We start from the raw sequence: 55894 nt of genomic DNA on the forward strand, positions 1-55894 counted from the left end.
TCGTTTGAAATGATTATGACGGGCAATTGAGCCCGCCAGGTCCGCGCCGCCGATCGGTTGCATGGGCCCGCAATGACTGCCGGCGGGCTGGCGGCGCCGCGCCGCATGACTTTCCCGAAAACATCAGCCTGTTTGCGCATCGGGTGGCGCCCGAGCACCTTGGCGCGTTCACCGGACGCGACATCGGGTGCTTCGAGCCATTGGGGGAGCGAAACGCGAGCTGGTAAGCCAAGGTGTTTCCATGTTCATCGACAGGATACTCGCGCGCTTCAAGATTCAGACGAAGGTTCTCTTCTTCATCCTTCCCTTCGTCATCAGCATTTCAGCCGTCGGCATCACCGGCCTTTATGCCACGGGCCTTTTGCAGGGCCGTATGGAGATCTCGAACAGCGTCCTGCAGACGCTGAGCGGCTTCAAGGACGTCTATGCGCAGATGAACAACTTCCTGCAGCGGACGACCGATGAAAGTCGCCGGATGCTCAAGGACGCAATCGTCACGCAAAAGGAAGTGCTGGCCGAAGCCGCGACGCAGGTCGCCGATGGAAATGGCAAGGACGAGCTCGCTGCTGCCATCGCCGAGACCAGCGACATCGAGACGCGCATCGACGGGCTGTGGACGCTCCATGAAGGCGAACAGAAGCTGCGGGCCGGGACAAGGGCCAATCTGGAGCGGCTTGCGGCCGAACAGGCGAAGATCAATGAGGAGGCGAACCGGCTGCAATACGCCGTGCGCAAGGACGAGAATGCAGCCAAGACGATGCTGCGCAACGCCGAAAAGCTCATGCGCGCCAGCCGCTTCTACGCAGAATTCGCGACGGAGGTGAGCGGGGCGGTAACGGTCGAGGAGAAGCTCAAGGTCACAGAGGCCCGATACCCGACCATTGGCCGCACGCAACGGGATATCTTCGTGCTCCTGCCGAAGGGCGAGAAATCTCTTGCCGAAACCGTCAACTCGGCTTCCGGGGCGATCGGCGCTCTCATCAAGACGCCGCCCGGCCCCGAAACGCTCGCCGGTCTTTCGAAATATGTCGACCGTTTCCGCACCGCGAGCTTTCGCCTGGAAGCAGCATCGGTCGGCAAGATGCGCGAGGCGACGCAGATTTTCAGCGAACTCGACGGGAAGATCGCCGGGACTGAATCCGTGCTGACAGCGACACGCAGGCTCACGATATCCCTGACCGATATCCAGATCGCCACCGCGGCCTTTCTCGGAGTGACGGACGAGGAAAATCGCAAGAAGCTCCTCGACAAATTCCTCGCAGTCCAGTCCAACCTGACAACCTTGCGCGGCATAGCCAGCGGCATGACCTTCTTCGATCAGACCGAGGGCGTCCTCCTGCCGATCATCGACGGGATGAAGAAAGACGGCCTGGCGCTCGTCGAGACAACCGCGAAGCGAACTGCGGAATTCGAGGCTGCGGGAGCGGCGATCAACAAGATCTGGAGCGATCTCACCGGTTTTGCCGAGCAGCAGAAGGTCGTCGCCGGTGCCGAGCGGGAGGAGGCGGATCAGATTTCCCTGGGGGCGACCATTGCCGGCGTCGTCATTGCCCTTCTCGCGGGAATTGCGCTTACGATTACGCTCAAGAAACCCATTGGACAGATAACGGCTGCCATGCGGCGCCTCGCGGATGGTGCGCTCGATACTTCGATCGATGGCGGCATGCGCCGCGACGAGATCGGCGACATGGCGCGTGCCCTCGGCGTCTTCAAGGAAAATGCACTCTCCAAGGTGCGCATCGAGGTGGAGAGTGCCCAGGAACGTGCTCGCGCGGATGCCGAGCGCAACCGCAACGACGCAGAGAAGCGCGAACTCGACAGGCAGATCGACCTTGCCGTCAATGAACTCGCCGCCGGTCTGGGGCGCCTGGCACAGGGCGACCTGTCGCGGCAGATCGAAGTGCCCTTCAAAGGCCGGCTCGAACAATTGCGGCTGGATTTCAATGGTTCGCTCGTTCGCCTTCAGGATACGCTGGCGCAGATCCGTGCCAATGCCCAGTCTATCCAGAAAAGCGGCGCCAGCATGCACCGGTCCGCCGACGCGCTGTCGAAGCGGACCGAGGCTCAGGCCGCTTCGCTGGAGGAGACGGCGGCGGCGGTCGACCAGATCACCGTCACGGTGCGTTCTTCGGCGGAAAGGGCGCACGAGGCGAACCAGGCGGTGATCGAGACCAAGCGGAGCGCCGACAGCTCGGCAACGGTCGTCACCAACGCCGTTGCTGCTATGGGACGCATCGAGGATGCCTCGCGGCAGATTGAACAGATCATCGAGGTGATCGACGACATTGCCTTTCAGACCAATCTTCTGGCGCTCAACGCAGGCATCGAAGCGGCTCGCGCCGGGGAAGCGGGCAAGGGCTTTGCCGTGGTGGCGCAGGAAGTGCGCGAACTCGCGCAGCGCTCGGCCGGGGCGGCGCGCGAAATCAAGGGGCTGATCGAGAAATCGACGAAAGAGGTGAGCTCCGGCTCACGCCTCGTCAACGAAACGGGCGCCGTGCTCGCCTCGATCAGCGCCGAGATCGTCACCGTAAGCCGGCATGTGGAGATGATTGCCACGGCGAGCCGCGACCAGGCGATAGCCCTGAACGAAGTCAATGGTTCGGTCAACCAGATGGACCAGATGACCCAGCAGAACGCCTCGATGGTCGAGGAAGCGACTGCCACCAGCCTGGCGCTCGCGAACCAGGCAGATAGCTTGATGACGCTGGTCGAACAGTTCCGTCTCGAGCCGGTGGTTGCAGCCGATCACGCTTATCGGGCGGCATAGCCGAATTCAAACGCCGCAGACTGGGCCGCGCATCCCCGGATGCGCGGCCCTTTCATTTGACGGCGCTTCCGCAGGAAGCCGCAAGATTGCCGGCGCAACCATCATGCGTCTTCGCCGGTCGCCGCTTGCGGAGCATTGCCGCAATGAAGCGCCTCGCGAAGCCCGGCCGGCGGCTCGGCGGCCGGGGCTCGAACGGTTCGTCCCATCGGCGGTTTCTGGAAGCCATATCGAACAGCAATGCCATTGCCATCATGTCCATGGTGATGCTCCTTCATGTTCGGGCATCCCCTTTTTTATGCATCCGAGATTGATTTACATACAGCCAATTACCTCATATGTTTTTCAGCTATGAAAAACCCGGATTGGGATATTTACCGCTGCTTCGTCACGGTAGCGCGTAGCGGCGGCCTGACCGGGGCGGCGCAGGCGACGGGTCTTAGTCCGGCCACGGTCGGCCGCCGCATGCTGGAGCTGGAGGAGCGCATGGGGCGCTCGCTCTTCATCCGCAGCCAAACCGGCTATGTGCTGACCGGCGACGGCCGCTTCCTCTTCGAGCAGTTGCAGGAGATGGAGGCGGCGGCCCGCAAGGTCGAAAGCTGGCAGAAAGAGGGGGAGGGGGCGACGGTCGTCCGCATCGCGGCCGGCACCTGGGTCTCCTGGCTGATTGCCGAGAACTTCCCGGCGATCTGCACGGAACGGGACGCATTCGGCATTTCGCTGACGATCGGCGAGACGCGCGCCAATCTCGCCTATCGCGAAAGCGATATCGGCATTCGCGCCTTCGAGCCTGAAGAGACCTATCTCGCCGCGCGGCCGGTCGGCGAAGTCGCCTATGCCGCCTACCGGCAGAAGAACGCGCCAGGCGGAGAGGAGCGCTGGGTTGCAATCGACGAAGAGGACGCGATATCGGCCTATCTGAGATGGCCGCATGAGCACGCTGCGGGGCGCATCGTCGCGGCCGTCACCCGTCCTCGCTCGCTTCTGGATCTCGCGCGATCCGGCGCCGGGCGGGCGGTGCTCCCCTGTTTCGTCGGTGATCTCGATCCGTTGCTCGAACGGGTGGGGGATGAGATAGAGCCGCTCAGGCACCGGCAGTGGATCGTCATGAACAACGAGGATCGCCACAGGCGGGATATCCGTACCGTGGTCGACCGCATGACACGCCTCCTGCGCAGCCACACGGATCTATTCGCCGGCAAGCGGCCGCGGCGCAATTCGGTTTGAGCCTCCAACCGGGCTGCGGGCCGAAAGCCGCACGCGTTCCTCATGCCGCTTCAGGCCGGCCGATCCTTGTCTCATCTGCTTCGGTCTCGTGCGGCGCGGGCTTCGCGGGCCGACAGCTTCGGCCTGTTCGATTCGTTGCAGCAGACGGCGCAAAGCATGAGCACCGCGATTGTCCACGCGATCCCCGCCATCAGTGCCGTCCCTGAGTGACGATGACGGGGATCAGCAGGTCGCCCCAGTTGCCGTCTCCGCCGTGATGGCGTGCCGAACGGACCAGTTCGACGGAGACGCCCGCATCGACGGCTTTCATCACCGCCTGGTTGAGGCGATGCAGGTCATTGGCGACCATGCGGATTGCGGCCTGTTGCTCTGGTGTCATGGCCGACGATTGTTCCTCGGCCCGTTCCTTGACGCGTGTCTGTACAGTCATCTGAGTGCTCCTTTGGGCGATGGTCGCGGGGGCTTCGTTGATACCCGCTTCAGTTTCGAGGTCTGGTTCGGGACGCGCGGCGGGGCAGGGGGGCCGCGCGTCCCGCCCGTTCATTCTGCCGCCGGGCGGAACTGGTCGTGCTCGGTGGATTCCTTCATGGCGGTGGTCGAGGACTGTCCGCCCGTGATCGCAACCGACACGGCGTCGAAATAGCCTGTGCCGACTTCGCGCTGGTGCTTAGTCGCCGTATAGCCGTTGGCCTCTGCCGCGAATTCGGCTTCCTGAAGTTCCGAATAGGCCGCCATCTGACGGTCCTTGTAGCCCCGAGCCAGCTCGAACATGCCGTAGTTCAGCTGGTGGAAGCCGGCGAGCGTGATGAACTGGAACTTGTAGCCCATCGCGCCGAGCTCTCGCTGGAACTTCGCTATGGTCGCGTCGTCGAGATTCTTCTTCCAGTTGAAGGATGGCGAGCAGTTATAGGCGAGCAGCTTGCCCGGATACGCCTTGTGAACACCCTCTGCAAATTTCCGCGCCTGCTCAAGATCCGGCTTGGAGGTTTCACACCAGATAAGGTCGCAATGCGGTGCATAGGCAATTGCGCGGGCGATACAGGGTTCAATACCGTTCCTCACCTGATAGAAGCCTTCCACCGTACGGCCGGCATCGATATCGACGAAGGGGCGGTCCCGCTCGTCGATATCGGAGGTGAGCAGCTTCGCCGCCTCCGCGTCGGTGCGGGCGATGACGAGCGTCGGAGTTCCCATGACATCGGCGGCAAGCCGCGCGGCGTTCAGGTTGCGGATGTGGGCCGCAGTAGGGATCAGCACCTTGCCCCCGAGATGCCCGCACTTCTTTTCGGATGCGAGCTGATCTTCGTAGTGGACGCCAGCGGCGCCTGCCTCGATGAAGGCCTTCATGATCTCGAAGGCGTTGAGCGGGCCACCGAAGCCTGCTTCCGCATCGGCGACGATGGGTGCGAACCAGGTGTCGACGGAGAGACCCTTGCCTTCCGCGGTCTCGATCTGATCGGCGCGCTGAAGTGTGCGATTGATGCGCTTGGCGAGTTCCGGGGCAGCATTGGCGGGATAGAGCGACTGATCCGGATACATGGCGGAAGCGGTGTTCGCGTCGGCCGCGACCTGCCAGCCGGAGAGATAGATCGCCTTCAACCCCGCGCGTACCATCTGCATCGCCTGGTTGCCCGAGAGCGCTCCGAGCGCGTTGACGAAGTCTTCCTCGTGAATGAGCTTCCACAAGCGGTTCGCACCCATTTCGGCAAGCGAATAACGGATCTCCACCGAACCCCTGAGCCGCTTCACGTCCTCCGCGGAATAGGGCCGCTCGATTCCATCGAAGCGTCCTTCCGGCGCGTTTGGAACGAGCTTGTAAAAATCAGTCATACTTGCCTCCTCGTAAAATCTGCAACTTCTTCGACTTGCGTCTCGCGACAATTGCAGCCGCGAGATCATGTGACAGTTTTTACATTGCGGTGCACGAAGGCGCTATGGAATTCCCGTTTTCGGCTGAGGAAAACGGGTTACCTTGTCTTGCCTTTGACAGTACTGGGAAGTAAAATTGTAAAAGATGTCAAAGCCGAATGCTCGCAGAATATGTAAAAGGAATTACAATGGCGGAGAACAAGATCTTTGCCGGGCCGCGTGTCAGACGAATTCGCAACGGCCTTCAGCTGACGCAGACGGCCATGGCCGAGGCGCTTGGCATCTCTCCTTCCTATCTGAACCTGATCGAGCGCAACCAGCGGCCGCTGACGGTACAGCTGCTTTTGAAGCTGGCCTCCGTTTACAGGATCGACCTCGAAGAACTTCAGGGTGAGGCGGGCAGCGGCCTTGCCGAGCTGCGCGAGGTCTTCGCCGATCCGCTGCTTGCCGGCGAACTGCCGGGCGACCAGGAGCTGGTGGAAGTCGCCGAAGCTGCGCCGAACGTTTCCGGGGGCATCGTCAAACTGCACCGCGCCTATCGCGAACAGGCCGCGCGTCTGAGGGATCTCGCCGCTCTGCTGGCGGATCAGGGGCACATGGCGGCACTTGCCGACACACGACTGCCGATGGACGAAGTCCGAGAGGCCTTCGAGGCGCGTCCCAACCACTTCGGCCGAATCGAGGAGGCGGCGGAGGCTCTGCACGAAAGCCTTTCGCCTGGCGACGATCTTTCAGGGTCAATGAAGGCGTGGCTCAGGAAAGAGCACGGGCTCGCAGTGCGAACGCTGCCGGTGCATGTCATGCCCACATTGCGCCGCCGATTCGACCGCCATTCCATGCGCCTCTTCATTTCCGAACGCCTGTCTCCCTTCGACCAGCTGCGCGAGATCGCGATCGAAGTGGCTTCGATCGCGATCCACGAGGCGATTGCCGCCGAGCTCGAGCAGTTCCGCTTCTCCACCGCGGAGGCACGGCGCATCGGCCGTTTCGAGCTCGCGCGCTATGCCGCTCACGCGCTGATGATGCCCTATGCGGCGTTTCTTGCCGCGGCGCAGCGGGCGAAATACGATGTCGGCGTACTTGCGGCACGTTTCCAGGTCTCGTTCGAGCAGGCCGCAAACCGCTTGACGATGCTGCAACGGCCAGGGTCCGGTGGGGTCCCGTTCTTTCTCATGGAGGTCGATAGCGCCGGCAACAGGCTGCGTCGCGCGGGAGCGCAGGCCTTCCCCCATGCCCGCTTCGGTGGCGCCTGTCCCAAGCTCAATGTCCAGGCAGCCTTCGCCGTGCCGGGTCAGCTTCTCGCCGAGCGCGTCCAGATGCCCGAGGGCGCCGAATTCCTCGTCATTGCCCGGACTGTCGACGGACCGCAGGCCGGCTTCCACGAGCGCGTACGACGCACGGCGATCCTCATAGGCTGCGAGGCTGCCTTCGCGAATGAAACGGTCTATGGAGCCGCCGCAGGCCTGCCTGCGATCGCAGTCGGCCCGGCTTGCCGCCTCTGCGAGCGGCAGGGCTGTCTGGCGCGCGCCGAACCGCCGATCACACGGCCGCTCGGCCTTGACGAAATGGCAACGGGGTTGAGCGTCTTCGACTTTCAGTAAGCAGGTCCGGAAGCGGATAATGAAAGTGCGCGCGTTTTCCGCCGGCATCCCTCTCTAGCTCCTTGAGCTTATCGAGAAAGATGCCTAACCTCGACACCGGCGCGATCACAGGCGGGGCATAGCGGCACCGGAAGGATTGCTGTCCAGAGCCGATAAATAAGAGGGGAGTTGTATGTCCAAACTCATCGTCGCAACCCTGACTGCCGCGGTGCTTGCGGGATCGACCATGCTTGCCTCCGCGCAGGAGCGGGTTGTCAACGTTTACAACTGGTCGGACTATATCGACGACAGCATCCTTGCGGATTTCACCAAGGAGACTGGTATCAAGGTCGTCTATGACGTCTTCGACTCCAACGAGATTCTGGAAACCAAGCTGCTCGCCGGCGGTTCCGGCTACGACGTCGTCGTCCCGACCGCTTATTTCCTACAGCGCCAGATTGCCGCCGGGGTGTTCCAAAAGCTCGACAAGTCGAAACTGCCGAACCTCTCCAACATGTGGGACATGGTCATGGAACGTACCGCCCAGTACGATCCGGGCAACGAGTATGCCGTCGACTACATGTGGGGGACGACTGGGATCGGCTATAATGTCGACAAGATGAAGGAAATTCTCGGCACCGACGAGAAGCCGAACTGGGATGTCATTTTCGACCCGGAGATATCGGCGAAGTTCAAGGACTGCGGCATTCATCTGCTCGACTCGCCGACGGACATCATGCCCTCGGCGCTGGCCTATCTGGGGCTCAATCCCGACAGCCATGAACAGGCGGATCTCGAAAAGGCAGCCGACCTGCTGATGAAGGTCCGGCCGAATATCCGCAAGTTCCATTCCTCGGAATATATCAACGCGCTTGCCAATGGTGACATCTGCCTCGCCGTCGGCTTCTCCGGCGACATCTTTCAGGCGCGCGACAGAGCGGCCGAGGCGAATGCCGGTGTGACGGTCGACTACTCGATACCGGAACAGGGTGCCCAGATGTGGTTCGACATGCTGGCGATCCCCGCTGATGCGCCGCATGTCGCCGAAGCGCATGAATTCATCAACTACATGATGAAGCCTGAAGTCATCGCCAAGGCGTCGAACTACGTGTTCTACGCCAACGGCAACAAGGCTTCCCAGCAATTCCTCGACAAGGAAGTGCTCGAAGACACTGCGATCTATCCGTCCGATGCCGTAATGGAGAAACTCTTCACCACGACGCCTTTCGAGGCCAAGGAACAGAGGGTTTTGACCCGGCTCTGGACCAGGATCGTCACTGGTCAATAAAGAGCGGAGACGAATTGCCCGGACCGTAAGATCCGGGCAATTTTCTTGGAGCAGGATGGTACAGACGAGAAGCGTCATCCTGCCCGCTTCCGCTCCGACTCTTGACGCGTGGGCCGGCTGAACGCGCCTGCGGCTGTGGCATTCGAGGATAGATGATGAAGTCTCTCGGCAGTATCCGGCGTTCTTTCGCACCATGGGCGGACCCCGCCTCCAAACCATTCATTTCCTTCAAGAACGTTACCAAGAAATTCGGTGACTTCACCGCCGTAGACGATCTCTCGCTGAATATCTACACGCGCGAATTCTTCGCCCTGCTCGGTGCTTCGGGCTGCGGCAAATCCACCCTCCTGCGCATGCTGGCGGGTTTCGAGCAGCCGACATCAGGCGAAATCATTCTCGACGGACAGAGCCTCACAGGCATCCCGCCCTACCGGCGTCCGGTCAATATGATGTTCCAGTCCTATGCGCTGTTCCCGCACATGACGGTCGAAAACAACGTCGCCTTCGGCCTGAAGCAGGACCGAATGCCGAAGGCTGATATCGCCGAACGCGTCGCGCAGATGCTGAAGCTCGTCAAGCTCGAGAAGTTCGCCAAGCGCAAGCCGCACCAGCTTTCCGGCGGCCAGCGCCAACGCGTCGCCCTTGCCCGTTCGCTGGCCAAGCGACCGAAGGTATTGTTGCTCGACGAGCCGCTCGGTGCACTCGACAAGAAACTGCGCGAAGAAACGCAGTTCGAACTGATGGATCTGCAGCAGGAACTCGGCCTGACCTTCGTCGTCGTCACCCATGATCAGGAAGAGGCTATGACCATGGCTGACCGTATCGCCGTCATGAGCCACGGCAAGGTCGTCCAGGTGGCGACGCCCGCTGAAATCTACGAAGCGCCAAATTCGCGTTTCGTTGCCGATTTCATCGGCGATGTGAACATATTCGACGGGTCGGTGACCTCGGCCGGAGACGGTTATGTCGTCATCGAGACGACAGGCGCAATTTCGGTGCGGATGGCATCGGCGGAGAAGCCGGCGAAGGGCGCCAGGGCCGCGGTGGCCATACGGCCCGAGAAGATCAGACTAAGCCGCCAGGCGCCTGCGCATGCGCCGACCAATGCTGCCGAAGGCGAGATATGGGACATAGGCTATCTCGGCGACATGACGGTTTTTCACATCCGGCTGAAGGACGGCAAGGTCATCAAGGCATCGTCGCTGAACGCCGTGCGGGCGGTCGAGGATCCTCTTGGCTATGACCAGCAGGTCTGGGTCTCCTTCGGTGAAGATGCAGGCGTCGTATTGAAGGATTGAAGCCATGGCGAAACTTGCCTCAGCCTTTGTCAGCCGCCTGGTCATCATCATTCCTTATGCCTGGCTGCTGTTCTTCTTCCTGATCCCCTTCTTCATCGTCTTCCGCATTTCGCTGTCGCAGACGGCCGTGGCGATGCCGCCCTACATGCCGGTCTTCGACCTGGCGGGCGGCCTTTCCGGTATTGCGCAGAAGCTGCGGGAATTCTCTCTCGACAATTACGTATGGCTGACGGAGGACGCGCTCTATTTCAACGCTTACGTGTCCAGTGTCGTTATCGCCGCGATCTCGACCTTTCTGACGCTCCTGATTGGATATCCGATTGCCTACGGCATGGCGAAGGCGCCGCGCTCGTTGCGGCCCACGCTGCTGATGATGGTGATCCTGCCGTTCTGGACGAGCTTTCTGATCCGCGTCTATGCCTGGATCGCCATCCTGAAACCGGAGGGCCTGCTCAATCAGTTTTTATCGACCCTCGGCCTGATCGATCAGCCGCTGATTATTCTCAATACCAACTGGGCGATCTATATCGGCATCGTCTATTCCTATCTCCCCTTCATGGTGCTGCCGATCTACTCGGCTCTGGAGAAGATGGACCTTTCGCTGACGGAGGCTGCGCAGGATCTCGGCTGCACGCCGGCCGCCGCGTTCTGGCGCGTGACCTTTCCCCTGTCCCTGCCCGGCGTCGTCGCGGGCTGCCTGCTCGTATTCATTCCCGCCGTCGGCGAATTCGTCATTCCCGATCTCCTCGGCGGTTCGGAGACGCTGATGATCGGCAAGACTTTGTGGAGCGAGTTCAACTCCAACCGCGATTGGCCCGTATCGTCGGCAGTGGCGATCATCCTGCTGATGATCCTGGTGATACCGATCGTATATTTCCAGAACATCCAGGCCAAAGCCGACGGCGAGGGAAGGTGAGACATGGAAAAGTGGTCACGATTCAATATCGCCTCCGTCGTTCTCGGCTTCGGCTTTCTCTATCTGCCGATCGTGCTCCTGGTGATCTTCTCCTTCAACGAGTCGAAGCTGGTAACGGTCTGGGCGGGGTTTTCCACCAAGTGGTACGGCCAGCTCTGGCAGAATCAAAGCCTTCTGGACGCGGCATGGGTCACGATCCGGGTCGCACTCCTTTCGGCAACCTGCGCGACCGTGCTGGGAACGATGGCCGCGCTCGCGCTGGTGCGCTACACCCGCTTCCGCGGGCGCGTTCTCTTTTCCGGCATGGTCTATGCGCCCCTGGTGATGCCGGAAGTGATAACCGGACTCTCGCTGCTTCTTCTCTTCGTGGCGATCGGGTTTGACCGTGGCTTCTGGACGATCACGCTCGCCCACATCACCTTCACCATGTGTTTCGTCGCGGTCGTCGTGCAGTCGCGTCTTCTGAGCTTCGATCAGTCGATCGAGGAGGCCGCGCTCGATCTCGGCGCGACGCCGGTCAGGACCTTCTTCGCGATCACCCTGCCGGTGATCGCCCCGGCGGTCTTTTCCGGCTGGATACTCGCTTTCACGCTGTCGCTGGACGACCTGGTGATCGCAAGCTTCACGACCGGGCCCGGCGCGACGACGCTGCCGATGAAGATCTACAGCCAGGTCCGCCTCGGCGTGACGCCGGAAATTAACGCAATCTGCACGATCCTGATCGGGGTCGTTGCCCTGGGCGTGATCGTCGCATCCATCGTTACGAGGCGTCGCGAAGCCCAGCGGGAGAAGGATGAGCGGGCCGCCTTCGCGGCCATCGGGTGAGTTGTCAGTTCGGGCCAAGGAGGACTGAAAGCGGCGAGATCACCGCATTCGGCCAGGAGCCGCCGATGAAGAACTGCAGTGGTTCGTCGTCGTCTGCCGGGCTCGCGAGTGTTCCCGCCAGGGCAAGACTGCCGCTTCGATAGGGGACGACGCCGGTCACGGAAATAGTGCCGGCAGGCCCGGTGAAAGCGGCCCGGTCCAGCCGCGCCGTGCCGCCGCCGAAGCTCGCCTCGATGTCTGCCGTCCGGAAGTCGAGCGTGCCGTCGCTTGCCTGCGACAGCGAGAAGAATTCACCCTTGCGCACGAGATCGGTGAAGGCGCGAACGTCGAAACCGGCGAGGCTGCCATCGGTGAGGGAATAATCGAGACGACCGAAGACGTCGGTGATTCCCGTCTCCCAGAGCGGCCGGCCGGTCGCAAGATCGATGCTGAGTACGCCGCGGCCTGTCGGAAGCGGCCCCTTCAGGCCGAACCGGTCGAGAACGGCGGCGAAGTCGGCGTTTTTGAGGCTCGCCTGCAGCTTGCCGCCTTGTTCCAGCCCTTTCTCCGACAGCACGGCTCGGCCGCTCAGCCTGCCGTTCGCATAGGTGCTGTCTCCGATATCGAGCGAGACCCGACGGCCGTCGATCATCACCCCGGCGGCAACATCGGTCAGATGCAACGGCCCGGCCAGGACCTCCTGCGACGACAGCCGCACATCCAGACGCCAACCCCCGACGACGGCTTGCACCATCTGCGATACACGGTCGTCTTCCTGTGCTGGCTTCAGCGCCGCCAGGGGCAGGCCGTTGAGATCGATGCGGTCGAAGGCGAGCGTCCCTTCCACGCGCGGCCTTTTGCCGGATCCCAATTGCACATCCAGAACACCCGTCGCCGCGGCGCCGCCAATGGCCAGCTGGAGGTCCTCCAGTTTCAACGCCGTCTCACTCGTATCCACCTTTGTGTCGATACTGAATCCGCCTGCGGGCAATCCGGCGTCCGGCACGTTGCGGTACCACGCGGCGAGCCTCGCCAGCGAGGGTGCGGACATCTGCAGATGACCGGAAGCGAAAAGCTGCGGCGGGAGATTTCCGGTACCCTCGAAGGAAAACGTCAGCGGAGCGGAAGTCAGCGATGTCTTGAGTGCGGCGTTGCGTCCGGCGAAGAGGGCGAGCGGCTCTTCGCACACGAAGGCCCAACCGATCTGTTCGCCGCCGATCGTCGCGGAGAATTGCGTGCTCAGCCGCCCTCCGAAGGAAGGCCATTTGAGCGTGCCGGAAATCCCCGCAATGTCGATGCCCCCGCCATTGGCGGCCATGCGGTCGATAATGCGGACGCGGCCGTTCTCGATCGTGATGTCGCCGACGGGTGCCTCATCCTGCGGTATGGTGGTATCCGGGGGCACGAGCCAGCGCGGCTTTTGCCAGTTTACCGTTCCGTCCGCTCCGCGCTCGAGCGTGATGACCGGTTCGACAAGCGTGACCTCCTCAAGAGCCTGCTCGCCGCGAAGTGCCGAGAGCACGCTGAAGGAAGCGGTGATACGGCCGATCTCCGCGAGCGGGCGCTGTTCGGGCCCGGAGGTCACGATCGTCGCCATCGGGAGCGTCAACAGAGGTTCCGGCCAGAATCGGACTTCAGGTTCTCCGCTGATCGTGCTTTTTCCACCCGACCAGTCGTCAAGCATCCGCTCCATGGCCGCGCGCGCCTCGGTCGTCGAAACCAGGAGCGGCAACGCAGCATTGTAGGCGGCGGCGAGCGCGACGCCTATGGCGGCCGACCAGACGAGGTGGCGCGGGCGAAGCCGAGATCTGAGGCCCGAATCGCGCAATATGTGGAGCATCTTCCTCGTCATTCAGGTCGGACTTGCCATCGCTTCGGGTGAGCCGTCTGGATAGGGCTTCGGCTTGCATAAAGCAAATGGCGCCGAGATGGAATGTCGCCGCAGCGACGATGCCGAGCCGCATCCTCGCTGTTTGTTTCGCGCTGCAGCATGATATAGAAAGGCCAAAGAGTGGAGGAGAACATGCAAGCAGATCTGCCTTTGTGGGTGCCGGACAGGGAGATTCTCGAACATAGCCCGATGGCTGAGTTCATCGCCTGGTGCGGGACGCGCTTCAAAGCGAGCTTCGCCGATTATGACGCCTTTCATGACTGGTCGGTGAGTGAGCGCGGACACTTCTGGACCGCCGTATGGGAGCATTGCAAGGTCATAGGTGAGCCCGGGGAGAGGGCACTCGTCGATGGCGAGCGAATGCTCGACGCCCGTTTCTTCCCGGATGCGAGGCTCAACTTTGCCGAAAATCTGCTGCGCAAGACGGGCAGCGGTGCCGCCCTGATCTTCCGCGGCGAGGACAAGGTGAGCTATCAGTTGAGTTGGGCCGAATTGCGCGCCCTGGTATCGCGCCTGCAACAGGCGCTGAAGGCGCAAGGGATCGGCGTCGGGGATCGCGTTGCCGCGATGATGCCGAATATGCCGGAAACAATTGCCCTCATGCTGGCGACCGCTTCCGTAGGCGCCATATGGTCGTCCTGCTCGCCCGATTTCGGCGAGCAGGGCGTTCTCGATCGCTTCGGCCAGATAGCGCCCAAGCTCTTCATCGCATGCGACGGTTATTGGTATAACGGCAAGCGGCAGGATGTGGACGCGAAGGTGCGCGCCGTGGCCAAGGCGCTCGGCGTCCCGACCGTCATCGTTCCCTATGCCGGCGACAGTGCCGCACTCGCGCCTACCGTGGAGCGCGGGTTGACGCTTGCCGATTTCATCGCCGATTTCGCCGCAGAACCGCTCGAATTCGAGCGACTGCCATTCAATCAGCCGCTCTATATTCTGTTCTCCTCCGGCACCACCGGCGTGCCGAAATGCATCGTCCATTCGGCCGGCGGAACGCTGCTGCAGCACCTTAAGGAGCACCGTTTCCACTGTGGCCTGAGGGAAGGGGAGCGGCTGTTCTACTTCACCACCTGCGGCTGGATGATGTGGAACTGGCTGGCTTCGGGTCTGGCTGTGGGCGCAACGCTCTGCCTCTATGACGGCTCGCCTTTCTACCCGGACGGCAACGTGCTCTTCGATTTTGCCGCCGCTGAGCGCTTCGCCGTGTTCGGAACGTCGGCGAAATATATCGATGCGGTGCGAAAGGGCGGCCTCACCCCGTCGAAGACGCACGATTTGTCGCCCCTGCGGCTCATGACCTCCACCGGCTCGCCGCTCTCGCCCGAAGGCTTTTCCTTCGTCTACGAGGGCATCAGGTCCGATGTCCAGCTCGCGTCGATTTCCGGCGGGACCGACATCGTCTCCTGCTTCGTGCTCGGCAATCCCATGAAGCCCGTATGGCGCGGAGAGATCCAGGGCTCCGGCCTTGGCCTCGCCGTCGACGTCTGGAACGACGAAGGCAGACCCGTGCGCGGCGAAAAGGGCGAACTCGTCTGCACCAGGGCATTTCCGTCCATGCCCGTCATGTTCTGGAACGATCCCGACGGAGCGAAATATCGAGCCGCCTATTTCGACCGCTTCGACAATATCTGGTGCCATGGCGATTTTGCCGAATGGACCCCGCATGGCGGCATCGTCATCCATGGCCGCTCCGACGCAACACTGAATCCCGGGGGCGTGCGCATCGGCACGGCGGAGATCTACAATCAGGTCGAGCAGATGGAAGAAGTGGCAGAGGCGCTCTGCATCGGCCAGGACTGGGAGGATGACGTCCGCGTCGTCCTTTTCGTGCGGCTGGCGCAAGGCGCCGAACTCACAGAGCAACTGTCCAGGGAAATCAAAAACCGGATTCGATCCGGCGCCTCGCCGCGGCACGTACCGGCGAAGATCATCGCTGTCGCCGACATCCCGCGCACCAAGTCCGGCAAGATCGTCGAACTGGCGGTCCGCGACGTCGTGCACGGGCGCCCCGTGAAGAACAAGGAAGCGCTGGCGAACCCAGAGGCTCTCGACCTCTTCGCCGGGCTGGAGGCGCTGAAGAGCTGATCGACACCGTGCTGGGCGCCAATCCGCTCAGCAGGGTGTCGCTCCCGAAGGGGGAGCCGTCTTTTCTTCGCTGCTCGGGAGCCATATTTATATATATATCCCGAGTTGCATATCCCGAAACACATGAGTCAACGATGACCAGTCCGACCGGTTACACCGGGGCCGAGTTGGAACGCGCCGGTACACCCTGCGGTCCCCACGACATGATCGTCGTCACCGACAACGTTAAGGAATTCGTCCGGATGTCCGGCGTCCGGGTAGAGAACTGGCTGTAAGCAGCACCGCGGACCACAGCCGTTACGCAATTTCCTGAAGCGCTCTACGTACGGCGTTCGAGCGACCGCGATACCAGGATGACGGGGACCATGCCGGCGATGACGATGATCATCGCCGCAACGGAGGCGTCTTCGACCCTTGCCCGCGAGGCGTCCTCGTAGACGAGCGTGGCGAGCGTGTTGAAATTGAAGGGACGCAGCATGATCGTCGCGGAAAGCTCCTTCATCGTCTCTATGAAGACGAGGAGTGCGGCCGTCAGCACCGCGGGGCGCATCATCGGCAGGAGCACCGAGCGCAGCGTCTGGCCGCTGGTGCGGCCGAGGGCGCGTGCGGCCATGTCCAGATGCGGCGATAGCTTCTGAAAGCCGGCCTCGAGCGTCCCCTCCGCCATGGTCAGGAAACGGACCGTGCAGGCATAGACGATGGCAAAGCCGGTGCCGGTCATGAGAAGGCCGGTGGAGATCCCGAAAAAGGCCCGCATCTGGGCGTCGATCGCGTTGTCGAGTGCGGCGATCGGAAAGAGCACCCCGATCGCCAGAACCGTGCCGGGCACGCCGTAGCCGAAGGAGGCGAGCCGCGCGGCGATATCGGTGATGCGCGAACGCCCGCTGCGGGCGGCATAGGCAAGCACGAAACCCAGGAGCACGGTCGCGAGCGCCGTCAGGCCCGATACGAGAACGCTATTGGCGAGCGCACTCAGCAGGCGCGGTGCCAGAAATTGATCGAGGCGTCGCATGGCATAGTCGCCGAGAACGAGGAAGGGAACGGCAAAGCCCGACAATATGGGCACGAAACAGGCGGCCGTGGCTGCCCATTTCTTCCAGCCGGAAAGCTTGAGCCTTGCAACATCGTGGATTGCCGCCGTCGTCTTCTGGCTCGCGAAGCGCTGCCGGCGGCGCGCGGCCCGCTCGATCATCATCAGGGCGATGACGAAAACCAGCATGACGCAGGCTATCTGCGCGGCGCCGGCGAGGCTGCCGCGGTTGAGCCAGGTGTTGAAGATGGAGAAGGTCAGAGTCTGGACCCCAAGAAATTCGACCGCGCCGATATCGTTCAGCGTTTCCATGGCAACGAGGGTAAGGCCGATCATGATCGCCGGGCGCGCCATCGGAAGCTGGACCCGGAAAAATACCCTTACCGGTCCCGCGCCGAGCGTCCGCGCCACGTCCGCAGCCGCCCGGCCCTGCATCAGGAACATGGAGCGGCAGGCGAGATAGACATAGGGGTAGAGCACCGAACTCAGCACGAGCACGGCGCCGCCGAGCGAACGCACGTCCGGAAACCAGTAGTCGCGGCTCGTCTGAAATCCGAAGAGGCTTCGGACCAGCCCCTGGACGGGGCCGGCGAAAGTGAGCAGTTCCCCGAAAGCATAGGCCGAAAGATAGGCCGGTATGGCAAGCGGCAGCACCAGGGCCGCGGAGAGGATGCGGCGCAGCGGAAATTCGTAAGTTGCCACCAGCCAGGCGGCGAGAATGCCGATGATCGCACTGGCGGTGCACGTGAACAGGACCAGGAGAAGCGTGCGGCCGGTCGCGCGCGGAACCACGTTTTCGATAAGGTGCGGCCAGTCCGCGCTGCCGCCGGAAATGGCGAGCCAAGCGATGGACAGTATTGGCATCAGAACCACGATGGAGGCGAGCCCCGCCCAGCCTGTCAGAAGCGGATGATGAAGACCGGTGCCGGATCTGGCGTAACGCTGTCTGAGAGTCTTGGTAGTGAAATGCAAATCTTCCATCCGAAGCAATGCGATCGACATCGAATGAGGAAACGGCCGCAGCTTCCTCGATCAGCAGGATCCCATAAACTGGTTCCCGAAGGTCAACATTTGCCTAAAGCATTAGAGCCTTTCCTGTCCAAAGGGAACAATTCTGTTGGCTCAAGCGGAGTGGAGTGTTTGCTCGGCCGGCGCGCGTCATAGCCCAGGCATTCGTAAAAGCCGCCCGAGCAAACAGGCCGCCCGCTTCAGCAACCCGTATGCCGGGCATCTTTCCGCCAGGGCCAGCGGCGATCGTCTCAATTGGCCAAGACGCGTTGTGAGGGAAAGGATACTTCCACCAGCGTGCCTTCATTCGGAGCAGATGTGATGGCGAACTGCGCGCGGTTCGCTTCCGTCATGGCCTTCGTCAGCGGCAGGCCGAGGCCGGTGCCGTCGCCACGCTTGCGGCCGCCGTTCGTGACCTGGCGGAAGGGCTTCATCGCCTGGTCGAGCTCGTTGCGGGTCATGCCGATGCCGGTGTCGCGGATCCTTAGGATTACGCTGCCATTGGCCTCGTAGGAGGTCGACACGACGATCTGGCCGCCCGATGGCGTGAAGCGTATTGCATTTGCGAGAATGTTCAGAGCGATCTGCTTGATCGACCGGTCGTCGGCCACGACCTCGGGAACGGAGCCCGAAAGCGATGTGCGGATGATCACGCGCTGGCTGTTGGCCTGCGGCTGCACCAGCGAGACGGCCTCCGACACGGCTTCGTTGAGGTCCACGGCGCCGAAGTCCAGGTCCATTTCGCCGGCCTCGATCTTCGAGATGTCGAGCAGATCGTTGACGATGTCGAGGACATGCCGACCCGACCGGCCGATATCGCCGGCATACTCGATGTATCGCGGATGGCCGATCGGGCCGAAATGTTCGCTCGCCATCATGTCGGAGAAGCCGATGATGGCGTTGAGCGGCGTCCGGATCTCGTGGCTGACCCGGGCAAGAAACTCCGTCTTGTGCGCATTTGCCGTCTCGGCGGCGCGCTTGGCGTTTCGCAGTTCCTCTTCGGTCCGCTTCCATTGAGTGATGTCGCGGATGACGGCGCAGTAGCCGTTGGAGGAGGAGAGCCGCCCGATTGTCATGAACAGCGGAATGAAGCCGCCGGCAGCTTCGCGGCCGATCACTTCCCGGCCGTCATTGAGCACGCTTGCAACGCCATGGCCGGCGAGACCGTGGAGATAATCGATCACTGCCTTCTGGCTCTCGTGAGCAAAGAGCGTGGCGAAGGGCTTCCCGCGCATCTCGGCCTCGTCATAGTCGAAAAGCGCGCTTGCGGAGCGATTCATCGTCCGGATGTCGCCCTCCTGTCCGAGGACCACAACACCGTCCGTAGCGGTTTCCAGGATCGATCGGAGTTCGTCGATCTCCATCCGGAGCCGGCTTGCCTCCGCTGCGCTTTCCGCGTCGCGCGCCTGCCTTTCAGCTTCGCTTGCGCCGGCCGGAGTGAGCGCAAGCATGAGCGCGCTCTTTCCTTCCCACCGGATCGAATGCAGATGGGCGCCGACCGGTATGAGCCTGCCATCCTTGCGGACCAGGGTCATGGTTCCATCCGGCCTTGCCGCGCCGGCCTCGTTGCCGAGGGCGAAAAGGGCCTCCAGGCCGCCCTCATGCGCAAAGGCATCGAGGTCGTCATATCCGGTCAGCCGCAGAAATTCCGCATTGCCATGCAGCAACTCGTCACCGTGATGAACCAGCAAGGCCACCGGGAGCCTGTCGAGGGTTTCGCTGCTGATGCCGGCACCGGTGCGTGCAGGGGGACCAGGCTCCATTGCGGCAGCCGGAGCCTCGCTTTTCTGCTCGCCTGCCGCCTCTGTCGCTTCCGTGTGTTCGTTCTCTTCCGCGTTTGCCGGCTTGCTTGTCGGGAAGGTCTCGGCCTCTGGTCTGCTTTCCGCTTCGGTCTGGCTAGGCGGCAGCGGATCATGAACGCTGAAATGCTCGCCGAGCTGCTTTGCGATTTCGCGGAAGGCTGCCTGCTCGCCGCGCGTCAGCGTGCCGGCACCCGCCGGGCGGCGCTGGTCGAGATCGATGATTTTATCGGAGGGCGGCCGGTCGGGCGTGTCGACGGCTCGCAATGCAGGCTGTTCGCCGCGGAAGGGGTCTTCAGAAGGATCGGGCGCAACACGCTCCGCATCCTTGCCGTTGCCTGCCTCCGCATGGCGCCTGTCCGCAGGTCCGGTCTCGGGGGGAGAGCCTGCATTCGGCCCGTCGGCACCCTCGGGCGCGGCGCTCGACTTCTGCGCCGGCGCGCGGTCGAGCGAAAGCCCGGCCGCTTTTGCGTCCGGAACGGCGTCGGCAACCCTGACGATGCCGAAGCCTCGGAAACCGTCGAATTCGCGCGAACGGGAATAGGTAGGCAGCGCGGCAAGATCGACGGGCACTTTGAGATTTGTCCCCTGGACGGGCCAGAAGATCGTCTTGCCGGACCAGGTATCGCGGCGATGCAGAAGTTCGTTGATCCTGTTGTCCGGATCGAGACCGTAGCGACCGGCGAGTTCGGTAAATGTCACGCCGATGACGTCGGCGGCTTTCGGACCGACGGCCGATGCGAACTCTTCGGAGATTTCGCTGAAATGTCCCTCTGCGTCGATCTTCCAGACGAACCGAACCGCCCGTCCGCCGGCCGCGAAGACGAAATCGGCGGCTTCGCGGCGCTGGTCCGCTTCGACCGCATTTTCGGACGAGGCCTTTTCTGTCTCGCGCAGCGTCTCCGGCGCGGCGTGCTCTGCGTCGGCGGCCTCCGCCTCGGCGTCCACGTCCTTCGAAGCGCGTTCCCCTTGCACCTCTTCGCAGGTGGTTTCCTCGATAGGCGCCTCATCTTCGCTCGTTGCTGCCGTCTCCCCGGCGGGAGCGCGCTCGGAGCCGTCAAGCTTTGCCGGCGCCTGGTCCGTCTCCGCCGGTGTCGTGGACGAAGGAACCGCCTCCTGCACGTCGATTTCTCCACCAGGCATCGCGGACGCCGCCCGCCCCTGAGCTGCGGAATTGACAGGCTCGCCGGCCTCGGAATCTTCCAGGATCGCCTCGACTGCGAAGAGCAGGTGGAGTGCCGGATGTTCGGAAATCTTGCCGACTGCCGCGGGCAGGCGCCCCTTTTCCGTCGCGACGGGACGCTTGATCAGCCGGTCCTTGTCGCGTGCAACGGCGGCAACGAGCGTGCGGCGAATATCGGCCGAGAGGCCAAGGCTCTCGAAGCCGGGCGATCCGGCGATGATGGTGCCGTCGCTGTCGAGTACCGCCATATGTGTATCGGGGCCGTCGAGACCCGCAATCATCGCCTCGGCGCGCTCCTCGGTCGAGAGTGCCTTGCCGTTCTCCGGCACCGTGAACAGAACCGCGTCTTCGGCGGTCCCGATGCGGATCATCTCGACGGTTGCGCCGAGCGGAAGCCGCCGAAATCCCGCGGCCACGCGGATCAGAAGCTGCCGCCGGTCTCCGACAGTCGCGAGCTGCGCGGCAGCCGCGCGCAACTGGCGGAATGAAAGGTCTTTCGGATCGAGGTCGGTGTCTATGAAGTCGTAAACGGAAGCTGTCCCGAACAGCTTTGCACCCTGGTCGTTTGCCCATAGCACCCGCGCGATATCCCTTGAAAAGAGGACGGAGGCATCCCCGCGGGCAAAGTGCTCCCGCACCCGCGCATGCACGGCAATGTCGATGAAGGGATACTGTCTTTCGGGCATCGGCAGACCTACTAACGGATCGCTTTCGCGTTAACGCTCTATTAATACCCAGCCCACCGGCGAGGGTCCAGCAACGGCGCCGTCTCGGCGGCGTCTTTCGGTGCGGAAGGTTAATTGCGGAAGGTTTATTGTGCGCTGCACAAATTTGTTGCAATGCACAACGAAATAGGCTATAGAGCAGTCATCCATCAAAACGGCGCCTCTAAGAGGGCCACACCAAGGAGCGCATGCAATGGCTACCAAGAAGACCGAAGACGCATTTTCCCTCGCTTTCGACCCGAGCAACTTTACCGACAGTTTCCGCGAGTTCGCCGAAAAGGGTGCCGCACAGTCGAAGGAAGCCTATGCCAAGATGAAGACCGCTACCGAAGAGGCAGCCAGGACAGTCGAGGCGACGGTCGAGAGCGCTCAGTCGGGCACGGTCGAACTGGGGCTCAAGGCCATCGACGCGCTGCGCGCCAATGCCGAGACCTCGCTCTCGCACATGGAAGCTCTGCTCGGCGTAAAATCGTTCTCCGAACTCGTCGAACTCCAGACGGCCTTCATCCGCAGGCAGGCCGAGCTTGCTGTCGAGCAGGCGAAGACCATGCAGGAAGCAACGCGCAAGGTCGCCGAGAACGTCACCAAGCCCGGCAAGGAAGCCGCGGAACGGGCGATGTCCAACCTCAAGAAGAGCTGATCGGCCGCGCCGGATCGATCGGAACCGATGTAGGGACCGGGTGGCTTGCTATCCGGTCTTTTTGCTGGATAATCTGAACTTAAGGCTTGCAAATCGGCATGAGTGACCGTATGTGAGCCGCCAAGCGACGACCCAAATGAAGTTTGGAGTCGCTTGCAAGTGCGGTTGTAGCTCAGTTGGTTAGAGCGCAGGTTTGTGGCACCTGAGGTCGGAGGTTCGATCCCCCCCAACCGTACCATTTCTCTTCGTATTAACGACCCTTCCCTCCCGCAGGCGAAGCCCGTGGTCCTTTCGGCCATATGGTCGTGGCGGCAAAAAGGCGTCCGACCCCTATCCCCGTGCACTCTCTTCGAGTGGAAGAGGCGGAAGAAGCCGTTCGACGAACATCGCGAAAAGCTCTCGCTGGCTCGAGATGTTCAGTCTCTTATATATGTTCTGCCTGTGCAGTTTGACGGTTCCCTCCGTCACCGAGAGGATCTGCCCGATTGCATAATTGCTGTTTCCTCTGAGGATAAGCTGCACGATCCGCCGTTGCTGATAGGTAAGACGATCCTCGCAAAATGACGCGAAGGCGGTCTCCATGAGATCGTCGAGACGAAGCTGACGTTCACTCGCGCGTACATCCCGCCAATGTGATCGCACCGTTTCGCGCACGAGCGGCTCGATCTGCTTCAGCCCGTCCATTTCGTCGCCTGAAAAAGGGGCCCCATGCGAACGCATGAGCGAGTACACGGCGTTGAAACCACCTTCCAAAGGGATGAGGAAGCCGATCTCTTCGACGAGCGATCCGGCCCGCATGGATATGCAGGGATGAACCTCTCTCGAACTGTAGAACTCGGAGTCGAAGAAGTGGTCCGGAGCCAGTTCACGCATCCGCCACAGGCCCGCAGGAAAGCTTTGCGCACAGGCGGTATAGAACGGGTCGAACAGGTAAGCGCCGTCGAGATATGCATTCAGTGCCGCCGGTTCGGCGTGCTGGCGGTAGCCGTCGTGCAAGAGCAGCGGCCGCGAATCGAAAGGAAAGCCGAAGATCGCCGACAGGTCGAAACGGGCCACTTTCGCAAGCATCTCATCCAGGGCTTCCGGCAATGTCGGCCTCCCGATTTGCCCCACGATAGAGGCAATCGTCGACAGGTCTGGCACGTCAGTCTTCTGCACTGAACCCTCGTTTCCCCAGGGGCACGGCGGCCGCGCCCCCTTATCACCTTTGGAATATAGACCGCATCGTCACGGTACCGCAATGTAAGCGCGTGGAACAAGCATCATAGCTGCCCGCCGTCAGGTACCGGACATCGAGAGGCCAGAAGAGCCGTCGTCCAAAGCCGTCGAGCGGCAGCACTTACGACAGCTGGAGGAGCAATTGGCTGGTCGACTGCACGGAAAAATCGCGCTCATCAGCGGCGGAGCAGGCGGATGTGGTCTCGCCGCTGCCGAGCTTTTCGCTCGAGAGGGCGCAGCGGTCGGGATCGTCGATCTGCCGCACAGTCAAGGCGAAGCCGTTGCCTCCCGCCTGCGCGGCGAGGGGTTCAAGGCGGTGTTCGCCGCGGCCGATGTGTCGAACGAAGTTCAGGTGGAGCAGGCGGTGAAGGCGGTATCCGGCGACCTCGGGCCGGTGACCGTCCTGTTCAATCACGCCGGCACTATCGTCATCCGGCCGTTTCTTGAGACCACGGTCGAGGAATGGGACCGGTTGATGGCCATCAATGTGCGCAGCATGTTCCTCATGACCCGCGCCGTCCTGCCGCAGATGATCGACGCCGGAGGTGGATCGATCGTGTGCACCTCATCCATCTCCGCGGTTGCCGCAACTCCCATGGAGGTCCTTTACAACACGACCAAGGGGGCATGCCACATGTTCGCGCGCTCCGTCGCCGTGGAGTTCAGGGACCGGAACATCCGGTGCAATGCGGTTTGCCCCGGCTTTATCCAGACGGCGCATGGGCAGAGGGAAGTCGACGAGCTGACCCGATACGGGGTCGATGTTTCCGACGCGGCGATCGCGGCCCAGCAGGGAAGAATGTGCCGCCCGGACGAGGTCGCCAAGGCCGCCCTTTATCTTGCGAGCGACGATGCTAGCTTCGTCAGCGGCGCCCATCTGTTCGTCGACAATTGTTTTACAGCGGTGTGAGGGGGAGAAAATGGCTTTCGAGAAAGGTGGAGTCTGGCGGAACTGGGTGGGCAATCAGTACTGCGTGTCGCAGTACAAGGCGGCGCCGGAAACCGAGGCGGAGCTGGCCGAGCTGGTCGCAGAAGCGGACAAGCGCGATCTCGGCGTACGCGTCTCCGGTTCGGGGCACTCCTTCACGCCGGTCGTCGGGACCAGTGGTCTCCTGTTGTCGCTCGAAAATCTCAGGGGCGTTCAGAACGTCGACAAGGAACGCAGGCAAATTACGGTCGCGGGCGGAACGCGCATCAATGAAGTCGGCAAGACTCTCAAGCAGCACGGCCTCTCGCTGATCAATCAGGGCGATATCGACAGCCAGGCGGTGGCCGGCGCATTCACCACCGGAACCCACGGCACCGGGATCAAGCTCGGGAACATGGCGTCTTCGATCGCCGGAATGCGGATCGTCAAGGCGAATGGGGAAATCCTCGACATCGACGGGAGCGACACGGAGCTCCTTCACGCCGCCCAGGTTTCGGTGGGTACGCTCGGTGTCATCTCCTCGATGACCCTCAACGTCATGGACGCCTATAATTTGCACGAGCGGCTCTGGCGGGACGATTTCGAGACCTGCATGGAGCGCCATGACGAACTGGCGGAAAATCACAGGCATTTCGGATTCTTCTGGTGCCCGACGCCGGAAAGCCGCCATCTCTACTGCCTGCCGGATACCGCGGCGGTCTCGTCGACCGATAAATTGGCCGATGTCTGCGAAATGAAGGTGATGGATATCACCGACGCGACACCGATGGAGAGCGCGTTCGAAAAGATCGCCTACAGTTCGGAAGTCTATCCGATCGAATATGTGCCGAATTTCGTCGAACTCGAATATGCGGTTCCCCTAGAGCACGGCAAGGCGGCGGTCCGTGCCGTTCGCGATCTCATGCTCAACAAGCATACGAACTGCATCTATCCCATCGAATATCGCTTCACCGCCGGCGATCCGGCTTGGATGAGCCCGTTCCATCATCAGGACAGCATCACGCTCTCCGTCTCGGGCGGACCGGGAATCGATTATTGGGCGTTCCTGAGGGACGTCGACCAGATCCTGCGCGGCTACGACTCGCGACCGCATTGGGGAAAAATGCATTTCCTCGATACCGAAGACGTGACGCACCTTTATCCGCGCGCTGGCGATTTCCGCGCGCTGCGGCGGGAACTGGACCCCAATGGCCGGTTCCTGAATGAGCACCTGAAAATGCTGCTCGGCTGAAGGACAGAGCGGCGTTCAGGGAATTTCAGGTGACGCTCACACGAAAATGGAGTGCTCTTCCGTCACCAATTCCTGCAGGAACGAAACGGCTGTGCGCACGCGCACCAGGTCACGGGCGCTCTCGTGATAGGTCGTCCAATAGGCGCGCCGGATCGCAGTCTCGGGCAGGAGGCGGATGAGTTCCGGATATTGGCGGGCGATGTAATTATGCAGGATGCCGATGCCGGCGCTCGAGCGGACCGCTTCGGTCTGGCCGGTGGCGCTGGAGATCTCGAAAGAGGCGTCCCAGCTGCGCATGACCTCGGCGGAGAAATTGAGCGAAGGCGTAAAGATCAGGTCTTCCACGTAACCGATCCGGCGGTGCTTTTTCAGGTCGTCGACCGTGCGGGGCGTGCCGTGACCGGCAAGATAATCTGCCGAAGCGTAGAGACCGAGCGTATAATCGGTGAGCTTGGACGAAACGAGCCGCCCCTGCTCGGGGCGTTCGATGGTGATCGCGATGTCCGCCTCGCGCTGCGACAGCGAGAAGGAGCGCGGAACCGGGACAAGCTGGAGTTTCAATTCCGGGTAACGCGCCATGAGTCGCCCGAGGCGCGGCGCCAGAAAGGAGACGCCGAAACCATCAGGTGCGCCGATGCGAACCGTTCCCGCGATCGCCGTGTCGATCCGCCCGACCTGCGATTGGGCAGCAAGCATCTCGGTTTCCATGCGCTCGGCTGCGGCGAAGAAGACCTCGCCTTCGGCAGTCAGCTCGCAGCCGCTCGGGCGCCGGACGAGGAGCCTCGTCTTCAGCGTTGCCTCGAGTGCGGTGACCCGCCGGCTGAGCGTGGCGTGATTGACCCCGAGCCGTTTTGAAGCGGCGAGGATCTGGCCCGTTCTCGCGACGGCCAAAAAGACCCTGACGTCATCCCAGTTCATGTGGCCGCTTTCCTGGACTTCAATCTGTGCACAACGGTTCCTGAATTTCGGAAATTGAATTGTCGAAATCGTAGTGCGATCATAAGGCCACAATCAAGATCAGGAGGAACACTCATGTATGAACTCGGTCATTTCATCGATGGAAAGCGCGTCGCCGGCAAGAGCGGGCGCGTAAGCAAGATCTTCAACCCGGCGACTGGCGAGGTGCAAGGCACCGTGGCGCTGGCGAGCGACGCGGATCTTGCTGCCGCCGTCGAGAGCGCCAAGGCCGCCCAGCCCAAATGGGCCGCCACCAATCCGCAGCGCCGCGCCCGCGTTTTCATGAAGTTCGTCCAGCTCCTGAACGACAACATGGACGAGCTCGCCGAGATGCTTTCCCGCGAGCATGGCAAGACCATCGACGATGCCAAGGGCGACATCGTGCGCGGCCTTGAAGTCTGCGAATTCGTCATCGGCATTCCGCATCTGCAGAAGAGCGAATTCACGGAAGGTGCCGGTCCCGGCATCGACATGTATTCGATGCGCCAGCCCGTCGGCGTCGGCGCGGGCATCACGCCGTTCAACTTCCCCGGCATGATCCCGATGTGGATGTTCGCTCCGGCAATCGCCTGCGGCAACGCCTTCATCCTGAAGCCTTCCGAGCGTGATCCCTCCGTGCCGATCCGGCTTGCCGAACTGATGATCGAAGCGGGCCTGCCTGCCGGCATTCTCAACGTCGTCAACGGCGACAAGGGCGCGGTCGATGCGATCCTGACGCATCCTGACATCGCCGCAGTTTCCTTCGTCGGCTCGACCCCCATCGCCCGCTACGTCTACGGTACGGCTGCGATGAACGGCAAGCGTGCGCAATGCTTCGGCGGCGCGAAGAACCACATGATCATCATGCCGGATGCCGACCTCGACCAGGCCGCCAATGCGCTGATCGGCGCCGGCTACGGTTCCGCCGGCGAGCGCTGCATGGCGATCTCGGTGGCCGTTCCGGTCGGCGAGGAAACCGCAAACCGGCTGATCGACAAGCTTGTGCCTATGGTCGAAAGCCTGCGCATCGGCCCCTATACCGACGATAAGGCCGATATGGGGCCCGTCGTCACCAAGGAGGCGGAGCAGCGGATCCGCGGCCTGATCGAGAGCGGCATCGAGCAGGGTGCGAAGCTCGTCGTCGACGGTCGCGATTTCAAGCTGCAGGGCTATGAGAACGGCCACTTCGTCGGCGGCTGCCTCTTCGATCACGTCACGCCCGATATGGACATCTACAAGACGGAAATCTTCGGACCCGTCCTGTCTGTCGTGCGCGCAACGAATTACGAAGAGGCCCTGTCTCTGCCGATGAAACACGAATACGGCAACGGCGTTGCCATCTATACCCGCGACGGTGACGCTGCCCGCGACTTCGCCTCGCGCATCAACATCGGCATGGTGGGCGTCAATGTTCCGATCCCGGTTCCGCTCGCCTACCATTCCTTCGGCGGCTGGAAATCTTCGTCCTTCGGCGACCTCAACCAGCATGGCCCGGACTCGATCAAGTTCTGGACCCGCACCAAGACCATCACCTCCCGTTGGCCGTCGGGCATCAAGGACGGTGCCGAGTTCTCGATCCCGACGATGCGGTAACGCGGGCAAAGCTCTCCTCCTCGACTGGGGCCTCCTTCGCGGGGCCCTTTTTTGTTGCGCGAGGCCCGGCGGCGAAACTATCCTTGGTTGCGCTTGCGCGAGTCGGAGATTCGCGTGGCTACGGCTGGTCTTTGGGGATGGCAGCCGATCATTGACCGGCAGAACGCCTGATCGGCGATGCTGCCAGGCATAGAGTCGAAGGGGGCATCATGGCTATGGCAGGGTCGTTACCGACGCAAAGCGTCGGCGGGCGAAGCTTCGGACGCGCGGCGGAGGACGATTTCCAGCGTCTTTCCTTCACGGGCAGCGGCAGCGAATATTTCGGAATCTGGATCGTCAATATCCTGCTGACGATCATCACGCTGGGCATCTACTCGGCCTGGGCGAAGGTTCGCCGCAACCGCTATTTCTACGGAAACACCATCCTGCTCGGACGCGGCTTCGAGTACCACGCGAGAGGGGGGCAGATTCTCGTCGGCCGGCTGATCGTCTTCGCCTATCTGGTCATCTACAACGTCACGCTGACATTCGTACCGTTGGTCGGCCTCGGTCTTGGTCTCCTCATGCTTTGCTTCGTGCCCTGGCTCGTCGCGCGCGGTCTGCGGTTCAGCGCAAGGGTCACGAGCTACCGCAATGTCCGCTTCGACTTTGCCGGCCGCGCCGGCGGTGCGTTTCTGGCGTTCATCGTAGGCCCGGTGCTTGCGGCCCTGACGCTCGGAATTCTGACGCCGCTCGCCAGCCGCTGGTCCTACCGCTATATCGGCAACAATCTGAGATACGGGCAGAAGGCTTTTTCGACCAATCCCGCGCTGGGCGAGATTTACAGAAGCTGGGCGCTCTCGGCTGCAATCCTCGTGCTGGGTCTCCTGATCGTGGGCTTCGTCGTCTTTCTCGTCACGAGCCTGGTTGGCGGTCTGACCGACGACGTCGATGTGGCTTCGCTGGGTTCCCACCTGTCGGCCATCGTGCTGATAGCGCTCGGATATGTCCTGGTCCTGGCGATCTTCGGCGTGGCCGCTCTCATCTATGGGGCCGGGGTGCGCAACGTCGCCTGGTCCGCCGCCACTTTCGACGGCAGGCATCGGCTGCTGAGCGACCTGTCGCGCCTGCGCTACACCGGGATCGCGCTTTCGAATTTCGTCGTCACCATCGTCACGCTCGGACTGATGCGGCCCTGGGCAGCCGTGAGAATGGCACGCTACGTCAACGAGCATACGGGCATCCGCTTCGAGGGTGACGTCGGCGAGATCTTCTCGCAGATCGACCAGGAAGGTTCGGCGGTCGGCGCCGAGTTCATGGATATAGAAGGCTTCGACTTTGGCTTCTGACGGCCCCGCGATTGCCTCTGGGGAGTGGTACCCGCCGGGATCGGGCCGCTCGATCATCGCAAGCCTTGCCGAACGCGGCGGACGTTTGATCGTGCGCGATGAGAGCGGTGGCGAGCTTGCGGGGAGCATGCTGCCCTCGATCGAGATATCGTCACGGGTGGGCCGTGTTGCGCGCCGGATCACCTTTCCGGACGGATCGACGTTCGAGACTGCCGAAAACGACGCGATCGACCGGTTCCTGGCCGGGAAGGGCCGCGTCCGGGAGGGGATTGTCCATCGGCTGGAGCGCTTCCATCCGCGGCTGATCGCTTTTGTCGCGGCCACGATCCTGCTCGGCGTGCTGATTTATCGCTTCGCACTGCCGCTGATGGTGGAGGTTGCCGTCGCCTTCACGCCGCCGGTCGTGCCGCGCATCATGTCGGCGAGCACGCTGGAAACGATGGATCGGACGCTGCTCGGGGATTCGAAGCTCGACGAAGCCCGGCGCGGCCGGATCGTCGAGGGGTTCCGTCGCGTCGCGGCGCTCTCCGGCAGAGGGGAGGCGGGCTACACGCTGAACTTCCGCGAGGGCGGTCCGCTCGGCCCGAATGCTTTTGCCCTGCCCGACGGAACGTTGATCCTCACCGACGAACTGGTGGATCTCGCAGGCGAAGATACCGAAATGATCGTCGGTGTGCTGGCTCATGAGATCGGTCACGTGGAGCACGAGCACAGCCTGCGCCAGATCTATCGTGCTGCCGGGCTTACCGCCCTTATCATGCTGGTTGCGGGCGATATCGGTTCGGGAGCGGAGGACGTCCTGGTCCAGGGCGGCGGTCTTCTCGCGCTTTCCTATTCGCGATCCGCCGAAGCCGAAGCGGACAGGCATTCGGTCGAGCTGATGTTGAAGGCAGGCCTCGATCCGGGCGGGCTCGGCCGCTTCTTCCAACTGCTCGAAACAAAGCTGGACGACCGCTCCGAGACGAGCATCCTTTCCACCCACCCCGGAACGCCCGAGCGGCGCAAGGCGATCGCCGATTGGATTGGCAAGGCAAGGAAGCGGCTTGAATAGCAGCGTGCAGAGCTCGCCGGGACAAAACGAAAACAGCGGGCATGGGCCCGCTGTCTCTCGTTCGTCAGTTCAGTCGGGTCAATCCTGCGGACCTTCGTTGTAGCCGACCTTGTCGACGAGTTCCGAGGCCTTCTTGCGGTTTGCCGCGATCTTGGCAAGCGGCAGCGTGTCCGGCTTGATCTCACCGAAGGATTTGACGACTTCCGATGTTTCGACGCCGGGCAGAACAGGATATTCGAAGACCTGTTCGGCATAGATCTTCTGCGCTTCGCCTTCGGACAGGAATTCCATGAGCTTCAGGGCATTCTCCTTGTTCGGCGCGTTCTTGGCGAGCGCCATGCCGGAGATGTTCACATGCGTGCCCCGGTCCTTGGCGTTCGGGAAAAGAACCTTGATGGCCGCGGCCCAATCCTTCTGTTCGGGCTCCTTCTCGTTGGTCATCATCCGGCCGACATAATAGCTGTTGCCGAGTGCCACGTCGCATTCGCCGGCGAAGATCGCCTTGGCCTGATCGCGGTCGCCGCCGTCCGGCTTCCGGGCAAGATTGTCCCTGAGGCCGGCGAGCCATTTTTCCGTTTCGGCTTCACCGTGGTGGGCGATCATGGAAGCGAAGAGGCCGACATTGTAGGAGTGCTGACCGTCACGGGTGCAGATCTTGCCCTTCCACTTCGGATCGGCGAGGTCTTCATAGGTGATCTCGTCCTGTGCGACGCGCTCCTTGGAGGCATAGACGACGCGGCCGCGCGTCGTCAGGCCGAACCAATTGCCGTCCGGATCGCGGAAATGCTCGGGAATGTCCTTGTTGATGGTCTCGTTCACCACCGGCTGCGTCACGCCCGCGTCCTTGGCTTCGGTCAGGCGGCTGATGTCCACAGTCAGGATTACGTCGGCAGGAGAGTTCGCGCCTTCGGCCTGGATGCGCTCGACAAGGCCCTTGTCGAGGAAGAGCACGTTGGTCGTGATGCCCGTCTCCTTGGTGAAGGCGTCCAATAGCGGCTGAATGAGTTCCGGCTGCCGGTAGGAGTAGATGTTGACTTCTCCTTCGGCATGGGCCGCCGTAGAACCCAGGAATGCCGTCGCTACGGACAGCGCTCCGATCAGCGCTTTCGAAATTTGCATGGTGTTCTCTCCTTTTTCGTGTTTTAAACTTAACTAACTCAATCATCTTTCTGCCGCCTGCGGGCGTGTCAGTCAACAGTGAAACGGTGAAGAGATAAGCTTCGCGAAATTTTCCACTTTTTGGAATTGTTCCAAACTACGATCCGTCCTATATGATGAGTCACGAATTCATCGAATCCGGAGTAAAAAATGCGTCTGACGAAGCAAACCAACTACGCAGTACGCATGTTGATGTACTGTGCTGCGAACGGCCAGAAGCTCAGCCGCATTCCTGAGATCGCGCGGGCTTACGGCGTTTCGGAGCTGTTCCTTTTCAAAATTCTGCAGCCGCTGACAAGAGCCGGCCTGGTCGAGACCGTGCGCGGCCGTAACGGCGGCGTCCGCTTGCCGAGGCCGGCGGCGGAGATCACCCTTTTCGACGTCGTGAAGGTGACGGAAGACAGTTTCGCCATGGCGGAATGCTTCGAGGCGGGCGAGATCGACTGCCCGCTGGTGGATAGCTGCGGCCTCAATGCCGCGCTGCGCAAGGCGCTGAACGCCTTTTTCGAAGTGCTTCAGGGCTACACGATCGACGACCTGGTCAAGGCACGGCCGCAGATCAACTTCCTGCTCGGACTGGAAGAGCCCACGCGGCCGCAGACGTCGGCCGCCTGATTTTCGGCATTTGGTAAACAAGGCGGGATGGGCGGTTTTCCGCCCATCCCGCCTTGTTTTGTTTGAGCGGCCGGGATGATGCGAGGCCATCGGCCCTGAGACGGGGGCGATCTCAGATCGCCGCGCATCCGGCCGGGCCGCCCGGCGATCTCCTGCCATGCTGCGCGCTCGCCGCATCCTCTGGACGCAAATCCGCTGCACATTTCACCAGGTCCCGCGACCCCTCTTCTTTCCTTGATTTCCGGACTCGCGCAAAAGCCGGGGATAGTTGCCGGGCGCCCTGTTGGAAGAAGAAATTTTCGCATAGAGAAAATTCCAAAGTCACTTATTGCATTGATAAGCCAAATGTCGTTCCATCCGCTCTTGACCGGGTGTAAACGTCATGCCGTGTCGGATAAATACGAGAACAAAAAACAAATCTGGGAAACAAGCTCATGAAAAAGCTCACTACTCTTTTAGCGGCGACGGCGCTCGCCACGCTTATGGCCGGCACCGCCTGGTCGAAAACGTTCGTCTTCTGCTCGGAAGGTTCGCCGGAGGGCTTTGATCCTGGCCTCTATACGGCCGGCACCACGTTCGACGCTGCCGCCCACACCGTTTACAGCCGTCTTCTCGAGTTCAAGAAGGGCACGACCGAAACGGAACCCGGGCTCGCCGAAAGCTGGACGATCTCCGACGACGGCCTCGAATACACCTTCAAGCTGCGTCCCGGCGTCAAGTTTCAGACGACCGAATACTTCACTCCGACCCGTGAATTGAACGCCGACGATGTCGTCTTTTCGATCGAGCGCCAGTGGAAATCGGACCATCCATGGCATGGCTATGTGACCGGCGGTTCCTGGGAATATTTTGCCGGCATGGGGCTGCCGGAACTGCTCGAGTCTGTCGAGAAGGTCGACGACATGACCGTCAAGATCAAGCTGAAGCGCAAGGAAGCGCCGTTCCTGGCCAATCTTGCCATGCCCTTCGCGTCGATCATGTCGAAGGAATATGCCGACAAGCTGCAGGCCGAAGGCAAGATGAACCAGCTCAACCAGATGCCGCTCGGCACCGGTCCCTTCGCCTTTGTCGCCTATCAGCAGGACGCGGTCATCCGCTACAAGGCGCATCCGGAATTCTGGGGCGGAAAGCAGAAGATCGACGATCTGGTCTTTGCGATCACCACGGACGCGGCCGTTCGCTTCCAGAAGCTGCAGGCCGGCGAATGCCACCTGATGCCCTATCCGAACGCGGCGGATGTCGAGGCAATGAAGGCCGATCCGAACCTCAAGGTGATGGAGCAGGCCGGCCTCAACGTCGCCTATCTCGCCTATAACACGACGCAGCCGCCCTTCGATAAGCTCGAGGTGCGCAAGGCGCTGAACAAGGCGATCAACAAGGAGGCGATCGTCGACGCGGTCTTCCAGGGACAGGCGCAACCGGCGACCAATCCGATTCCGCCGACCATGTGGTCCTATAACGAGCAGATCGAAGACGACACCTATGATCCGGAAGCGGCGAAGAAGATGCTCGAGGATGCCGGCGTGAAAGATCTTTCGATGAAGGTCTGGGCGATGCCAGTGGCGCGTCCCTACATGCTCAACGCCCGTCGCGCCGCCGAACTGATGCAGGCCGACTTCGCCAAGGTCGGCGTCAAGGTCGAAATCGTCTCCTACGAATGGGCCGAATATCTCGAGAAGTCCAAGGCGAAGGACCGCGACGGTGCCGTGATCCTCGGCTGGACAGGCGACAACGGCGATCCGGACAACTTCCTCGACACGCTGCTCGGTTGCGACGCCGTCGGCGGCAACAACCGCGCGCAATGGTGCAACCAGGAGTTCGACGAACTCGTCACGAAGGCGAAGGAAGCATCCGACGTCGCAGAGCGCACCAAGCTCTATGAAGAGGCGCAGGTCGTCTTCAAGCGCGAAGCCCCCTGGGCTACGCTCGACCACTCGCTCTCCATCGTCCCGATGCGCAAGAATGTCGAAGGCTTCGTGCAGAGCCCGCTCGGCGACTTTGCTTTCGACGGCGTTGATATTGTAGAGTAATCTTATCGACTGATCCGAAGGGGGCGTTTGCCGCTGGCGAGCGCCCCTCTTCCTTTTTGCCAGTGCCGCCCCTTCTGCGGCCACCTTCGGCATGAGGTTTGACTATGTTCCGATTCTTTCTGGGGCGCTTGGCAGTGCTGATCCCGACCTTCATCGGGGTTTCCATCATCGCCTTCTCCTTCATTCGTCTGCTTCCCGGCGACCCGGTGGCGCTGCTTTCCGGTGAACGGGTGATGTCGCCGGAGCGGCACGCCGAAATTTCTCGCCAGCTGGGCTTCGACCGCCCGATCGTCATGCAGTACCTGGATTATCTCTGGGGCGTTCTGCAGGGCGATTTCGGCACGTCGATCGTCACCAAGAGGCCGGTGATGGATCAGTTCCTGGAGCTCTTCCCGGCAACCGTCGAACTGTCGCTCTGCGCCATCATTTTCGCCGTCCTTGTCGGTATTCCCGCCGGTGTCGTCGCGGCGGTCAAGCGCGGGTCCATCTTCGACCAGATCATCATGGGCACCGCGCTCGTCGGCTTCTCGATGCCGATTTTCTGGTGGGGCCTGCTGCTGATCATGCTTGTCTCCGGTACGCTGCAATGGACGCCGGTGTCCGGCCGGATTTCGCTGATGTTCTACTTCCCCTCAGTCACCGGCTTCATGCTGATCGACTCGCTTTTGTCGGGACAGGAAGGTGCGTTCCGGTCGGCCCTCCACCACCTTATTCTGCCGACGATCGTACTCGGCACCATTCCGCTCGCCGTCATCGCGCGCCAGACCCGCTCGGCAATGCTCGAGGTACTTTCCGAGGACTATGTCCGCACCGCGCGCGCCAAAGGGCTCTCCACCTTCCGGGTGGTCGGCATCCACGCGCTGCGCAATGCGATGATCCCCGTCGTCACCACCATCGGCCTGCAGATCGGCGTGATGCTGGCGGGCGCGATCCTGACGGAGACGATCTTCTCCTGGCCGGGGATCGGCAAATGGCTGCTCGATTCGGTGTCCCGGCGCGACTATGCCGTCATCCAGGGCGGGCTTCTGATCATCGCCGCGGTGATCATGCTGGTGAACCTCGCCGTGGATCTGCTCTACGGCCTGATCAATCCGCGCATCCGGCACTGAGGAGGGCGATATGACCGAAGCTACCGCAACCACCGCCATATCGGCCGATCCGACGCGCCGGGCGCGCCTCGCCGAATTCTGGTATTATTTCTCGGAGAACCGCGGCGCCGTCTTCGGCCTGTTCTTCTTCCTGTTCCTGGTGCTGCTCGCCATCTTCGCACCGCTCGTGGCGCCGCATAACCCGACCATCCAGTTCGGCGACGCGCGACTGGTCCCGCCGGTCTGGCAGGAAGGTGGCCGCGCGACATTCCTGCTCGGCACCGATGCCGTCGGCCGCGACATGCTCTCCCGTCTCATTTATGGAACACGCTTCTCACTCTTTATCGGCGTTATCGTTACGGTCTTGTCTTTGACCGGCGGCATTCTGGTCGGCGTCATCGCCGGTTATTTCCGCGGATGGATCGACACGGTCATCATGCGGCTGATGGACATCATCCTGGCTTTCCCGTCGCTCCTTCTGGCGCTTGTCCTCGTGGCGGTGCTGGGACCTGGCCTTACCAATGCGATGATCGCGATCGCACTGGTCTTCCAGCCGCATTTCGTCCGTCTGACCCGAGCGGCGGTGATGACGGAGAAGACGCGCGATTACGTCGTGGCGGCGAAGGTCGCCGGAGCAGGCCATGCGAGGCTCATGTTCAAGACGATCCTGCCGAACTGCATGGCGCCGCTCATCGTTCAGGCGACGCTGTCTTTCTCGAACGCGATCCTCGACGCGGCGGCGCTCGGCTTCCTGGGCATGGGGGCGCAGCCGCCGACGCCGGAATGGGGAACCATGCTTGCGGAAGCACGCGAGTTCATCCTGCGTGCCTGGTGGGTCGTCACGCTTCCGGGCCTCGCCATCCTGGTGACCGTCCTGGCCATCAATCTGATGGGCGATGGCCTGCGCGACGCTCTCGATCCGAAGCTGAAGAGGTCCTGACATGGCGCTTCTCGAAATCGAAAATCTCGTCGTCGAATTCCAGACGGCGTCCGGGCCCTTCCGGGCGGTAGACGGCGTGTCGCTCAAGGTGCATGAGAGCGAGGTCCTGGCAATCGTCGGAGAATCGGGCTCCGGTAAATCCGTGTCCATGCTTGCCGCCATGGGGCTTCTGCCCTGGACCGCCAGGGTGACGGCGGACAAGCTCGCCTTCAAAGGGCGGGATCTGCTGAAAATGCCCGCTTCCGACCGTCGCAAGATCATCGGCAAGGACATTGCGATGATCTTTCAGGAGCCTATCGCCAGCCTCAATCCATGCTTCACCGTGGGTTTCCAGATCGAGGAAGTGCTGCGGATACATATGGGCCTCGACCGGGCAGCGCGGCGCAAACGCGCGATCGAGCTGTTCGAGTCGGTCGGCATTCCCGACCCGGCCGAGCGCCTCGGGCACTTCCCGCACCAGATGTCGGGCGGACAGTGCCAGCGCGTGATGATCGCCATCGCGCTTGCCTGTAATCCGAAGCTGCTCATCGCAGATGAGCCGACGACCGCATTGGACGTGACGATCCAGAAGCAGATCCTCGACCTCCTGATGAAGCTGCAGCAGGAATACCGCATGGGCCTGATCATGATCACCCATAACATGGGCGTCGTTGCGGAGACCGCGGACCGCGTCATCGTGCAGTATAAGGGCCGCAAGATCGAGGAGGCGGACGTTCTGTCGCTGTTCGAATCGCCGAAGAGCAATTACACCCGCGCCCTTCTCTCGGCCCTGCCGGAGAATGCGACGGGGGACCGGTTGCCGACGATTTCCGAACTTTTCAATGAGCAGCAGATGCTCGATGGAGCCGCTCGATGACCCATGTTCTCGAAGCCCGCAATCTGGTGCGCGACTATCACATTCCCGGAAACCTCTTCCGCCAGGCGCGCAGCGTGCACGCGCTGAAGGGCGTGAGCTTCACCGTCGACGAGGGCAAGACGCTCGCGATCGTCGGCGAAAGCGGCTGCGGCAAGTCTACGCTCGGGCGCATCATCACGCTCATCGACCCTGCAACGGCGGGAGAGCTTCTGATCGACGGCAGGAAAGTCGACATCGCCCGCGAGGGTTTGACGGCCGAGATGCGCCGCAAGGTACAGATCATCTTTCAGAACCCTTACGGCTCTCTCAATCCCCGCCAGAAGATCGGCGATATCCTGGCGGAACCGCTGATCATCAACACCAAGACCCCGGCAGGCGAACGCCGCGAGCGGGCCATGGCTATGTTGAAGAAGGTTGGCCTGGAGGAGAAGCATTACAACCGGTACCCGCATATGTTCTCCGGCGGTCAGCGGCAGCGTATAGCGATCGCTCGCGCCCTGATGCTCAATCCCAAGCTTCTCGTTCTGGACGAACCGGTCTCGGCGCTCGATCTTTCCGTGCAGGCCCAGGTTCTGAACCTGCTCGCCGATCTCCAGGACGAGTTCAAACTCACCTATGTCTTCATCAGTCACGATCTGTCGGTGGTGCGCTATATCGCCGACGACGTGATGGTGATGTATTACGGTGAAGCGGTCGAGTATGGCAGCCGGGACGCGGTGTTCTCCGATCCGCGGCACGACTATACCAAGACCCTGTTCGCGGCGACGCCGCGGGCGGACGTCGCCAGCATCAAGGCCCGTCTGGCGCGGAAGAACGCCGCCTGATCGGAAAGATACAGGTCACTTCAATGCCGGCAAACTCTTGTTCGGCTCAATACCAGGATGAGGATTATGGAAATTAAGCGTTTCGAAAGCGGCTCGCGGATGAGCCAGGCCGTGGTCTACAACAACACCGTCTATCTCGCCGGCCAGGTCGGCAATGCCGGTGACGATGTCGTCACCCAGACGAAGCAGGCGCTGGCGGAGGTGGATCGTCTGCTTGCGCTCGCAGGAACGGACAAGACGCGCATTCTCTCCACGACCGTCTGGCTCGCGGACATGGCGGACTTTGCCAAGATGAACTCGGTCTGGGACGCCTGGGTGCCTCAGGGCAATGCGCCGGCCCGCGCGACCGGCGAAGCGAAACTGGCGACCCCGGAATATCTCGTCGAAGTGATCGTGACGGCAGCTCTCTAAATCGGTTCACGCGAGCAGATATGCGCTCCATCTTCTCCGCCGTCGGCCCCTGGCCGGCGGCGTTTTGCTGCCGGCCGTACACGCTTGCGGCGAAAGGAACGATTTACGCAGTTGCGGCGTTTAACGGGGCATTCCGCATGGAGGATGAAGCATGCTTTACTGGGTGCCAAGGCTCGTCGTGTCGGCGCTGGTCCTCCTGGTACTTGGCATGGATCTTTTCCCGCGCACGCCGGAGGAGGTGGCCTGTACATTGTTGATCATCGTCGGTGGGCTTGGCCTGCTTTCCGCCACGCTCCACCTGTTCCCGTCCGAACAACATTGAGGAAGGCTTCGTGGCAGCAGACATCCTGCCGTGGAGCGCAGCTCCGTCCTGCATCCGCGAGCGGGCTGTTCGGCGCATGCGCGTTTGAGAGGTAGTTGCCGATGGATATAGCCGAACGGACAACGGCCAAGCGTCGGCGAAAGCGGGAAGCGGCGAAAGAAATCGCTCTGGCCGAGGCATCGGCGATCGTTGCCCGGAAACGCGACAGCATAGAGCTTGCCGGCAGCTGGAGCGTGATCGGTCTGTTCGTGATCGCCTGCGCAGCGGTGGTTTATGCGATGGAACCGATCCTCCTGCCGATAACGCTTGCGGTCGTTGTCGGTATCGTCCTCGGCCGGGCTGCCGATGAGCTTGCCCGGTTCGGTCTTCCGCCTATCTTCGGCGGGCTGTTGCTGGCGCTTTTCTTCCTGCTGGGCCTGTCATATCTGGTCAATGCCATTCTCTGGCCGATTACCGAGGTCGCGCGCGAAGCGCCGCGGCTGGTCGAAGGCGTGATCGAGCGGATACTGCCCTATCTGCAGCGCTTCGAATGGCTGAACCTGGTGCTTGCCCGCGGGACGGAAGAGGAGGCCTTTGCCGACGTCATCGTCAAGAATGCGGGGCCGCTGATCGGTGGCGCGGCGGCCAGCCTCACCCCGGCTCTCGTGCAGACCCTGATCTTTTTGGCGGCGCTCGTTCTATTTCTGCTCGGGCGCGTTCAACTGCGCAGCACGATCATTCTTGCCTTCCCCAGCCGCGAAGGGCGTTTGACGGCAATCCGGGTCATGAACGCCCTCGAGGATGCGCTTGGGCATTATTTCTCGACCGCAAGCCTGATCTACCTGGCGCTTGGCGCAGTTACCATGGTGGTCGCGCTCGTCGGCGGATTGGCGATGCCGCCGCTTTGGGGCCTTTTCGCCTTCGTCTCGAGTTTCATTCCCTATCTCGGTGTCACGTTCATGACCCTGGCTTTGCTCGTTGGCGGGCTGATGACCCATGATGCGCTCATCGTTGCGCTCGCCCCGGCCACCGCCTTCTTCTTCGTTCACCTCGCCATGGAGAACCTGCTGGTGCCCGCCATCCTCGGCCAGCGCTTCGATATCAATCCATTCCTGATCTTCGTAGCGATCATCTTCTGGACGTGGATGTGGGGCGCCGTCGGCGCGATCCTCGCCTTTCCGCTATCGCTGATCGCGATGATCATCTTCGAACAGGTGCTGCTGCCGCCGCAGGAACGGCAGCTGCCGGGCTGACCCAAGAAGGGGCGGGGAAGATCGGCACCCGTCCGGCTCATCCCATTATACGTTCAAGACATCAGGTCTGACCTGACCGCATCTAATACGTTCCGGCCTGCGCATGCTCGTCGAAGAAAAGGGCCTGGCTGATCAGCGCCTTCACGGTATCCGGGTTGAAGGGCTTGGTCACCAGAAAGGCAGGCTCCGGTTTCTTGCCGGTCAGCAGTCGTTCGGGGAAGGCGGTGATGAAAATGACGGGAACGGCAGCCTGCGTCAGGATGTCGTTGACTGCGTCGATGCCGGAACTGCCGTCGGCCAGCTGTATGTCCGCCAGCACCATCTTCGGCGATGTCTTGCGATACAAACTAAGCGCCTCGCCGTGCGTGCGGGCGATCCCGGTGACCCGATGACCGAGGCTGGTTACCATGTCCTCGATGTCGAGTGCGATCAGAGGTTCATCCTCGATGATCATGACGTCGGTCGCGATCTGACGCGAGATCTCCTCCGAGGCGCTGGTCAGCAATTTCGCAAAGGCGCTTGCGTCTAGTCCCATGATTTCGGCTGCCTCGCCATTCGAGAAACCTTCGAGCGCGACGAGCAGGAAAGCCTGCCGCTGAGGGGGCGCGATAAGCGAGAGGTTGGACGCAGCCCTCTGCTCCCATGCGAAAGGCGAGGCGAGCTGTGTCCGATCGATCTTGAGTTGTCCGAACAAGGAACAGAACAGCTTGTAAAGGCTGGTGCGATCATTGGACGTGGAGGGGAAAAGTCCTATATCGTCGATCAACGCTTCGAGCACTGCAGCGACATAGGCGTCGCCGGCTGCTTGCGAGCCTGTGACGGCGCGCGCATAGCGCCGAAGATAGGGGAGATGGGGTGCAATCCTTGTGGAAAGTGGCATTTAGACCTTCCTAAACTGTTATGCGTATGGTCCTGTCTTGCTGGGAGAGTGCAGCAGGATACGTTAATGTATTGAGCACGTCTTTCGGTTTATGAAAAGACTTGAGAATCAGCCACGGCAATGAATCGAGAGCGAAGAGCTGCGCGATCTTGGACCGGATTTCGGCCGAGTGCAGATCACGGGATAGGACATCGATTTTTGCGAGTGTGAAACACACGGATCGCGCGGAACGGAACGATGAAGAAGTCCTCAAAAAGCGGCGGCACTCCAGCATGGCTCGCCCGCGCCGAGGCGACGCAAGCCAACAATCAGATCGCTTCGAAGCTGAAGATGCTCTATCAGGCGGTGGAGCACGAACCCGTGCCGCAGCACTTTCTGGACCTCTTGCATCGTCTGGACGAGGCCGAGGAACGACCCCGCGCCGACCGGTAGCCGGGTGAATGGCGCAAGCAATCGGCAAGCGTCACACTCCACACCGCGTCATATCTCAGGACAAATGGCAGCGATTTGCCGGCCCAACTGCGAACGGTAATGTGGAACAGTTCCGCTTTCCGAGGGAAAGCGGAACTGTTCCATCTCGTCAATTCGAGGCGCGCCAGCTTCAGCGCGCGGTTCGCGCGATTCCCGTCAGCAGCGCGCGGTGTACTGACGACCGTATCGGTCGCGATAGACGCAATAGCCGGGCTCGTTAGCGCGACCGATGAGGGCACCGGCGACACCACCTACCGCTGCGCCGACGGCAGCGCCTCGAACATCATTCGATATTGCGCCACCGATAATGCCGCCGGAGGCCGCGCCAATTGCCGCTCCCTTTTCCGTTTGCGTGCAGGCGGCCAGGGGAAGGATCAGGCATGCGACGACGAGTAGCTTCTTCATGACGCGTTCCTATTCAGGGTTGAGTACAACTGCTGGATATGACCAGGTACGATCTTCGGCGGAAATGCGCGCCGAAGTATAACGGGAGCTGGCGGGATGCTCGGTCGAGCGTCGTTCCGCGTTGGCGAGGCTAAACATGGACGCCGAAGCTCGCATTCCCATCTCCCATGGATGCCGCCGCCGCGGCGCTTGTTATTGTCGCAAAAACGCCGGTTGGCGCCATTTGTTCCGCGCCGCGGGACGCGGGCGCGCATTCCTGTTGTCGTATGGGTAGCGAAGCGTTCTGTTATTTCGCGGACGCGCGTTCGGTTTGCTCCAACGTCTCGAGCAGACGCTGGAGCCGGTTGTTATATTTTTGTTCCGATTGCTGCTGGAGTTCGCGCATCGTCCTGCCGATATGCAGATTCTGGTTGCGCAGTTCCGCCTGATGGCGGCCAGCCTCGTTTACGGTTTTCCATATATGTCGCGAGGATATCTTCATCGTCTTCCAGGGAATTCTTTCACTGCGGACAACGCCAAGCGCTTTCGAAGGTTCCTATTGCTTGGAGGCGAAAATACCGTCCTCTCTTCTATTTCCGGTTTTCTTGGTTAATCAAAGGTTTCCAATGGCAACGGCCTGCTCGCCCGCCGCGAAGGCAAGTTGATCCGGGAACAAAGGCTTGCGGGCGCGCGTTTTGATTTCGGTAGCGCAGACAAGGAGATAGCAGATGCTCTATTACGCTCTCGTGTTTCTGATCGTCGCGATCATCGCCGGTGTACTCGGTTTCGGCGGTATTGCCGGCGCTTCGGCAGGGATCGCACAGGTCCTGTTCTTCCTGTTCCTCATTTTCCTGGTGATCTCGCTCGTGGCGGGTCTCATCCGCCGAACCTGACCCTGCCGCCGGCGCTTGCCGGCGGGAAATTGGTATTCGAACGACAAGGGGTGGAGCTCTCGTCTCCACCCCTTTCCAGTTGCGGTTTGACGCTCTGTTGCCTTGCCCTGCCGGATGCCCTTGGCTATGCATGCGCACACCCGCCGCGCGTGGCGCGACAGCCGCACCCAGGACAGGAGAGCATCTGCACATGAAGACGGACGTTGTGGTTCTCGGTGCCGGCATTGTCGGAATTTCCTGCGCGATCCACCTGGCACGGCGGGGAAAATCGGTGGTGCTTGTGGACCGGCGCGGACCGGGCGAGGAGACGTCCTACGGCAATGCAGGCCTTATACAGCGCGAGGGCGTTTTCCCTTACGGGTTTCCGCACAATTTCGGTGCGCTTTTCCGCTACGCCCTGAACAACACGATCGACGCCAGCTACCATGTCCGGGCACTGCCCAGCCTGGTGCCTTTCCTGGCGCGCTACTGGTGGCACTCCGGCTTCACCCAGCACCAGAAAATAGCCCATCTTTACGCGCCGCTCATCGAGCACTCGATCGCGGAGCATCAGGAGCTGATCGATGCATCCGGAGCCGGCGAGCTCATTCGCAGAGATGGCTGGATGAAGGTTTTCCGCACGGAAAAGGAACGTGATGCGGCCTACAAGGACGCCGAGCGGCTTTCGACGGGTTTCGGCGTCAGCCATCAGAAGCTTTCGGCCAGCGAGCTAAAGACCCTCGAGCCGTCGATCCAGGTCGAACTCTCTGGCGGCCTGCGCTGGACCGATCCATGGTCGATCCGCGACCCGCACAGCCTCAACAAGGCCTATCTCGCTTATTTCCAGTCGCTTGGCGGCAGGCTCATTTCCGGCGATGCGGCGACGCTGGAGCATATCCTCGAAGGCGCGGGCTGGCGTGTCGCCACTCCGGACGGCCCGTTGGAGGCTCGGGAGGTCGTCGTCGCCCTCGGCCCATGGGCAGACACGGTGACGCGCAAACTCGGCTACCATTTCCCGCTTGCCGTGAAGCGCGGTTACCACATGCATTATGGTACCAGGGAGGGAGCGCAGCTCAACAACTGGGTGCTCGATGCCGAAAAGGGCTATTTCCTGGCGCCGATGCTGCGCGGCATCCGCTTGACGACCGGTGCGGAGTTCGCGCTGCGTGACGCGCCGAAAACTCCGGTGCAACTGACCCGAGCGGAGCGCGTCGCGCGCGAGTTCTTCCCGCTCGCCGAGCGGCGCGATGAGGAGCCATGGATGGGCGCGCGCCCCTGCACGCCCGATATGATGCCGATCATCGGCAAGGCCCCGCGGCACGAAGGCCTCTGGTTCGCCTTCGGCCACGCGCATCACGGCATGACGCTAGGTCCCGTCACCGGCCGGGCGCTGGCCCAGGCGATGACGGGTGAAAAGACCGTTATCGACATCGCGCCTTACCGGCCGGAGCGATTTCTGGCCTGAAGCTCTGATCCCTGTAGAGGGACGATCAGATGCAATTCCCTTCGTAAAGGTATTTGGCCACGTCCGGGTCGGCAATATTCGCCTTGGTCGCGGTTACCGTGCCGGTGCCGATCGGCGTCTCGACGGGCTCGCCCTTGACGGCAGCGACGGCCTGCTTGAAGCCGACATAGCCCATTTCGTAGGGCTGCTGGATGACGAGAGCGTCGAGCAGCCCCTCATTCAGAGCCTCGATCTCGGCTTCATCGGCATCCACCGCAATAGCGACGACGCTCTCGGCCGTCTCGGTGGAACGGATGCCGCCGGCAACGCCGATCGCGGGATTGTTCGATTGGGAGACGACGCCGATGAGGTCGGGGTTGGCGCTCATGAGCGACACGTAGGCCTGCTGTGCCTTCGGGATATCCTCACTTGCAAACTGGTTGCCGATATAGGTGAGATTCGGATACTTCTTGATCTCTTCTTCGAAACCCTTGATCCGGGCATCGACGGTGGAAATGCCGGGAATGCTGTTGATCTGCGCCACCTTGCCGGACTTTCCGTCGAGTGCCTTCGCGAGCGCCTTGGCGGTTTCGCGGCCGACGCTTTCATTGTCGGTTCCGACCACGGCGGAGAGCACCGACGGGTCGTCGAGCGTGGTGTCGACGGCGACGATCTTGGCGCCGTTGGCGGCTGCCTCCATCAGTGGCGCGATCAGCGCGGTCGAGCTCGTCGGATCGAGCACGATGGCAGAAGGGCTCGTCGCCATGACGGCGTTCAGCACCGGGATCTGCTCGGAGGCCGAGTAGGTCGGTGCGGCCTGGATGTTGACCTTCACGCCCAGTTCCTTGGCGGCGGCGCGGGCGCCGCAGGCGATCGCCTCATGAAACCCGCTATTGCGCTGGCCGAGCACAAGCGACACGCTGATATCGTCCGAGGCCGAGGCGGCGGTTGCCGAAATCGCCGTGGCGGCAAGCAGGATAGAAAGTCTCGCAATAGCCTTCGTCATTATGTTCCCTCTTTTGGTTTGGTTGGAGGTCAGGAGGAGCGGGTGCGGCGTCGGTACTGGTCGAGCAGCACGGCCGCGAGAAGGACGATGCCCACGGCCACTTCCTGCCAGAAGCTGGGCAGGCCGACGATGATCAGACCCGAAGCCAGTACGACAGGGATGAACACGCCGGCTGCTGTGCCGTACATGGAGCCGATGCCACCGAAGAGGCTGGCGCCGCCGAGGACGACCGCTGTAATGGCCTTCAGATTGTCCATGGCGTGGCCGGAAATCGTTGTCGAGGAGAAGCGGGTGAGGGTGAGATAACCGGCCAGTCCAGCGCAAACGCCGGAAAACACATAAATCGATATGAGATGCCGATCGACCTTGATGCCGGCGCGGCGTGCTCCTTGCTCGTTGGAGCCGACTGCATAGGTATAAAGGCCGAAGCGGGTCATATGCAGAGCGATACCGGCGACGGACGCGAAGACGCAGGCGATCAGCACGATGACTGGAATGCCGCCGATACGGCCGATACCGATCGATGTGACGATCGAGCGAGGCACGCCGGTCAGATCGACGCCGCCGGTCATCAGCCGGGCGAGACCGAGTGCGATGCCCATGCTGGCAAGGGTGACGATGAGCGGCGTAAGCCGGGCTCGGGCGATGAGGAGGCCGTTGACCAGCCCCCAGAAGGCTCCGGAGGCAAGCGCAACGGCGAGGCCAAGCACCGGCACCCAGGGTGCGTCTGAGCCCGTCGCGCGCATGGCAATCAACGACGCGACGCTTGAGAAGACAAGCACGGCGCCCACCGACAGATCGATGCCGGAGGTGATGATCACATAGGTCATGCCGACCGCGAGGATCATCATCATCGATGCTTCGATCGCCATGTTTCTCAGGTTGATACCGCTCAGGAATGCCGTCGGCGCCATGACCGTAAAGATCGCTATGATGATGATCAGCGAACCGAAGATCATCAGTTCCGGGCCGTCGAGCAGCCGGCGGATCACGGATTTTTGCGGCGCTACTTCATGCTGCATCGAAGCTTGGTCCTTGGTCGTACTCTTGCTGGAGGCGGTATCGATCGTCATGCCGCGGCTCCTTCCCTTTCGAGAGCGCCGGTCATAGCCCCCACGAGCTCGTCGGAGGTGACGGTGCTGGTGGTATAGGTCGCGACGCGGCGCCCATGGCGAAGCACGGTGACACGGTCGGAAACCGCAAGCACATCCGGCATGCTGTGGCTGATGAGTACGACGGAGACGCCGGTGTCGCGAACCCGGCGGATGAGGTCGAGCACGTTGCGCGTCTGCGCAACGCCGAGCGCTGCTGTCGGTTCGTCCATGAAGACCACCCGTTTCGCCCACATGAGCGCTCGTGCAACGGCGATGCCTTGGCGTTGTCCGCCGGAGAAATTAGCGACGGCTGCGCGCATGTCGGGAACGCGCACGCCCAGGCGCGCAAAAGACTCCTGGGCCTTGCGCCGCATCAGCGCCTTGTCGAGAAAGCCGAGGCGGCCCATCAGACCGGGGGAGGCGATTTCGCGGCCGAGGTAAAGGTTCTGCACGGCATTGAGATCGACCGCCAGCGACAGGTCCTGGTAGACGGTTTCGATGCCATGGGCACGCGCGTCGAGGGGACTATCGAAATGGACCAGCGTGTTGTCGATATAGATTTCGCCGCTGTCGGGTTGGAGCACGCCGGACAGGATCTTTGTCAGCGTTGATTTTCCGGCGCCGTTATCGCCGATGAGGGCAACGACCTCGCCTTCATGGATATCGAAATTCGCGCCTTGCATGGCGCGCATCTGCCCGAAGCTTTTTTCGATGTTCCGGGCAGAGAGAATGGGTGTGGTCATGCAAGTCTCCAAGGCATGAAGAACGATCGGTGGATCCGGCTCGGACACGTTGTTCAGGCGCAGATTGCGACATGAACGGCTGGTTCTTCGCGTCAGTCGGCCGTGCCGCACCACTCGGCGATGGCACGGGCGTAGATGCGGGCGCATTCGCGCCATTCCCTCATATTGAGCCGTTCATCGACAGCGTGAGCGTAGCGGATGTTGCCGGGGCCGAGCACGATTGCGGGAATGCCCTGAGCCTGAAGGAAGGAAGCATCGCTCACCGCGTTGAAGGAGGCCGTGGCGGGGCGCCCCGCAGGCGGAGGCCCAAGCACCGCGGAACGGGACCGGACCAGCACGTCGACCAGCGGGTGCTCCGTGGATACGTCTGCGACTGGCCAATGGCTGCGCCAGCTGAATGTCGGCGGATTCTCGCGGAGCCAGGGATCGAGCTGGGCGGCGTGATGCACATGGCGCTCGATTTCAGCCTTCACCGCCTCAGGATCTTCTTGCGGTGCGTACCAGACCAGGTATCCGACATAGGCGTGGTCGGCCATATAGCCGACGCTCGGAACGCCGACATCGCCGTGAAAAACGCCGGGCACGAGTGAAAAGAGGCCTGGCGGAAAGGCTGGATGGCGTTTTGTGATACCCCATTCCTGTTCAAGGTCCTGCAGCGCCTGCACGACCTTGATCAGCTTCTCGACGGCATTGACCCCGGCGCTCGGGCCTTCCCCGCCGGCCCTGATGGCGGCGCCCCTGTTGCCGGCATGGGTGCCATGACCTTTCACCGAAATCTCGAGATTGAAATTGCCGGCCGACACGGGAGCGATCGTCAGCGGCTCGGGCTGGGAGGAGGGCTCTGCGACGATGGCGGCATCGGAACGAAACCCCGCCTTGATGACTGCTGTCGTGCCGTTTTCGTGATCCATCGTCTCTTCGCCGACGACGGCATGGACCTGCAGGTCGCCCTTCAGCCGCACGCCGGCTTCCTTGAGAGCCGCGATGGCGAGGCAGGCCGCCGCAAGGCCCCCCTTCATGTCGGTGGAGCCAAGGCCGAAGAGCTCCTCACCGCGCCTTACGGGCTTCCACGGGTCGCCGGAGGTCCAGGCTTCGGGCTTGAAGGGAGCGACGGTATCGACATGCCCGTTGAAGAGCAGGGAGCGCCCGCCGCCGGTGCCCTTCAAGACTGCAGCAAGGTTGATCCGCTGCGGATCGGCTGCGACGTCATTGAGTTCGAAATCGAGTTTGGAAAGATAGGCGCCGATCAGGCGCGTGCACGCCGTTTCGCCGCCGATCACGCTTTCGCGGTCGATACCGGGAAAGCCGGGATTGATGCTGTTGATGCCGACGAGCTGTTCGAGGAGCTGCTCCGCTCCCGGGGCGAGGCGGTCGATAGCATCGTCGATGCGCCCCGAAAGTGCGGAAGCCTGCACGTCTTTCACTGATGAGTGCATGTCTGATCCCAGGTTTTTTTCCCGCAGGCCATTTCTTGTTCTACCGGACGCGAATGACTTGCCGTCGCTCGAGCCGCACGTGGTCTGCAGGAAAAAACTGCGCGATTGTCAGACATCTGTCAACAGGAAAAATCGCCTTCGTGGCGAGGCATGGGAGGTCGGCCGCGTCGGTCGGGATGCTTCACGCCAGGAAGGTTGGATACAGACGATATTGGCGTATCTCTGCCGGCTTAACCCAAAGCAAAAAATCACAAAGAGGTCAGTTGTCATACAAGAGAGGCCGCGACCCGTAACAAGGGTTCGCGAATGGTAACATGGGAGGCGGCCTGCATTCGTCGTTATTTATCTCTGGCGACGGAACCAAGGGAAGTCTTGCGTGTTTCTCCCGCGGCTGACCTCAAGATCGGCCGGCTCGGGCTTTGCCCGGCTTTGGGAGGAGTTTCGTACAAATGAGCAAGCAGACGGTGGAGGTGGCCGGCGAAGCTGTGGGCGCGCTTATCCCGGACAATGGCCGGTTGCGCTTCCTGGCTGTGAAGTTCAGCGTCTGGTCCTTGGACGGCCGGGTCTTTGCGACGCCCGATGAAGCGCGCAAGGCCGTGGCCGCGGTTCATGGTCTAGAAAAGAGGGCACCTGTGTTCAGCACAGGGATGCTTGCAATGAACGGACAGGAAATAGCCCCCGCGCCCGACGCGCGGTGAAGGGCGCCCGGTCTTGGTTTTGAGCTCTACTTAGGTGTGCGAGCCTGTTCCTGCAGGGCATCATCACCCGCTCGCGAAGCGCCATCGGTCGCGTTGAAATCTTCCGGCGCCTTCCACTGCAGCGCGACTTCCAACCGGCCGAGGACGAAGAGTACGACGAGACTCGTCACGGCGGCAAAGACCGCGATCAACCAGAAACCGAAACCGACAGAAAGTCCGACCGCTCCGGCGAGCCACATGCCGGCGCCCGTCGTCAACCCTTTCACTTCACCCTTCGAGAACACGATCATGCCGGCGGCGAGAAAGGCCACGCCCGCCGTTACGGCTTCTACCACGCGAATGGGATCGATGCGCACCTCCGGGCCCGAAAGGCTCTTCATGTGAACGCTTTCGATGGCGACCACGGCGAAGATCGCCGAGGCGAGGCTGACGAGAATATGGGTCCTCAGGCCCGCTGGCCGCTGCCGCCTTTCGCGCTCGATGCCGATGAATGCCCCGAACAGGACGGCGCCGAAGAGACGCGCGAACAATATCGGATAGGGGGTATGCGTATCTGCGAAGATGTCGGCGAAGATTTCATTCATGAAAGACGAACCAACTCCGAGGTCGGTCAGAATCGATCGTGATCTGGCCCGCAATGATGGAAGAAGAGCGGGATGCGGCGGCAGACCGCCTGCATCCCGCTCGCGTCCGGACTACTGCGCCGGAGCGGCCGGCGGCTGTGCCGGTGCTGCAGGCGTCTGCGTTTCGGGTGCTGCCGGCGGTGCTGCCGGCGTCTGCGTGTCAGGCGCGGCCGGCGCTGTCGTTCCTCCGGCGGGCGGCGTCGCCTGGTCGGTCGGTGCTGCCTCATTCGTAGGCGCAGGCTGATCCGTCGGTGCGGCCGGCGGAGTCGTATCCGACGGGGCCGTTTCGGATTGGCTCGGCGCGACCGGCTCGTTCTCGGCGTCGGTGGTCAACTCCGCCGGCAGCCAAGCGATAAGCGCGAGTATCAGGCCGGCGAGGATGATGATCATCAAAGGCCAGCGGCTGCGCCGCGTTGTAACCACGGTCGTATCCGGATCCCGAGGCGTCGGCTGACCGGTGGCTGGATCGAGCGGCGGTTTCGTCCTCAATTCGTCGTGCTGATTCATGGTATGCATCCTTTCTGTCCGTCACCCCGCCGACAGATCGCCTCCGCTGGACCAAGCCGGCGAAGGCTTGAGGAGAGGGGTTCCGTGCCACCGCACGTAAAGCGCGGCCTCGCCGCGGCGCAGACGGCGCACGAGGCAATGATAAACGATTGGGAGCCTGCAAGGTTCCGTTGCGCGCAATCCGGATACGCAACTTGGCTGAGAATGCGGTTTCGCCGCTTCGCAACCGTCAGTGGCGCGTCGTCATAAAACTGTCACAAAAGCGGCTGACCGTCGCGGCGGCGCAAGGATGGGGCATCTAATCTGCGGAGGATCGAGATGGATGTCGAAGGCTTTACCACGGCGCGGGTCCTGACAAGGCAGAGGCGGCTACAGGGCGACTTTCACTGGGCGCTTCTCGTCATTTTCGCCGGCGTTGTGCTGCTGACTTCGATCGTCATCGCCGATCGGCTTTTTGGAATTGACTATTACGACCTGGTGCGCGACCCCAACGCCATTGCCGGGCAGCCGAAATATTTCGGGCTGGTCTCCAACCTCGGCGTCATCTTCTGGTTTGCGGGCGGGTTCGCTGCTCTTCAGGCCTATTGGGCCGGCGCCGGTTTCGCCGCGCCGCATCTGCGCCGAGCGCTCCTCGCCGGCGGGCTCTTTTCCGGCCTTATGGGTGTCGACGATCTCCTGATGCTACACGAAGCGGTAGCTACTGCGGGCGTACCGGAATCGCTCGTTCTTGTGCCCCATATGCTTCTGCTGGCGACGCTTTGTTACCACGCCTGGTTCATCCGCCGGGATGTCCAGTCCCTCCTGCTTGTCGCCGCCGTCATGTCGCTCGGCTGCTCCTTCCTGGTCGACGCGGTTTCCGAGCACATTGCCGGCCTTGTCTTCGTCGAAGAGGGCTTCAAGATACTGGGGATCATGTTCCTGGCAGTCTTTCTCAGCCTTACCAGCCATGCGGCGCTGAGCACGAGAGCCCGGCGGTGATCTCAGCCCCTTTGGTGGGCCCGGAAGAATGCGGGCATGTTGCAGCCTTCTTCGAATCTGCTAGCTTCACCATCCTGGGATAGTGGCATCTTTGGGAGTGGGCTGACGACAATGCGGATGGCGAGGCTGGCTTGCACTTGTCTAATCCTTGTTCTTGCAGGCGCTGAGCGGCTCCACGCCGAACCGCTCTATACGGTGGACGACCTCGGAGCGGCGCTCAGCAGGTGCTGGACCCCGCCGGCAGGTTTCAAGGATTCCTTCGTTACGCTGAGATTCGGCTTCCGCGGCGACGGAACGCTGATGGGTCCGCCCCGGCCGACCGCGATCCGGGTGAGCGGGGATGAAAAGCAGCGGCAGGCCTTCGTCGCCGCCGCCACCGAAGCACTGCAGAACTGCGTGCCGCTGGAGTTTGCCAAGGAACTCTCCGACGAGATCGCGGGGAACGTGTTCACGCTGCAGTTCAAGTCGGCTCCCTGATCCCGGAGCCCGGATCAGGGAGCGGCTCCCGTTTTCCCGGACACAAGCCTCAGCCACGGCGGCAGGTGAAACAGGGACATCAGCCCGTACATGCTGGCCATTCCGTTCAGCAGCGATGCACCCTGCATGGAAGAGCAGATATCCGCATCTCCGCCAGACGCCGCGAGCAGCGCCATGGCCGCAAAAGTCGGGGCGGCGGCGAGGCCCAGCCAATCGGGCAAGCCACTGACGGCGGTACCCTTCCCAAGTGTCATGGAACATCACCCCCGGGCATATTCGTCATGGCGGCGCCACCAGATGCCGTTCTCGTTGCGTCCCTTTGGCGCCCGGTCGAGCCACTGATACATGCCCCATAGTCCGTCCAGACCACGCGCGTAGCTGGAATAGGTGTGGTAGACGATTCCGTCCTCGAGCACGAAGGCGCTGACGCCCGGCCTGTCGCGCGTGAAAGTGGCGACGTCGGTTCCCGCCATGGCGGCGATCTCGGCGGCCGGCCCCCGGCTTTCGCCTGGTTCGAGCAGAGGGGGCTCGCGGCGGAAATTGTACTCGATGCCGCCTTCGCGTTGCTGTTGTTCGGTGAACCAGACGCAGAAATCGCGGTTGAACTCGCCGTCGTTCGATGCGGCCCAGGGGAAACTCCACCCGAGACGCTGCTTATAGGCCGTGAGTTTCGCAAGTGGGGCACGGGAGACCGCATAAAAGGCGAGGTCGTGGTTTTCAAGATGAGGGACGATTCCGTTGAAGCCATCCGCGATAGCAGAACAGGATGGGCAGCCGGCCGTATAATCGGGCCCGAACATGAAATGGTAGACGAGAAGCTGCGAGCGTCCCTTGAAGAGGTCGCGCAGCGAGGCTTCACCCTCGTCGGTCTCGAACCTGTATGCCTGGTCGATCCGCACCCAGGGCAATTCCCGACGCCAGCGCGCCAGCTCGTCGCTTCTCCGTGTCAGATCCTTCTCGGCTGCGAGAAGATCGACGCGGGCCGCCAGCCATTCTTCCCGTGTTCCTGTTGCATGTGCCGTCATCATGCTTCTCCTTTGGCTATCTGTCGTCGTAGATTGGCGCCGCCGGGCGCGGGTCGCCGGTGTTCATGAGCCAGACTAGAGCCGGAGATCGAATGGTGAGAGTGACAAGTTTGGCGGGATTTCGATGGACTCGCTGATCACCGCTGCGGCACGGGCGCTCGCGGCCGGCGATCTCCTTGGCGCGCTGAACCGCGTCGCGTTGCGGGAGGACGCGCATGCGCTCGCGCTTCGTGGCATCGCGATGGCGCAGCTTGGCGACTTCGCCCGGGCGAAGGCTCTCCTCAAACGAGCGGCACATGGTTTCGGCCAGAGGCAGGCGGTGGCACGCGCCCGGTGCATCGTTGCCGAGGCCGAGATCGCTCTCGTTTCGCGCGACCTGGGCTGGCCCACGAAAACGCTCGAAGCGGCGAGGGCAACGCTCGAAGTGCATGGCGACCGAGTGAATGCCGCTCACGCCCGAAATCTCGAGGCCCGCCGCCTGCTTCTCATAGGCCGCCTCGACGAGGCCGAGGGTGCGCTGTCGGTACTCGACGCCGTGTCCGAGCGAAAGATGGGCACCGCGCTCCCGTCCGCGACGAGGGCAGCCCGCGAGCTGGTCGTTGCGGGCATCGCCATACGGCGTCTGCAGGCGAAGGCGGCGCGGGTTGCGCTTGACCGAGCCGAAGATGCTGCGCGCGAGGCGAACGTCCCTGCGCTGACGGCGGAGGTGGAGGCTGCGTCCCTTATCCTTGATGCGCCTGTCGCGCGCCTGATCGGCAGCGGCGGGGAGCGTCTTCTCCTGATCGATGAAGTCGAAACGCTGCTCGCTTCGGGTGCCCTCGTCGTGGACGCTTGCCGCAATATGATACGGTACGAAGGGCTGGTCGTCTCGCTAGCCACACGCCCTGTCCTCATGGCGCTTGCCCGTGCGCTCGGCGAGGCCTGGCCCGGGGACGTGCCGCGAGCCACGCTGCTCACGCGCGCTTTCCGCGCCCGGCATGCCGATGAATCGCACCGCGCTCGGCTGCGCGTGGAGATCGGGCGTCTTCGGGCGGAGCTTCGAGGGCTTGCGGAGGTGAGGGCGACGAAGCAGGGTTTCACGCTATCGCCCCGCCGTGCCGGTGCGGCCGTCGTGTTGGCGCCGCCCGTCGAGGAAAGGCATGCGGACGTACTCGCCATGCTTTCCGACGGGGAGGCATGGTCGAGCTCGGCGCTGGCAATTGCGCTCGGTGCGAGCCCGCGCACCGTGCAGCGGGCACTCGAAAATCTTGCCTCGGCCGGCAAGGTGCAATCCTTCGGCCGCGGCCGGGCGCTTCGCTGGATGACCCCGTCCATACCGGGCTTCCCGACAGTCTTGTTACTCCCGGGGCCGTTGCCGAGCGACTAGAATGCGAGATGCAACAGGCGACGAGGATTTGAAATATGAAACGATCGAAAGCCGAAATTGTCAGGGAATATGGACCTTTTCCCGGTACTGAACAGGTGCATGGCGTCACCTTCGACGGCAGGCACGTCTGGTTCGCCTCGGGCGACCGGCTGAACGCACTCGACCCCGGAAGTGGACAGACGGTGCGCTCCATCGATGTTGCCGCCCATGCGGGAACCGCCTTCGACGGTCAGCACCTGTTCCAGATCGCGGAGGATCGCATCCAGAAGATCGATCCTGAGACCGGTCGCGTGCTTGCAACGATTCCGGCGCCTGCCGGGGGCGGTGATTCCGGCCTTGCCTGGGCCGAAGGAACGCTCTGGGTCGGCTGTTACCAGGGGCGCAAGATCCATCAGGTCGATCCCGAAACCGGGCGGGTCCTTCGCACCATCGAGTCCAACCGGGTCGTGACCGGTGTCACCTGGGTTGACGGTGAGCTTTGGCACGGCACCTGGGAAGGCGACGAGAGCGATGTGCGGCGTCTGGATCCGGATACAGGAGAGGTGTTGGAGATGATAGAAATGCCGTCGGGCACCGGCGTTTCCGGTCTTGAATCCGACGGCGGCGACCGTTTCTTCTGTGGAGGAGGAAACAGCGGAAAGGTCCGCGCGATCCGCAAGCCCGGCCGGATCTCCGCATAGGCGATCCATGGCCCGTATGGAAGGAAGGTCCCGGAGCGTTTAGAAGGGACAATCGCGTTGGCTCCGGGACCTTCAGGCGCCGCAGCGGCTGACGAGGGTGCCGCCTTGGTCGCCTCAGAACGATATGCTTCACTGATATTGGCGGGCAACAGTCCTAGGACTTTTAACCTTGTCAGCTAGGACCAAGGTCCGATGGCGCCGATAGGCCGGAACAAAGCCTGCAGCAGGCGATTCCTCCACTTGAAGGGATACGTAGCTGGAGAAGCACTCATGACAGTCTTTCTCGTCAAGAGTTCCGTCGCACTGAGCCTTGCGGTCTTCCTGACTGCGGCTCCTGCCGAAGCGCAAAGCACAATCGAAATCGGCGCGGCTGAGACGGCTGCGGTCGCCATCGCGGGGCCGGACGCGGGCGCGACAATCGATCCGCCGCCGAAGGGCGTGATTGAATATGTCGAGCTGCAGCCGTTGCCGCAGCGGCCGCTGGTTCTTCAGGAGCAGATAGCAGTCGGTAAACCGGTACCCGAAACCGTCTTTCTCAATACGGTCCCGGCCGACAGGCGCTATGGCTTCGCGGTGGTCAACAAGAAGCGTGTCATTGCAGACGTGAAGAGCCGCACCGTCGTACAGCTCGTTCAATAGATCCTGAGCCGTGGTCGGGTCTACAATGCCCCGCCGGTGACCGGATTGACTTCGGGCTTTTCACTCCTGTCCTTTGCACCTGGAGGCTGGACAGTGGAGGGTGCAGTCGACTCCTCGTCGCGGTGCTTCTTCCGATCCGCCGGTTGACGGACGTCGGCAGGCTTCGCCTGTTCCGGAGTGGCATTCGTATCCTTGGTGCTCATTGTCGTCTCCTCTCGGGTGAAAGGACAACGGACTGAACGCAAAGGGGTTCCTGTCGCCTGGGACCGAAAGGGATGTAACACACATTGCGATCAGAGGCCCACCAGGTTTGTTGGCGGGCCTCGCTCTGGTAGCCCGTCTCAAACGGAGGGCTGTTTCGAGCCCTTGCTCTTGCTCTTCCGCTTCTTCGGCGCCGTGGCCTTGGCCGGTGCCTTCTTTCCAAGCGGCCTCAGTTCTATATGGGCGGGGTTTGGATAGTGGTCCAGCGCCGCGCCCGTTGCCGCGTCGACCCCCATTCCAATAACGCCGCCGATCACGATGTTTCCGGCAAATCCGGCGGCACCCGCACCGACGACCTTCGTCCTGATTTCAATGGAGCCCTTCTCATACCCTTCCTTCTCGGCGAATGCGGTAAATTCAGTGCGCCGCATAACCTCGATCGTGCAGGGAGAACGCGGGCAATACTGCCCCGTCGATGTTGTGATCTTAGCATCGGACGGCG

Annotated in this window: 54 protein-coding genes and 1 tRNA gene (1 of these 55 only partly in view); 34 read left to right on the forward strand and 21 right to left on the reverse strand. The window is 62.0% G+C overall.

What is annotated here, in order from left to right; translation table 11 throughout:
- The first annotated feature begins 241 nt into the window (after window positions 1–241).
- The gene (locus tag FB009_RS21460; protein WP_011974514.1) at window positions 242–2767 is read left to right on the forward strand and encodes a methyl-accepting chemotaxis protein; all 2526 of its coding nucleotides are present in this window, start codon (window positions 242–244) and stop codon (window positions 2765–2767) included.
- A 52-nt stretch (window positions 2768–2819) separates the two neighbouring features.
- Here FB009_RS21460 and FB009_RS21465 read toward each other — a convergent pair whose 3' ends face one another.
- Window positions 2820–3026 carry a hypothetical protein gene (locus FB009_RS21465; RefSeq protein WP_018010534.1) on the reverse strand — a complete coding sequence of 69 codons (207 nt, stop codon included), beginning with the start codon at window positions 3024–3026 and terminating at the stop codon, window positions 2820–2822.
- A gap of 89 nt (window positions 3027–3115) precedes the next feature.
- Here FB009_RS21465 and FB009_RS21470 point away from each other — a divergent pair, with 89 nt between their 5' ends.
- On the forward strand, window positions 3116–3991 hold the full coding sequence (locus tag FB009_RS21470; RefSeq protein ID WP_011974515.1) for a LysR family transcriptional regulator: 876 nt from the start codon (window positions 3116–3118) through the stop codon (window positions 3989–3991).
- A gap of 190 nt (window positions 3992–4181) precedes the next feature.
- On the opposite strand, the gene FB009_RS21475 is transcribed toward FB009_RS21470, so the two are convergent.
- Both FB009_RS21475 and aceA read right to left on the reverse strand, forming a co-directional pair.
- Complete coding sequence (locus tag FB009_RS21475) at window positions 4182–4421, reverse strand: SMc00767 family acetate metabolism repressor (protein ID WP_003527087.1); 240 nt, start codon at window positions 4419–4421, stop codon at window positions 4182–4184.
- 110 nt (window positions 4422–4531) lie between these two features.
- Window positions 4532–5821 (reverse strand): isocitrate lyase, encoded by a 1290-nt coding sequence (aceA, locus tag FB009_RS21480; protein ID WP_011974516.1) that lies wholly within the window; start codon window positions 5819–5821, stop codon window positions 4532–4534.
- Window positions 5822–6048: 227 nt separating this feature from the next.
- On the opposite strand from aceA, the gene FB009_RS21485 reads away from it, so the two are divergent.
- The 5 genes from FB009_RS21485 to FB009_RS21505 all read left to right on the forward strand — a co-directional run bounded on the left by FB009_RS21485 (window position 6049) and on the right by FB009_RS21505 (window position 11767).
- On the forward strand, window positions 6049–7461 hold the full coding sequence (locus FB009_RS21485; RefSeq protein WP_011974517.1) for a helix-turn-helix domain-containing protein: 1413 nt from the start codon (window positions 6049–6051) through the stop codon (window positions 7459–7461).
- Window positions 7462–7633: 172 nt separating this feature from the next.
- Window positions 7634–8728 carry a polyamine ABC transporter substrate-binding protein gene (locus tag FB009_RS21490; RefSeq protein WP_011974518.1) on the forward strand — a complete coding sequence of 365 codons (1095 nt, stop codon included), beginning with the start codon at window positions 7634–7636 and terminating at the stop codon, window positions 8726–8728.
- A 155-nt stretch (window positions 8729–8883) separates the two neighbouring features.
- Window positions 8884–10026, forward strand: a complete 1143-nt coding sequence (locus FB009_RS21495) for an ABC transporter ATP-binding protein (RefSeq protein ID WP_011974519.1) — start codon at window positions 8884–8886, stop codon at window positions 10024–10026.
- 4 nt (window positions 10027–10030) lie between these two features.
- On the forward strand, window positions 10031–10942 hold the full coding sequence (locus FB009_RS21500; RefSeq protein WP_011974520.1) for an ABC transporter permease subunit: 912 nt from the start codon (window positions 10031–10033) through the stop codon (window positions 10940–10942).
- Between the two features lie 3 nt (window positions 10943–10945).
- Entirely contained in the window at window positions 10946–11767 is an 822-nt protein-coding gene (locus tag FB009_RS21505) for an ABC transporter permease (protein WP_011974521.1), read from the forward strand.
- Window positions 11768–11771: 4 nt separating this feature from the next.
- Here the strand turns inward: FB009_RS21505 and FB009_RS21510 are convergent, their stop codons facing one another.
- Window positions 11772–13598 (reverse strand): AsmA family protein, encoded by a 1827-nt coding sequence (locus FB009_RS21510; RefSeq protein WP_011974522.1) that lies wholly within the window; start codon window positions 13596–13598, stop codon window positions 11772–11774.
- A 171-nt stretch (window positions 13599–13769) separates the two neighbouring features.
- Here FB009_RS21510 and FB009_RS21515 point away from each other — a divergent pair, with 171 nt between their 5' ends.
- Complete coding sequence (locus tag FB009_RS21515; RefSeq protein WP_127580517.1) at window positions 13770–15722, forward strand: acetoacetate--CoA ligase; 1953 nt, start codon at window positions 13770–13772, stop codon at window positions 15720–15722.
- Between the two features lie 134 nt (window positions 15723–15856).
- Window positions 15857–15997: a type II toxin-antitoxin system VapC family toxin gene (locus FB009_RS21520; RefSeq protein WP_145161947.1), complete on the forward strand. Its 141-nt coding sequence runs from the start codon at window positions 15857–15859 to the stop codon at window positions 15995–15997.
- Window positions 15998–16041: 44 nt separating this feature from the next.
- Here FB009_RS21520 and FB009_RS21525 read toward each other — a convergent pair whose 3' ends face one another.
- Window positions 16042–17724: an ABC transporter permease gene (locus FB009_RS21525; protein ID WP_024311143.1), complete on the reverse strand. Its 1683-nt coding sequence runs from the start codon at window positions 17722–17724 to the stop codon at window positions 16042–16044.
- 287 nt (window positions 17725–18011) lie between these two features.
- The gene (locus FB009_RS21535) at window positions 18012–21428 is read right to left on the reverse strand and encodes a PAS domain S-box protein (protein WP_145161950.1); all 3417 of its coding nucleotides are present in this window, start codon (window positions 21426–21428) and stop codon (window positions 18012–18014) included.
- Between the two features lie 232 nt (window positions 21429–21660).
- Here FB009_RS21535 and FB009_RS21540 point away from each other — a divergent pair, with 232 nt between their 5' ends.
- Both FB009_RS21540 and FB009_RS21545 read left to right on the forward strand, forming a co-directional pair.
- Entirely contained in the window at window positions 21661–22107 is a 447-nt protein-coding gene (locus tag FB009_RS21540; RefSeq protein ID WP_011974526.1) for a phasin, read from the forward strand.
- A 161-nt stretch (window positions 22108–22268) separates the two neighbouring features.
- Window positions 22269–22345, forward strand: a tRNA-His gene (locus FB009_RS21545).
- A gap of 92 nt (window positions 22346–22437) precedes the next feature.
- Here FB009_RS21545 and FB009_RS21550 read toward each other — a convergent pair.
- Window positions 22438–23265: a helix-turn-helix transcriptional regulator gene (locus tag FB009_RS21550; protein WP_011974527.1), complete on the reverse strand. Its 828-nt coding sequence runs from the start codon at window positions 23263–23265 to the stop codon at window positions 22438–22440.
- A 202-nt stretch (window positions 23266–23467) separates the two neighbouring features.
- Here FB009_RS21550 and FB009_RS21555 point away from each other — a divergent pair, with 202 nt between their 5' ends.
- Both FB009_RS21555 and FB009_RS21560 read left to right on the forward strand, forming a co-directional pair.
- Window positions 23468–24235 (forward strand): SDR family NAD(P)-dependent oxidoreductase, encoded by a 768-nt coding sequence (locus FB009_RS21555; protein WP_011974528.1) that lies wholly within the window; start codon window positions 23468–23470, stop codon window positions 24233–24235.
- A gap of 10 nt (window positions 24236–24245) precedes the next feature.
- Entirely contained in the window at window positions 24246–25484 is a 1239-nt protein-coding gene (locus FB009_RS21560; RefSeq protein WP_011974529.1) for a D-arabinono-1,4-lactone oxidase, read from the forward strand.
- A gap of 36 nt (window positions 25485–25520) precedes the next feature.
- Here FB009_RS21560 and FB009_RS21565 read toward each other — a convergent pair whose 3' ends face one another.
- A complete protein-coding gene (locus tag FB009_RS21565; RefSeq protein ID WP_011974530.1) occupies window positions 25521–26402 on the reverse strand; it encodes a LysR family transcriptional regulator in 882 nt (293 codons plus the stop codon).
- 114 nt (window positions 26403–26516) lie between these two features.
- Between FB009_RS21565 and FB009_RS21570 the strand changes: the two genes are divergently transcribed.
- The 3 genes from FB009_RS21570 to FB009_RS21580 all read left to right on the forward strand — a co-directional run bounded on the left by FB009_RS21570 (window position 26517) and on the right by FB009_RS21580 (window position 30392).
- A complete protein-coding gene (locus FB009_RS21570) occupies window positions 26517–28013 on the forward strand; it encodes a CoA-acylating methylmalonate-semialdehyde dehydrogenase (RefSeq protein ID WP_011974531.1) in 1497 nt (498 codons plus the stop codon).
- 215 nt (window positions 28014–28228) lie between these two features.
- Window positions 28229–29341 (forward strand): YjgN family protein, encoded by a 1113-nt coding sequence (locus FB009_RS21575; RefSeq protein ID WP_024311151.1) that lies wholly within the window; start codon window positions 28229–28231, stop codon window positions 29339–29341.
- A complete protein-coding gene (locus FB009_RS21580) occupies window positions 29331–30392 on the forward strand; it encodes a M48 family metallopeptidase (RefSeq protein WP_011974533.1) in 1062 nt (353 codons plus the stop codon). The genes FB009_RS21575 and FB009_RS21580 overlap by 11 nt, the downstream gene beginning before the upstream one ends.
- Before the next feature lie 78 nt (window positions 30393–30470).
- On the opposite strand, the gene FB009_RS21585 is transcribed toward FB009_RS21580, so the two are convergent.
- Entirely contained in the window at window positions 30471–31511 is a 1041-nt protein-coding gene (locus tag FB009_RS21585) for a Fe(3+) ABC transporter substrate-binding protein (RefSeq protein ID WP_011974534.1), read from the reverse strand.
- Window positions 31512–31700: 189 nt separating this feature from the next.
- On the opposite strand from FB009_RS21585, the gene rirA reads away from it, so the two are divergent.
- The 9 genes from rirA (at window position 31701) to FB009_RS21630 (ending at window position 39868) form a co-directional block, all read left to right on the forward strand.
- On the forward strand, window positions 31701–32165 hold the full coding sequence (rirA, locus tag FB009_RS21590) for an iron-responsive transcriptional regulator RirA (protein WP_011974535.1): 465 nt from the start codon (window positions 31701–31703) through the stop codon (window positions 32163–32165).
- 434 nt (window positions 32166–32599) lie between these two features.
- Complete coding sequence (locus tag FB009_RS21595; protein ID WP_011974536.1) at window positions 32600–34195, forward strand: ABC transporter substrate-binding protein; 1596 nt, start codon at window positions 32600–32602, stop codon at window positions 34193–34195.
- Window positions 34196–34299: 104 nt separating this feature from the next.
- Window positions 34300–35304 (forward strand): ABC transporter permease subunit, encoded by a 1005-nt coding sequence (locus tag FB009_RS21600; protein WP_011974537.1) that lies wholly within the window; start codon window positions 34300–34302, stop codon window positions 35302–35304.
- Between the two features lie 10 nt (window positions 35305–35314).
- Complete coding sequence (locus FB009_RS21605; RefSeq protein WP_011974538.1) at window positions 35315–36223, forward strand: ABC transporter permease subunit; 909 nt, start codon at window positions 35315–35317, stop codon at window positions 36221–36223.
- Window position 36224: 1 nt separating this feature from the next.
- The gene (locus FB009_RS21610) at window positions 36225–37079 is read left to right on the forward strand and encodes an ABC transporter ATP-binding protein (RefSeq protein WP_011974539.1); all 855 of its coding nucleotides are present in this window, start codon (window positions 36225–36227) and stop codon (window positions 37077–37079) included.
- Window positions 37076–37903 carry a dipeptide ABC transporter ATP-binding protein gene (locus FB009_RS21615; RefSeq protein ID WP_011974540.1) on the forward strand — a complete coding sequence of 276 codons (828 nt, stop codon included), beginning with the start codon at window positions 37076–37078 and terminating at the stop codon, window positions 37901–37903. Before FB009_RS21610 ends, FB009_RS21615 begins: the two co-directional genes overlap by 4 nt.
- 66 nt (window positions 37904–37969) lie before the next feature.
- Window positions 37970–38314, forward strand: a complete 345-nt coding sequence (locus FB009_RS21620; RefSeq protein WP_011974541.1) for a RidA family protein — start codon at window positions 37970–37972, stop codon at window positions 38312–38314.
- 151 nt (window positions 38315–38465) lie between these two features.
- Window positions 38466–38636 carry a hypothetical protein gene (locus FB009_RS21625; RefSeq protein WP_011974542.1) on the forward strand — a complete coding sequence of 57 codons (171 nt, stop codon included), beginning with the start codon at window positions 38466–38468 and terminating at the stop codon, window positions 38634–38636.
- Window positions 38637–38737: 101 nt separating this feature from the next.
- The gene (locus FB009_RS21630; protein ID WP_011974543.1) at window positions 38738–39868 is read left to right on the forward strand and encodes an AI-2E family transporter; all 1131 of its coding nucleotides are present in this window, start codon (window positions 38738–38740) and stop codon (window positions 39866–39868) included.
- A gap of 82 nt (window positions 39869–39950) precedes the next feature.
- Here FB009_RS21630 and FB009_RS21635 read toward each other — a convergent pair whose 3' ends face one another.
- Window positions 39951–40748 (reverse strand): response regulator, encoded by a 798-nt coding sequence (locus tag FB009_RS21635; protein WP_011974544.1) that lies wholly within the window; start codon window positions 40746–40748, stop codon window positions 39951–39953.
- Between the two features lie 237 nt (window positions 40749–40985).
- Between FB009_RS21635 and FB009_RS21640 the strand changes: the two genes are divergently transcribed.
- Window positions 40986–41180, forward strand: coding sequence for a NepR family anti-sigma factor (locus tag FB009_RS21640; protein WP_011974545.1), 195 nt, complete (start codon window positions 40986–40988; stop codon window positions 41178–41180).
- Between the two features lie 195 nt (window positions 41181–41375).
- On the opposite strand, the gene FB009_RS21645 is transcribed toward FB009_RS21640, so the two are convergent.
- Window positions 41376–41624 carry a YMGG-like glycine zipper-containing protein gene (locus FB009_RS21645; RefSeq protein ID WP_011974546.1) on the reverse strand — a complete coding sequence of 83 codons (249 nt, stop codon included), beginning with the start codon at window positions 41622–41624 and terminating at the stop codon, window positions 41376–41378.
- A gap of 707 nt (window positions 41625–42331) precedes the next feature.
- Here FB009_RS21645 and FB009_RS21660 point away from each other — a divergent pair.
- On the forward strand, window positions 42332–42496 hold the full coding sequence (locus tag FB009_RS21660) for a DUF1328 domain-containing protein (protein ID WP_003527150.1): 165 nt from the start codon (window positions 42332–42334) through the stop codon (window positions 42494–42496).
- A gap of 190 nt (window positions 42497–42686) precedes the next feature.
- Window positions 42687–43940: an NAD(P)/FAD-dependent oxidoreductase gene (locus tag FB009_RS21665; RefSeq protein WP_011974548.1), complete on the forward strand. Its 1254-nt coding sequence runs from the start codon at window positions 42687–42689 to the stop codon at window positions 43938–43940.
- 25 nt (window positions 43941–43965) lie between these two features.
- Here FB009_RS21665 and FB009_RS21670 read toward each other — a convergent pair whose 3' ends face one another.
- The 4 genes from FB009_RS21670 to FB009_RS21685 form a co-directional block, all read right to left on the reverse strand.
- Window positions 43966–44925, reverse strand: coding sequence for an ABC transporter substrate-binding protein (locus FB009_RS21670; protein WP_011974549.1), 960 nt, complete (start codon window positions 44923–44925; stop codon window positions 43966–43968).
- A 29-nt stretch (window positions 44926–44954) separates the two neighbouring features.
- Window positions 44955–45998 carry an ABC transporter permease gene (locus tag FB009_RS21675; protein WP_011974550.1) on the reverse strand — a complete coding sequence of 348 codons (1044 nt, stop codon included), beginning with the start codon at window positions 45996–45998 and terminating at the stop codon, window positions 44955–44957.
- On the reverse strand, window positions 45995–46762 hold the full coding sequence (locus FB009_RS21680) for an ATP-binding cassette domain-containing protein (RefSeq protein WP_020487310.1): 768 nt from the start codon (window positions 46760–46762) through the stop codon (window positions 45995–45997). The genes FB009_RS21675 and FB009_RS21680 overlap by 4 nt, the downstream gene beginning before the upstream one ends.
- Window positions 46763–46854: 92 nt before the next feature.
- On the reverse strand, window positions 46855–48198 hold the full coding sequence (locus tag FB009_RS21685; RefSeq protein WP_011974552.1) for a M20 family metallopeptidase: 1344 nt from the start codon (window positions 48196–48198) through the stop codon (window positions 46855–46857).
- 449 nt (window positions 48199–48647) lie between these two features.
- Here FB009_RS21685 and FB009_RS21690 point away from each other — a divergent pair, with 449 nt between their 5' ends.
- Complete coding sequence (locus tag FB009_RS21690; RefSeq protein ID WP_011974553.1) at window positions 48648–48896, forward strand: hypothetical protein; 249 nt, start codon at window positions 48648–48650, stop codon at window positions 48894–48896.
- A gap of 26 nt (window positions 48897–48922) precedes the next feature.
- On the opposite strand, the gene FB009_RS21695 is transcribed toward FB009_RS21690, so the two are convergent.
- Together FB009_RS21695 and FB009_RS21700 are read right to left on the reverse strand one after the other, a co-directional pair.
- Complete coding sequence (locus tag FB009_RS21695; RefSeq protein WP_011974554.1) at window positions 48923–49480, reverse strand: MgtC/SapB family protein; 558 nt, start codon at window positions 49478–49480, stop codon at window positions 48923–48925.
- A gap of 111 nt (window positions 49481–49591) precedes the next feature.
- Window positions 49592–50035: a hypothetical protein gene (locus FB009_RS21700; RefSeq protein ID WP_011974555.1), complete on the reverse strand. Its 444-nt coding sequence runs from the start codon at window positions 50033–50035 to the stop codon at window positions 49592–49594.
- Between the two features lie 309 nt (window positions 50036–50344).
- On the opposite strand from FB009_RS21700, the gene FB009_RS21705 reads away from it, so the two are divergent.
- Together FB009_RS21705 and FB009_RS21710 are read left to right on the forward strand one after the other, a co-directional pair.
- On the forward strand, window positions 50345–51004 hold the full coding sequence (locus FB009_RS21705; protein ID WP_011974556.1) for a hypothetical protein: 660 nt from the start codon (window positions 50345–50347) through the stop codon (window positions 51002–51004).
- Between the two features lie 111 nt (window positions 51005–51115).
- Window positions 51116–51481, forward strand: a complete 366-nt coding sequence (locus tag FB009_RS21710) for a hypothetical protein (protein ID WP_024311154.1) — start codon at window positions 51116–51118, stop codon at window positions 51479–51481.
- 14 nt (window positions 51482–51495) lie between these two features.
- Here FB009_RS21710 and FB009_RS21715 read toward each other — a convergent pair whose 3' ends face one another.
- A complete protein-coding gene (locus FB009_RS21715) occupies window positions 51496–51735 on the reverse strand; it encodes a membrane protein (protein WP_011974558.1) in 240 nt (79 codons plus the stop codon).
- Between the two features lie 6 nt (window positions 51736–51741).
- Complete coding sequence (locus tag FB009_RS21720; protein WP_024311156.1) at window positions 51742–52506, reverse strand: DUF899 domain-containing protein; 765 nt, start codon at window positions 52504–52506, stop codon at window positions 51742–51744.
- Window positions 52507–52630: 124 nt separating this feature from the next.
- On the opposite strand from FB009_RS21720, the gene FB009_RS21725 reads away from it, so the two are divergent.
- The 3 genes from FB009_RS21725 to FB009_RS21735 all read left to right on the forward strand — a co-directional run bounded on the left by FB009_RS21725 (window position 52631) and on the right by FB009_RS21735 (window position 55191).
- The gene (locus FB009_RS21725; protein WP_011974560.1) at window positions 52631–53872 is read left to right on the forward strand and encodes a phage tail tape measure protein; all 1242 of its coding nucleotides are present in this window, start codon (window positions 52631–52633) and stop codon (window positions 53870–53872) included.
- 35 nt (window positions 53873–53907) lie between these two features.
- Window positions 53908–54552, forward strand: coding sequence for a Vgb family protein (locus tag FB009_RS21730; RefSeq protein WP_011974561.1), 645 nt, complete (start codon window positions 53908–53910; stop codon window positions 54550–54552).
- A gap of 270 nt (window positions 54553–54822) precedes the next feature.
- Complete coding sequence (locus FB009_RS21735; RefSeq protein WP_011974562.1) at window positions 54823–55191, forward strand: DUF1236 domain-containing protein; 369 nt, start codon at window positions 54823–54825, stop codon at window positions 55189–55191.
- 20 nt (window positions 55192–55211) lie between these two features.
- On the opposite strand, the gene FB009_RS21740 is transcribed toward FB009_RS21735, so the two are convergent.
- Together FB009_RS21740 and FB009_RS33215 are read right to left on the reverse strand one after the other, a co-directional pair.
- Window positions 55212–55394, reverse strand: a complete 183-nt coding sequence (locus tag FB009_RS21740; protein ID WP_018011323.1) for a hypothetical protein — start codon at window positions 55392–55394, stop codon at window positions 55212–55214.
- A 138-nt stretch (window positions 55395–55532) separates the two neighbouring features.
- On the reverse strand, window positions 55533–55894 hold the 3' portion of the coding sequence (locus tag FB009_RS33215; protein WP_408021739.1) for a translation initiation factor 2. Its footprint extends 40 nt past the window's final position; 362 of the gene's 402 nt are visible here — the last part of the coding sequence; its start codon lies beyond the right edge, outside the window; the stop codon is at window positions 55533–55535.

It is taken from the genome of Sinorhizobium medicae (genome assembly GCF_007827695.1).
Taxonomy (GTDB): Bacteria; Pseudomonadota; Alphaproteobacteria; order Rhizobiales; family Rhizobiaceae; genus Sinorhizobium; species Sinorhizobium medicae.

What these genes read in the sequence shown, in the direction of transcription:
- aceA (WP_011974516.1), bottom strand. Translation starts at nt 5,821, where the DNA reads ATGACTGATTTTTACAAGCTCGTTCCAAACGCGCCGGAAGGACGCTTC.
- FB009_RS21620 (WP_011974541.1), top strand. Translation starts at nt 37,970, where the DNA reads ATGGAAATTAAGCGTTTCGAAAGCGGCTCGCGGATGAGCCAGGCCGTG.
- FB009_RS21690 (WP_011974553.1), top strand. Translation starts at nt 48,648, where the DNA reads ATGAGCAAGCAGACGGTGGAGGTGGCCGGCGAAGCTGTGGGCGCGCTT.
- FB009_RS21660 (WP_003527150.1), top strand. Translation starts at nt 42,332, where the DNA reads ATGCTCTATTACGCTCTCGTGTTTCTGATCGTCGCGATCATCGCCGGT.
- FB009_RS21675 (WP_011974550.1), bottom strand. Translation starts at nt 45,998, where the DNA reads ATGACGATCGATACCGCCTCCAGCAAGAGTACGACCAAGGACCAAGCT.
- FB009_RS21575 (WP_024311151.1), top strand. Translation starts at nt 28,229, where the DNA reads ATGGCAGGGTCGTTACCGACGCAAAGCGTCGGCGGGCGAAGCTTCGGA.
- FB009_RS21715 (WP_011974558.1), bottom strand. Translation starts at nt 51,735, where the DNA reads ATGACACTTGGGAAGGGTACCGCCGTCAGTGGCTTGCCCGATTGGCTG.
- FB009_RS21710 (WP_024311154.1), top strand. Translation starts at nt 51,116, where the DNA reads ATGCGGATGGCGAGGCTGGCTTGCACTTGTCTAATCCTTGTTCTTGCA.
- FB009_RS21485 (WP_011974517.1), top strand. Translation starts at nt 6,049, where the DNA reads ATGGCGGAGAACAAGATCTTTGCCGGGCCGCGTGTCAGACGAATTCGC.
- FB009_RS21465 (WP_018010534.1), bottom strand. Translation starts at nt 3,026, where the DNA reads ATGGACATGATGGCAATGGCATTGCTGTTCGATATGGCTTCCAGAAAC.
- FB009_RS21625 (WP_011974542.1), top strand. Translation starts at nt 38,466, where the DNA reads ATGCTTTACTGGGTGCCAAGGCTCGTCGTGTCGGCGCTGGTCCTCCTG.
- FB009_RS21685 (WP_011974552.1), bottom strand. Translation starts at nt 48,198, where the DNA reads ATGCACTCATCAGTGAAAGACGTGCAGGCTTCCGCACTTTCGGGGCGC.
- FB009_RS21535 (WP_145161950.1), bottom strand. Translation starts at nt 21,428, where the DNA reads ATGCCCGAAAGACAGTATCCCTTCATCGACATTGCCGTGCATGCGCGG.
- FB009_RS21740 (WP_018011323.1), bottom strand. Translation starts at nt 55,394, where the DNA reads ATGAGCACCAAGGATACGAATGCCACTCCGGAACAGGCGAAGCCTGCC.
- FB009_RS21475 (WP_003527087.1), bottom strand. Translation starts at nt 4,421, where the DNA reads ATGACTGTACAGACACGCGTCAAGGAACGGGCCGAGGAACAATCGTCG.
- FB009_RS21610 (WP_011974539.1), top strand. Translation starts at nt 36,225, where the DNA reads ATGGCGCTTCTCGAAATCGAAAATCTCGTCGTCGAATTCCAGACGGCG.
- FB009_RS21495 (WP_011974519.1), top strand. Translation starts at nt 8,884, where the DNA reads ATGAAGTCTCTCGGCAGTATCCGGCGTTCTTTCGCACCATGGGCGGAC.
- rirA (WP_011974535.1), top strand. Translation starts at nt 31,701, where the DNA reads ATGCGTCTGACGAAGCAAACCAACTACGCAGTACGCATGTTGATGTAC.
- FB009_RS21490 (WP_011974518.1), top strand. Translation starts at nt 7,634, where the DNA reads ATGTCCAAACTCATCGTCGCAACCCTGACTGCCGCGGTGCTTGCGGGA.
- FB009_RS21510 (WP_011974522.1), bottom strand. Translation starts at nt 13,598, where the DNA reads ATGACGAGGAAGATGCTCCACATATTGCGCGATTCGGGCCTCAGATCT.
- FB009_RS21680 (WP_020487310.1), bottom strand. Translation starts at nt 46,762, where the DNA reads ATGACCACACCCATTCTCTCTGCCCGGAACATCGAAAAAAGCTTCGGG.
- FB009_RS21470 (WP_011974515.1), top strand. Translation starts at nt 3,116, where the DNA reads ATGAAAAACCCGGATTGGGATATTTACCGCTGCTTCGTCACGGTAGCG.
- FB009_RS21735 (WP_011974562.1), top strand. Translation starts at nt 54,823, where the DNA reads ATGACAGTCTTTCTCGTCAAGAGTTCCGTCGCACTGAGCCTTGCGGTC.
- FB009_RS21585 (WP_011974534.1), bottom strand. Translation starts at nt 31,511, where the DNA reads ATGCAAATTTCGAAAGCGCTGATCGGAGCGCTGTCCGTAGCGACGGCA.
- FB009_RS21730 (WP_011974561.1), top strand. Translation starts at nt 53,908, where the DNA reads ATGAAACGATCGAAAGCCGAAATTGTCAGGGAATATGGACCTTTTCCC.
- FB009_RS21520 (WP_145161947.1), top strand. Translation starts at nt 15,857, where the DNA reads ATGACCAGTCCGACCGGTTACACCGGGGCCGAGTTGGAACGCGCCGGT.
- FB009_RS21630 (WP_011974543.1), top strand. Translation starts at nt 38,738, where the DNA reads ATGGATATAGCCGAACGGACAACGGCCAAGCGTCGGCGAAAGCGGGAA.
- FB009_RS21560 (WP_011974529.1), top strand. Translation starts at nt 24,246, where the DNA reads ATGGCTTTCGAGAAAGGTGGAGTCTGGCGGAACTGGGTGGGCAATCAG.
- FB009_RS21505 (WP_011974521.1), top strand. Translation starts at nt 10,946, where the DNA reads ATGGAAAAGTGGTCACGATTCAATATCGCCTCCGTCGTTCTCGGCTTC.
- FB009_RS21700 (WP_011974555.1), bottom strand. Translation starts at nt 50,035, where the DNA reads ATGCATACCATGAATCAGCACGACGAATTGAGGACGAAACCGCCGCTC.
- FB009_RS21670 (WP_011974549.1), bottom strand. Translation starts at nt 44,925, where the DNA reads ATGACGAAGGCTATTGCGAGACTTTCTATCCTGCTTGCCGCCACGGCG.
- FB009_RS21645 (WP_011974546.1), bottom strand. Translation starts at nt 41,624, where the DNA reads ATGAAGAAGCTACTCGTCGTCGCATGCCTGATCCTTCCCCTGGCCGCC.
- FB009_RS21640 (WP_011974545.1), top strand. Translation starts at nt 40,986, where the DNA reads ATGAAGAAGTCCTCAAAAAGCGGCGGCACTCCAGCATGGCTCGCCCGC.
- FB009_RS21720 (WP_024311156.1), bottom strand. Translation starts at nt 52,506, where the DNA reads ATGACGGCACATGCAACAGGAACACGGGAAGAATGGCTGGCGGCCCGC.
- FB009_RS21600 (WP_011974537.1), top strand. Translation starts at nt 34,300, where the DNA reads ATGTTCCGATTCTTTCTGGGGCGCTTGGCAGTGCTGATCCCGACCTTC.
- FB009_RS21540 (WP_011974526.1), top strand. Translation starts at nt 21,661, where the DNA reads ATGGCTACCAAGAAGACCGAAGACGCATTTTCCCTCGCTTTCGACCCG.
- FB009_RS21460 (WP_011974514.1), top strand. Translation starts at nt 242, where the DNA reads ATGTTCATCGACAGGATACTCGCGCGCTTCAAGATTCAGACGAAGGTT.
- FB009_RS21570 (WP_011974531.1), top strand. Translation starts at nt 26,517, where the DNA reads ATGTATGAACTCGGTCATTTCATCGATGGAAAGCGCGTCGCCGGCAAG.
- FB009_RS21695 (WP_011974554.1), bottom strand. Translation starts at nt 49,480, where the DNA reads ATGAATGAAATCTTCGCCGACATCTTCGCAGATACGCATACCCCCTAT.
- FB009_RS21615 (WP_011974540.1), top strand. Translation starts at nt 37,076, where the DNA reads ATGACCCATGTTCTCGAAGCCCGCAATCTGGTGCGCGACTATCACATT.
- FB009_RS21500 (WP_011974520.1), top strand. Translation starts at nt 10,031, where the DNA reads ATGGCGAAACTTGCCTCAGCCTTTGTCAGCCGCCTGGTCATCATCATT.
- FB009_RS21565 (WP_011974530.1), bottom strand. Translation starts at nt 26,402, where the DNA reads ATGAACTGGGATGACGTCAGGGTCTTTTTGGCCGTCGCGAGAACGGGC.
- FB009_RS21515 (WP_127580517.1), top strand. Translation starts at nt 13,770, where the DNA reads ATGCAAGCAGATCTGCCTTTGTGGGTGCCGGACAGGGAGATTCTCGAA.
- FB009_RS21665 (WP_011974548.1), top strand. Translation starts at nt 42,687, where the DNA reads ATGAAGACGGACGTTGTGGTTCTCGGTGCCGGCATTGTCGGAATTTCC.
- FB009_RS21705 (WP_011974556.1), top strand. Translation starts at nt 50,345, where the DNA reads ATGGATGTCGAAGGCTTTACCACGGCGCGGGTCCTGACAAGGCAGAGG.
- FB009_RS21725 (WP_011974560.1), top strand. Translation starts at nt 52,631, where the DNA reads ATGGACTCGCTGATCACCGCTGCGGCACGGGCGCTCGCGGCCGGCGAT.
- FB009_RS21635 (WP_011974544.1), bottom strand. Translation starts at nt 40,748, where the DNA reads ATGCCACTTTCCACAAGGATTGCACCCCATCTCCCCTATCTTCGGCGC.
- FB009_RS21595 (WP_011974536.1), top strand. Translation starts at nt 32,600, where the DNA reads ATGAAAAAGCTCACTACTCTTTTAGCGGCGACGGCGCTCGCCACGCTT.
- FB009_RS21605 (WP_011974538.1), top strand. Translation starts at nt 35,315, where the DNA reads ATGACCGAAGCTACCGCAACCACCGCCATATCGGCCGATCCGACGCGC.